This is a genomic window from Aurantimonas marianensis (assembly GCF_024195285.1).
GTDB classification, from domain to species: domain Bacteria; phylum Pseudomonadota; class Alphaproteobacteria; order Rhizobiales; family Rhizobiaceae; genus Aurantimonas; species Aurantimonas marianensis.
Map to the genome: position 1 here is coordinate 1 of NZ_JALHBS010000106.1, position 51,118 is coordinate 51,118.

At 65.4% G+C, this 51,118-nt stretch carries 54 protein-coding genes and 1 pseudogene; 25 read left to right on the top strand and 30 right to left on the bottom strand.

The window, feature by feature from the left end; genetic code table 11:
- Positions 1-137, bottom strand: a pseudogene (locus tag MJ956_RS16660) (zinc metalloprotease HtpX); the annotation flags it as partial.
- 214 nt (positions 138-351) lie between these two features.
- Here MJ956_RS16660 and MJ956_RS16665 point away from each other — a divergent pair.
- The 4 genes from MJ956_RS16665 (at position 352) to MJ956_RS16680 (ending at position 3,815) form a co-directional block, all read left to right on the top strand.
- Positions 352-618: a DUF1674 domain-containing protein gene (locus MJ956_RS16665; protein WP_253965566.1), complete on the top strand. Its 267-nt coding sequence runs from the start codon at positions 352-354 to the stop codon at positions 616-618.
- Between the two features lie 249 nt (positions 619-867).
- Positions 868-1,386, top strand: coding sequence for a thermonuclease family protein (locus MJ956_RS16670; protein ID WP_253965567.1), 519 nt, complete (start codon positions 868-870; stop codon positions 1,384-1,386).
- A 115-nt stretch (positions 1,387-1,501) separates the two neighbouring features.
- On the top strand, positions 1,502-2,782 hold the full coding sequence (locus MJ956_RS16675; protein WP_253965568.1) for an SAM-dependent methyltransferase: 1,281 nt from the start codon (positions 1,502-1,504) through the stop codon (positions 2,780-2,782).
- A 145-nt stretch (positions 2,783-2,927) separates the two neighbouring features.
- On the top strand, positions 2,928-3,815 hold the full coding sequence (locus MJ956_RS16680; RefSeq protein WP_253965569.1) for a PRC-barrel domain-containing protein: 888 nt from the start codon (positions 2,928-2,930) through the stop codon (positions 3,813-3,815).
- Between the two features lie 500 nt (positions 3,816-4,315).
- On the opposite strand, the gene acs is transcribed toward MJ956_RS16680, so the two are convergent.
- The 3 genes from acs to MJ956_RS16695 form a co-directional block, all read right to left on the bottom strand.
- Positions 4,316-6,265, bottom strand: a complete 1,950-nt coding sequence (gene acs, locus MJ956_RS16685) for an acetate--CoA ligase (protein ID WP_253965570.1) — start codon at positions 6,263-6,265, stop codon at positions 4,316-4,318.
- 87 nt (positions 6,266-6,352) lie between these two features.
- Entirely contained in the window at positions 6,353-7,435 is a 1,083-nt protein-coding gene (locus MJ956_RS16690; RefSeq protein WP_253965571.1) for an AI-2E family transporter, read from the bottom strand.
- A gap of 246 nt (positions 7,436-7,681) precedes the next feature.
- On the bottom strand, positions 7,682-8,356 hold the full coding sequence (locus tag MJ956_RS16695; protein WP_253965572.1) for a YggS family pyridoxal phosphate-dependent enzyme: 675 nt from the start codon (positions 8,354-8,356) through the stop codon (positions 7,682-7,684).
- Positions 8,357-8,520: 164 nt separating this feature from the next.
- Between MJ956_RS16695 and leuS the strand changes: the two genes are divergently transcribed.
- The 3 genes from leuS (at position 8,521) to holA (ending at position 12,775) form a co-directional block, all read left to right on the top strand.
- Complete coding sequence (gene leuS / locus MJ956_RS16700) at positions 8,521-11,121, top strand: leucine--tRNA ligase (protein ID WP_253965573.1); 2,601 nt, start codon at positions 8,521-8,523, stop codon at positions 11,119-11,121.
- On the top strand, positions 11,108-11,656 hold the full coding sequence (locus MJ956_RS16705; protein ID WP_253965574.1) for a hypothetical protein: 549 nt from the start codon (positions 11,108-11,110) through the stop codon (positions 11,654-11,656). Before leuS ends, MJ956_RS16705 begins: the two co-directional genes overlap by 14 nt.
- 69 nt (positions 11,657-11,725) lie before the next feature.
- Positions 11,726-12,775: a DNA polymerase III subunit delta gene (gene holA / locus MJ956_RS16710; RefSeq protein WP_253965575.1), complete on the top strand. Its 1,050-nt coding sequence runs from the start codon at positions 11,726-11,728 to the stop codon at positions 12,773-12,775.
- Positions 12,776-12,850: 75 nt separating this feature from the next.
- Here holA and MJ956_RS16715 read toward each other — a convergent pair whose 3' ends face one another.
- The 5 genes from MJ956_RS16715 to mnmE form a co-directional block, all read right to left on the bottom strand.
- Positions 12,851-13,825, bottom strand: a complete 975-nt coding sequence (locus MJ956_RS16715; protein WP_253965576.1) for a ParB/RepB/Spo0J family partition protein — start codon at positions 13,823-13,825, stop codon at positions 12,851-12,853.
- A gap of 74 nt (positions 13,826-13,899) precedes the next feature.
- Positions 13,900-14,709: a ParA family protein gene (locus tag MJ956_RS16720; RefSeq protein WP_253965577.1), complete on the bottom strand. Its 810-nt coding sequence runs from the start codon at positions 14,707-14,709 to the stop codon at positions 13,900-13,902.
- A gap of 113 nt (positions 14,710-14,822) precedes the next feature.
- Positions 14,823-15,539 (bottom strand): 16S rRNA (guanine(527)-N(7))-methyltransferase RsmG, encoded by a 717-nt coding sequence (gene rsmG, locus MJ956_RS16725; RefSeq protein ID WP_253965578.1) that lies wholly within the window; start codon positions 15,537-15,539, stop codon positions 14,823-14,825.
- Complete coding sequence (gene mnmG, locus MJ956_RS16730; protein ID WP_253965579.1) at positions 15,529-17,418, bottom strand: tRNA uridine-5-carboxymethylaminomethyl(34) synthesis enzyme MnmG; 1,890 nt, start codon at positions 17,416-17,418, stop codon at positions 15,529-15,531. Before mnmG ends, rsmG begins: the two co-directional genes overlap by 11 nt.
- Positions 17,419-17,574: 156 nt before the next feature.
- A complete protein-coding gene (gene mnmE, locus MJ956_RS16735; protein ID WP_253965615.1) occupies positions 17,575-19,011 on the bottom strand; it encodes a tRNA uridine-5-carboxymethylaminomethyl(34) synthesis GTPase MnmE in 1,437 nt (478 codons plus the stop codon).
- A gap of 191 nt (positions 19,012-19,202) precedes the next feature.
- Between mnmE and MJ956_RS16740 the strand changes: the two genes are divergently transcribed.
- The gene (locus tag MJ956_RS16740; RefSeq protein WP_253965580.1) at positions 19,203-21,239 is read left to right on the top strand and encodes a thioredoxin domain-containing protein; all 2,037 of its coding nucleotides are present in this window, start codon (positions 19,203-19,205) and stop codon (positions 21,237-21,239) included.
- A 25-nt stretch (positions 21,240-21,264) separates the two neighbouring features.
- Here MJ956_RS16740 and MJ956_RS16745 read toward each other — a convergent pair whose 3' ends face one another.
- From MJ956_RS16745 to hemE, 5 genes are all read right to left on the bottom strand, one after another.
- Positions 21,265-21,741 carry a YbaK/EbsC family protein gene (locus tag MJ956_RS16745; RefSeq protein ID WP_253965581.1) on the bottom strand — a complete coding sequence of 159 codons (477 nt, stop codon included), beginning with the start codon at positions 21,739-21,741 and terminating at the stop codon, positions 21,265-21,267.
- 147 nt (positions 21,742-21,888) lie between these two features.
- The gene (gene rho, locus MJ956_RS16750; protein WP_253965582.1) at positions 21,889-23,148 is read right to left on the bottom strand and encodes a transcription termination factor Rho; all 1,260 of its coding nucleotides are present in this window, start codon (positions 23,146-23,148) and stop codon (positions 21,889-21,891) included.
- Positions 23,149-23,429: 281 nt separating this feature from the next.
- Entirely contained in the window at positions 23,430-23,954 is a 525-nt protein-coding gene (locus MJ956_RS16755; RefSeq protein WP_423724902.1) for a gluconokinase, read from the bottom strand.
- Between the two features lie 27 nt (positions 23,955-23,981).
- Positions 23,982-24,530 carry a protoporphyrinogen oxidase HemJ gene (hemJ, locus tag MJ956_RS16760; protein ID WP_253965584.1) on the bottom strand — a complete coding sequence of 183 codons (549 nt, stop codon included), beginning with the start codon at positions 24,528-24,530 and terminating at the stop codon, positions 23,982-23,984.
- Positions 24,527-25,555 carry a uroporphyrinogen decarboxylase gene (gene hemE / locus MJ956_RS16765; RefSeq protein ID WP_253965585.1) on the bottom strand — a complete coding sequence of 343 codons (1,029 nt, stop codon included), beginning with the start codon at positions 25,553-25,555 and terminating at the stop codon, positions 24,527-24,529. The genes hemJ and hemE overlap by 4 nt, the downstream gene beginning before the upstream one ends.
- Before the next feature lie 540 nt (positions 25,556-26,095).
- On the opposite strand from hemE, the gene MJ956_RS16770 reads away from it, so the two are divergent.
- The 6 genes from MJ956_RS16770 (at position 26,096) to dnaQ (ending at position 31,090) form a co-directional block, all read left to right on the top strand.
- Entirely contained in the window at positions 26,096-26,695 is a 600-nt protein-coding gene (locus MJ956_RS16770; protein ID WP_253965586.1) for a Maf-like protein, read from the top strand.
- Complete coding sequence (locus tag MJ956_RS16775; RefSeq protein ID WP_256477925.1) at positions 26,688-27,656, top strand: shikimate dehydrogenase; 969 nt, start codon at positions 26,688-26,690, stop codon at positions 27,654-27,656. Before MJ956_RS16770 ends, MJ956_RS16775 begins: the two co-directional genes overlap by 8 nt.
- Before the next feature lie 34 nt (positions 27,657-27,690).
- The gene (gene coaE / locus MJ956_RS16780) at positions 27,691-28,275 is read left to right on the top strand and encodes a dephospho-CoA kinase (RefSeq protein ID WP_253965587.1); all 585 of its coding nucleotides are present in this window, start codon (positions 27,691-27,693) and stop codon (positions 28,273-28,275) included.
- Positions 28,276-28,506: 231 nt separating this feature from the next.
- Positions 28,507-29,700 carry a helix-turn-helix domain-containing protein gene (locus MJ956_RS16785; protein WP_253965588.1) on the top strand — a complete coding sequence of 398 codons (1,194 nt, stop codon included), beginning with the start codon at positions 28,507-28,509 and terminating at the stop codon, positions 29,698-29,700.
- Positions 29,700-30,191 carry a DUF4411 family protein gene (locus MJ956_RS16790; RefSeq protein WP_253965589.1) on the top strand — a complete coding sequence of 164 codons (492 nt, stop codon included), beginning with the start codon at positions 29,700-29,702 and terminating at the stop codon, positions 30,189-30,191. Before MJ956_RS16785 ends, MJ956_RS16790 begins: the two co-directional genes overlap by 1 nt.
- A gap of 173 nt (positions 30,192-30,364) precedes the next feature.
- Positions 30,365-31,090, top strand: coding sequence for a DNA polymerase III subunit epsilon (gene dnaQ / locus MJ956_RS16795; RefSeq protein WP_253965590.1), 726 nt, complete (start codon positions 30,365-30,367; stop codon positions 31,088-31,090).
- Between the two features lie 92 nt (positions 31,091-31,182).
- On the opposite strand, the gene secB is transcribed toward dnaQ, so the two are convergent.
- Entirely contained in the window at positions 31,183-31,713 is a 531-nt protein-coding gene (gene secB / locus MJ956_RS16800; RefSeq protein WP_253965591.1) for a protein-export chaperone SecB, read from the bottom strand.
- A 227-nt stretch (positions 31,714-31,940) separates the two neighbouring features.
- Positions 31,941-32,489: an FxsA family protein gene (locus tag MJ956_RS16805; protein ID WP_253965592.1), complete on the bottom strand. Its 549-nt coding sequence runs from the start codon at positions 32,487-32,489 to the stop codon at positions 31,941-31,943.
- A 159-nt stretch (positions 32,490-32,648) separates the two neighbouring features.
- Between MJ956_RS16805 and MJ956_RS16810 the strand changes: the two genes are divergently transcribed.
- The 5 genes from MJ956_RS16810 to MJ956_RS16830 all read left to right on the top strand — a co-directional run bounded on the left by MJ956_RS16810 (position 32,649) and on the right by MJ956_RS16830 (position 36,395).
- Positions 32,649-33,356: a Tim44/TimA family putative adaptor protein gene (locus tag MJ956_RS16810; RefSeq protein ID WP_253965593.1), complete on the top strand. Its 708-nt coding sequence runs from the start codon at positions 32,649-32,651 to the stop codon at positions 33,354-33,356.
- A 20-nt stretch (positions 33,357-33,376) separates the two neighbouring features.
- Entirely contained in the window at positions 33,377-34,483 is a 1,107-nt protein-coding gene (gene mltA, locus MJ956_RS16815) for a murein transglycosylase A (RefSeq protein ID WP_253965594.1), read from the top strand.
- Entirely contained in the window at positions 34,480-35,043 is a 564-nt protein-coding gene (locus MJ956_RS16820) for a Smr/MutS family protein (protein WP_253965595.1), read from the top strand. The genes mltA and MJ956_RS16820 overlap by 4 nt, the downstream gene beginning before the upstream one ends.
- Positions 35,040-35,435, top strand: a complete 396-nt coding sequence (locus MJ956_RS16825) for a helix-turn-helix domain-containing protein (RefSeq protein WP_253965596.1) — start codon at positions 35,040-35,042, stop codon at positions 35,433-35,435. The genes MJ956_RS16820 and MJ956_RS16825 overlap by 4 nt, the downstream gene beginning before the upstream one ends.
- 165 nt (positions 35,436-35,600) lie before the next feature.
- Positions 35,601-36,395 (top strand): class II glutamine amidotransferase, encoded by a 795-nt coding sequence (locus MJ956_RS16830; RefSeq protein ID WP_253965597.1) that lies wholly within the window; start codon positions 35,601-35,603, stop codon positions 36,393-36,395.
- Positions 36,396-36,419: 24 nt separating this feature from the next.
- On the opposite strand, the gene hslU is transcribed toward MJ956_RS16830, so the two are convergent.
- Positions 36,420-37,721 (bottom strand): ATP-dependent protease ATPase subunit HslU, encoded by a 1,302-nt coding sequence (hslU, locus tag MJ956_RS16835; protein WP_253965598.1) that lies wholly within the window; start codon positions 37,719-37,721, stop codon positions 36,420-36,422.
- A 370-nt stretch (positions 37,722-38,091) separates the two neighbouring features.
- On the opposite strand from hslU, the gene MJ956_RS16840 reads away from it, so the two are divergent.
- The gene (locus tag MJ956_RS16840) at positions 38,092-38,802 is read left to right on the top strand and encodes a helix-turn-helix transcriptional regulator (protein ID WP_253965599.1); all 711 of its coding nucleotides are present in this window, start codon (positions 38,092-38,094) and stop codon (positions 38,800-38,802) included.
- 38 nt (positions 38,803-38,840) lie between these two features.
- Positions 38,841-39,455 carry an alpha-ketoglutarate-dependent dioxygenase AlkB family protein gene (locus MJ956_RS16845; RefSeq protein WP_253965600.1) on the top strand — a complete coding sequence of 205 codons (615 nt, stop codon included), beginning with the start codon at positions 38,841-38,843 and terminating at the stop codon, positions 39,453-39,455.
- Positions 39,456-39,475: 20 nt separating this feature from the next.
- On the opposite strand, the gene sbmA is transcribed toward MJ956_RS16845, so the two are convergent.
- From sbmA to MJ956_RS16875, 6 genes are all read right to left on the bottom strand, one after another.
- Positions 39,476-40,735 (bottom strand): peptide antibiotic transporter SbmA, encoded by a 1,260-nt coding sequence (sbmA, locus tag MJ956_RS16850; RefSeq protein ID WP_253965601.1) that lies wholly within the window; start codon positions 40,733-40,735, stop codon positions 39,476-39,478.
- 133 nt (positions 40,736-40,868) lie between these two features.
- Positions 40,869-41,828, bottom strand: a complete 960-nt coding sequence (gene coaA / locus MJ956_RS16855) for a type I pantothenate kinase (protein WP_253965602.1) — start codon at positions 41,826-41,828, stop codon at positions 40,869-40,871.
- On the bottom strand, positions 41,828-42,169 hold the full coding sequence (locus MJ956_RS16860) for a phosphoribosyl-ATP diphosphatase (protein WP_253965603.1): 342 nt from the start codon (positions 42,167-42,169) through the stop codon (positions 41,828-41,830). The genes coaA and MJ956_RS16860 overlap by 1 nt, the downstream gene beginning before the upstream one ends.
- 87 nt (positions 42,170-42,256) lie before the next feature.
- Positions 42,257-43,042, bottom strand: coding sequence for an imidazole glycerol phosphate synthase subunit HisF (gene hisF / locus MJ956_RS16865; RefSeq protein WP_253965604.1), 786 nt, complete (start codon positions 43,040-43,042; stop codon positions 42,257-42,259).
- Positions 43,039-43,500 (bottom strand): hypothetical protein, encoded by a 462-nt coding sequence (locus MJ956_RS16870; protein ID WP_253965605.1) that lies wholly within the window; start codon positions 43,498-43,500, stop codon positions 43,039-43,041. The genes hisF and MJ956_RS16870 overlap by 4 nt, the downstream gene beginning before the upstream one ends.
- A gap of 35 nt (positions 43,501-43,535) precedes the next feature.
- Entirely contained in the window at positions 43,536-44,141 is a 606-nt protein-coding gene (locus MJ956_RS16875) for a Uma2 family endonuclease (RefSeq protein WP_253965606.1), read from the bottom strand.
- A gap of 20 nt (positions 44,142-44,161) precedes the next feature.
- Between MJ956_RS16875 and MJ956_RS16880 the strand changes: the two genes are divergently transcribed.
- Positions 44,162-45,025: an alpha/beta fold hydrolase gene (locus MJ956_RS16880; protein ID WP_253965607.1), complete on the top strand. Its 864-nt coding sequence runs from the start codon at positions 44,162-44,164 to the stop codon at positions 45,023-45,025.
- Positions 45,026-45,042: 17 nt separating this feature from the next.
- On the opposite strand, the gene MJ956_RS16885 is transcribed toward MJ956_RS16880, so the two are convergent.
- The 5 genes from MJ956_RS16885 to hisB form a co-directional block, all read right to left on the bottom strand.
- Positions 45,043-45,600 (bottom strand): Uma2 family endonuclease, encoded by a 558-nt coding sequence (locus MJ956_RS16885; protein WP_253965608.1) that lies wholly within the window; start codon positions 45,598-45,600, stop codon positions 45,043-45,045.
- 86 nt (positions 45,601-45,686) lie between these two features.
- Complete coding sequence (gene hisA, locus MJ956_RS16890) at positions 45,687-46,427, bottom strand: 1-(5-phosphoribosyl)-5-[(5-phosphoribosylamino)methylideneamino]imidazole-4-carboxamide isomerase (RefSeq protein ID WP_253965609.1); 741 nt, start codon at positions 46,425-46,427, stop codon at positions 45,687-45,689.
- Positions 46,428-46,630: 203 nt separating this feature from the next.
- Positions 46,631-47,284, bottom strand: a complete 654-nt coding sequence (hisH, locus tag MJ956_RS16895) for an imidazole glycerol phosphate synthase subunit HisH (RefSeq protein ID WP_253965617.1) — start codon at positions 47,282-47,284, stop codon at positions 46,631-46,633.
- Positions 47,284-47,766: a DUF2628 domain-containing protein gene (locus tag MJ956_RS16900; RefSeq protein WP_253965610.1), complete on the bottom strand. Its 483-nt coding sequence runs from the start codon at positions 47,764-47,766 to the stop codon at positions 47,284-47,286. Before MJ956_RS16900 ends, hisH begins: the two co-directional genes overlap by 1 nt.
- Before the next feature lie 25 nt (positions 47,767-47,791).
- Positions 47,792-48,400, bottom strand: a complete 609-nt coding sequence (gene hisB, locus MJ956_RS16905; protein WP_253965611.1) for an imidazoleglycerol-phosphate dehydratase HisB — start codon at positions 48,398-48,400, stop codon at positions 47,792-47,794.
- Between the two features lie 245 nt (positions 48,401-48,645).
- On the opposite strand from hisB, the gene MJ956_RS16910 reads away from it, so the two are divergent.
- The 3 genes from MJ956_RS16910 (at position 48,646) to hslV (ending at position 49,838) form a co-directional block, all read left to right on the top strand.
- Entirely contained in the window at positions 48,646-48,807 is a 162-nt protein-coding gene (locus MJ956_RS16910; protein WP_341482740.1) for a DUF4160 domain-containing protein, read from the top strand.
- Complete coding sequence (locus MJ956_RS16915; RefSeq protein WP_253965612.1) at positions 48,800-49,213, top strand: DUF2442 domain-containing protein; 414 nt, start codon at positions 48,800-48,802, stop codon at positions 49,211-49,213. The genes MJ956_RS16910 and MJ956_RS16915 overlap by 8 nt, the downstream gene beginning before the upstream one ends.
- Positions 49,214-49,274: 61 nt before the next feature.
- Positions 49,275-49,838 carry an ATP-dependent protease subunit HslV gene (gene hslV / locus MJ956_RS16920; RefSeq protein WP_210348923.1) on the top strand — a complete coding sequence of 188 codons (564 nt, stop codon included), beginning with the start codon at positions 49,275-49,277 and terminating at the stop codon, positions 49,836-49,838.
- A 51-nt stretch (positions 49,839-49,889) separates the two neighbouring features.
- Here hslV and MJ956_RS16925 read toward each other — a convergent pair whose 3' ends face one another.
- Together MJ956_RS16925 and MJ956_RS16930 are read right to left on the bottom strand one after the other, a co-directional pair.
- Positions 49,890-50,501 (bottom strand): GNAT family N-acetyltransferase, encoded by a 612-nt coding sequence (locus tag MJ956_RS16925; protein WP_253965613.1) that lies wholly within the window; start codon positions 50,499-50,501, stop codon positions 49,890-49,892.
- Positions 50,502-50,616: 115 nt separating this feature from the next.
- Positions 50,617-51,118, bottom strand: a 502-nt coding sequence (locus MJ956_RS16930; protein ID WP_253965614.1) for a S1 RNA-binding domain-containing protein, incomplete at its 5' end; no start/stop codon positions are given.

Sequence of the window (51,118 nt, forward strand, 5' to 3'; positions counted from 1 at the left end):
CAATAGGCGAAGAGGTTCATGCCGGCGGCGATGACGAAAGCGATCATCATGCCGGCGCGGCCGCCGACCAGAAGCCCCAGCCCCATGAAAAGGGCGGTCATGAAGGCGATCAGCATCGCCGTCTTGATCATGTTCATGGGACGGTCCCAACTCCTTTGCTGGCGGCGCGGTCGATCCGCGCCTATCGCCTGCGAATCTGGTGATCGCAGGTCGCCGCCGCAATGTCGACGCCGCGCGAGCGTTTCAGCCGCTCCGCGCAATGACCGCCGCGACCGCGCTGGTCGCTGTGGGCAATTGCCGAACGGCTCCCTATCTTGCCAGCACCGATCGTCGACCAGGACCATCCCGCCAATGACCAACCCCGAAACGTCAGACTCCCCGCAAGCCGCCGCGACCGACGGGCCGGCCGATCCGGACCGCAACGACGCGCCCTCTGACCGTCGCTGTCTATCGGCCGCTGCCCGGCGCGCCCTTGCCGAGGCCGAAGCACGGCGTCGCGATCGCGACGCAGAGGCGAGCGATCCGGCCGGCCGGCGGAAGGAGCTGAATGGCCGCGACGGCCCGGAACCGGTCCGCTACGGCGATTGGGAGAAAAACGGCCTGATCTCGGATTTCTGATTTGCGGGCTCCAAGCCCGGAAAAGCGGGCTGCACCCGGCATCCAAGGGCAATGACGAAGGATGCTTTTCAGCTTATGATTGTGGGCACCCTGTCCTAAGGGAAACCCATGCCATCCACGAGGCAACTCAGCGTGGGGAAGACACGACACCTGGAGCGAGCCTTCGCGCTCTGGTGGACTAATTGACTTCTTTCGAATCCGGTATAGGAATAATATCCGCATCACAGATGATTCGGATCGTCCGCTGCCGTGAGACATTTCATCCATACCATTTTCGGTTGCACTGCCGTCCTGCTTGCGCTCGGGGTAGCGACCGGTGCCGGCGAGACCGGCGATGCGTATCTGCGCGAGATCGCCGGGCCGGTGGAGGCGCGTGTGATCAAAGTACGCGACGGCGATACGATCATGGTCGAGGCGTTCATCTGGCCGATGCAGTCCGTCCATGTCGCGGTTCGCCTGCGCGGGATCGACGCCCCGGAGCATCGCGGCGGCTGCCCGGCGGAGAAAGCCGCGGCGCAAGTGGCGACAGATCGGCTCAAGCAGCTGCTTGGCGGCGGAAACGTCACCTTGACCGGCATTTCCGGCGACAAATATTTTGGCCGCGTGCTGGCCAGCCTGTCGGCAACGGACGGCATCGACGTCGCCGACCGGTTGCTGCGCGAGGGCCTTGTTGTCCGTTATGAGGGCGGAAAACGGCGCGATTGGTGCAAAGGCGCCGTGTTGGGTGACCTCGGCACAGCCGAACGTCGGCAAGGCGGGCGCGGATAGGCTTGTTCGGCCGTAGACCCCCGACAAGCATTGCGCGCCTGTGTCGCCGACCGTCGCTTCTTTCACACGCTGTGGTAGCCTCTTCACGAATTTCACGTGAAACAGGAGGCCGGTCATGGCAACGGGCGAAGCGAAGCTGGAAGCCATCGTCCGGCAGGCGATCGCCGCTTTCCAGCCCAAGATCGCGGTCCGGCTGTGGACCGGCGAACGCATCGGTCCCGCGGACGGACCCGTCCTTACCCTGCACGATCCGGCCGCAATCGCACGCCTCGCCATCCGCCCGACCATCGCCACCGCCGTGGAATTATGGATGGCCAAGGCCGCCGATATCGAGGGCGGCACGATCTTCGATATCGCCGCCGCGCGCTCCGACATCCGCACCAGGGACGCGCTGAAGAAGCTCGACAAATTGCGGATCGCCGCCGCGCTGCCGGCGCTCTACGCCCTGGCGCGCAAGGGCACGAAGGACGCCAAGGCGGCACCCCAGGCGGGCGTCGGGGCCGATGCCAGCGGCTCGTCGATGGCGGCGATCCAGTTCCATTACGACATCTCGAACGATTTCTACCGGCTCTTCCTCGACGAGAGGATGCTGTATTCCTGCGCCTATTTCGACGGCTGGCACGACGACATCGACAAGGCGCAGCGCGACAAGCTGGAGATGATCTGCCGCAAGCTTCGGCTGAAACCGGGCGAACGCCTGCTCGACATCGGCTGCGGCTGGGGCGCGCTGCTGATTCATGCCGCCGAGAATTACGGGATCACCGGCCACGGCGTGACGCTGAGCCAGGCCCAATACGACCTCGCTCGCGAACGCGTCGCGGCGAAAGGACTGGGCGATCGGGTGACGATCGAGCTCAAGCCCTTCCAGGAGGTCGCCGGAAGCTTCGACAAGATTGCCTCGATCGGCATGTTCGAGCATGTCGGCTGGGCCCATCACGACGCCTATTTCGCCGCCGTGCGCAAGCTCTTGCGGCCGAACGGTCTCTATCTTCACCACGCCATCACCCGGCCGGCCAAGGCGACCGACAAGGCCTTCTTGAAGGGCACCAAGGAATATGCGGCGATCATCCGCTACATCTTCCCCGGCGCCGAACTCGACCATGTCGGCCACTCCGCGCAAAAACTGGAGGCGCACCGTTTCGAGGTGCATGATGTCGAGAATTGGCGCGAGCATTATGGCCGCACCTGCCGGCTCTGGCACGACCGTCTGCGCGCCAATATGGAGGAAGCGTCGCGGATCGCCGGAGAGCCCCGCGCCCGGCTGTGGCTGCTCTATCTCGCCGGCGTGTCGCTGGGCTTCACCCGTGGCGGATTGCTGATCTACCAGACGCTCGCCTCGCGGCGGGCAAAGGGACCGGCCGAGCTGCCGCCGACGCGGCGCGACCTGTATCGGTAAGGACAGGGCGAATCGCAGCCTATACCGCCTCCGTTCCGCGCCGTGGTCGCGGCGAAGATCGGATTTCGATCGATTCACTTAGTTTCTCGCGGAACTTCTCTCCCTGTGGATCATTATTTCGTGATCACCAATGGGAGTTAAAGCAATGAGAAACGCTCTCTACACGGCCCTCCTTGCGGGCGTCGTCATGCCCTTCGCCGCCTTCGCGCAGGATGCCGCCACCCCGCCGCCAACCGATACGCAGCCAGCCACCGAGGCGCCCGCAGACGCCACCGCGCCGGCTGATGCGACCGCACCGGCCGACACCACGGCTCCGGCCGAGGGAACCGACGCCGCGGACCCGGCCGAAGGCGAACCGATGTCGCTGGACGATTCGAGGGCGATGCCCGATTCGGGCGCGGCGCCGGACGCGGCGCAGGCCCCTGATGCCACCGCCACCGATGCGGCTCCGGACGCCGCGGCGATGGACACGGCCGGGGCGACCGACGCGACCATGGCCGACGGCCCGTTCGTCGTCGTTCCGCCGACCGGCGCGTGGCGCGTCGAGGACCTCGACGGCCAGGACGTCTATGACACGGCCGGTGAACGGATCGGGTCGATCACCGATGTGCTCGTCTCGGAGGACGGCACCGTAATCGCGGTGCTCGTCGGCGTCGGTGGCTTCCTCGGCATCGGCCAGAAGGATGTCGCGGTGGCGATGGACGCGCTCCAATTCGGCCCAGGCAAGACCGAAGGCCTTCCCAAGGAGTCCGAAATGGCGGCCGCCGCTCCCGCGCCGGCCGACCCGGCCGCTGGCGGCGCGGCGACGAGCGTCGACCCGGCTGCGGGCGGAGCGGTCGAGGCCCCGGCCGAGCCGCAGACCCCGGTGGTTGGCGAGGACAATTTGCCGGACCGGATCGTCTTGAACGTCTCGCGCGAGCAGCTTGAGGCCGCGCCGGCCTATGGCGAGCCGGAAGAAGCCGAGGAAGCCGCGCCGGCTCCCGACGCGGGGATGGTTCCGGCCGAGGGGGAGCCGCAACCGGCCCAGCAATAACGCCACTCGGATCGGCCCGATTTCTGCGGCCGATCTTTCCATCGCCACCCGTCCCGGTCATCGACCGGGGCGGGTTTTTTGCGTTCCGGGACCGGCATGGCCGTAAACGGTCGAGGAGCCCCGCAAGCGGGAGCGGAATACAGGGGCCGGCCGCTCCCGGTCTGCCATTCGACCGCCGCTGGCGGACCCCGCCGCCGGAATGGATTCGCCGAATCAAAAGGCCGCTTCCCGTTTCCAGGAAGCGGCCCCGTGACTCTCGTATGCCGGGGGTCTTTCGACCGTGACCGGACCCGACTGTCTCAGGCGAAGCGCGAAGGCTGCTCCGTCGCCTGACCAAGACATTGAGACCCAACCGGCATCTGGAAATCACTCGACATTGGATCACCTCCTTTCGCTTCGTTAAACACGCCGTAAGTATGGGGCCATAAAACGCGCAAACGCAAGACAATGGCGTTTTTCGCGCCAGCCTGACGCAAGTTCGTCGTCCCCGGCGACGCCGATCAGGCCTTCCGGTTCTCCCGGTTTTCCACCAGATCGTCGACCACGGCCGGATAGGCAAGCGTCGAGGTGTCGCCCAGCGCGCCAAAGTCGTCCTCGGCGATCTTCCTCAGGATGCGCCGCATGATCTTGCCCGAGCGGGTCTTGGGCAGGCCCGGCGCGAACTGGATCTTGTCCGGCGAGGCGATCGGCCCGATCTCCTCGCGGACATGGGCGACAAGCTCCTTCTTCAGGGCTTCGGACGGCTCTTGGCCCTCCATCAAGGTGACGTAGCAGTAGATGCCCTGGCCCTTGATGTCGTGCGGATAGCCGACCACGGCCGCCTCGGACACCTTGGGATGCGACACCAGCGCGGACTCGACCTCCGCCGTGCCCATGCGGTGTCCGGAGACGTTGATCACGTCGTCGACGCGGCCGGTGATCCACCAATAGCCGTCCTCGTCGCATTTCGCCCCGTCGCCGGTGAAATACTTGCCCTTGTAGGTGGAAAAATAGGTCTGCTCGAAGCGGTCGTGATCGCCGTAGATCGTGCGCATCTGGCCGGGCCAGGAATCGGTGATGCAGAGATTGCCTTCGGCCACGCCCTCCAGCGCCGTGCCGTCATTGTCGACGAGCTGCGGGATGACGCCAAAGAACGGCCGTGTGGCGGAGCCGGGCTTGAGATCTGTCGCCCCCGGCAGCGGCGTGATCAGGATGCCGCCGGTCTCGGTCTGCCACCAGGTATCGACGATCGGCGAGCGCTCTTCGCCGACGACCCGATAGTACCAGTTCCATGCCTCCGGATTGATCGGCTCGCCCACCGTCCCGAGCACCTTGAGGCTCTTGCGCGACGTCGTCGTCACCTTGTCGTCGCCGGCGCCCATCAGCGCCCGGATCGCGGTCGGCGCGGTGTAGAAAATATTGACCTTGTGCTTGTCGATGACCTGCCAGAAACGCGAGGTATCCGGGTAGTTCGGCACGCCCTCGAACATCAGCGTCGTCGCGCCGTTGGCAAGCGGCCCGTAGACGATGTAGCTGTGGCCGGTCACCCAGCCGACATCGGCCGTACACCAGTAGATATCGCCGTCATGATAATCGAAGACGTATTCGTGCGTCATCGCGGCAAAGACGAGATAGCCGCCTGTCGTGTGCAACACGCCCTTCGGCTTGCCGGTCGAGCCTGAGGTGTAGAGGATGAACAGCGGGTCCTCGGCGCCCATTTCCTCCGGCGGGCAGTCGGCGGACGCTTTTTCGCGCGCTTCGTGCCACCACACGTCGCGGCTCTCGGTCCACGGCACGTCGGCGCCGGTGCGCCGGACGACCAGCACGGTCTTGACCGCATGGCCAGCCTTCGCGGCGATGTCGCAGGCCCGGTCGGCGTTCTTCTTGAGCGGCACGGTGCGCCCGCCGCGCAGGCCCTCGTCGGCGGTGATCAGGACGTCCGAGGCGGCGCCGTCGAGCCGGCCGGCCAGCGCGTCCGGCGAAAAGCCGCCGAAAACTACCGAATGGATCGCGCCGATCCGCGCCGAGGCGAGCATCGCATAGGCCGCCTCCGGGATCATCGGCATGTAGATCGTCACCCGGTCGCCCTTCTTCACGCCCCGCGCCTTGAGGGCGTTGGCCATGCGGCAGACCTCCGCGTGCAGTTCGCGGTAGGTGATCGCCTTCGATTCGGACGGGTCGTCTCCTTCCCAAAGGATCGCCGTCTGGTCGCCGCGCTTGTCCAGATGCCGGTCGATGCAGTTGGCGGCGACGTTGAGCGTCCCGTCCTCGAACCAGCGAATGTCGATATTGCCGGGGGCGAAGGAGGTGTTCTTCACCTTGGTGAAGGGCGTCATCCAGTCGACGCGCTTGCCGTGCTCGCCCCAGAACCCGTCCGGGTCCTCGACGCTGCGGCGGTACCAGGCCTCATAATCGTCATTGGTGAGCTTCGCGCGTGCCTTCCATTCGTTCTTGACCTGGATAATGTTCATGTGTCGCCTCCCGTATCGTCCCGGCGGTCCCCCGCCTCTTGCAGGCAACTTAGGGTGAAAGGGGAGAGGCGGTCCAGCCGCGACCCGTCAGACTTTCGGGGGTAGCGTGTCTTCGGCGGGGGCCGTCTCGCCGACATAGCCGCCAAGCGTATCCTTCACATAAAGATCCTCGACCATGGTCTTGACGATGGCGACGAAGGGCACCGCCAGCGCGACGCCGACCAAACCGAACAACAAACCGAAGACAAGCTGCGATCCGAGCGTCAGGGCCGGGGGCAGGGCGGTGGCCCAGCGCTGCGCCATCGGCTGGGTGACATTGCTCTCGACACCCTGGATGACGACATAGACCGCGAGGCCGTAAAGGGCCATCTGCGGGCTGTCGGCAAAGCCCGCCAGGACGATGACGACGCCGGCGACGAAGGGCCCAAGCGTCGGCACGAAGGCGAGCAGTCCCGCCTGCAGCGCCAGCAGGAAGGCGTTCGGCATACCGATGGCCCACAGGCCGAGAAGCGAGACGACGAAAACCGTCGCCATGGAGATCGCCTGGCCGGCCAGCCACATCGTCAGCTGATGCGCGCTGTTGCGCAGCGTTGCGGTGATCCGCGCGCGCCGGGATATCGGAAACAGATTGACGATCCCGCGCCGGTAGAGATCCGGCTGCCATGAAACGAAGATAGCGATGAACGCCACGACGAAGGCATTGCCTATGCCGCCGAGGATGGCGTAGGCGGCCCGGGACGCTGACGAAAACAGACCCGAGGCGCTGGGCAGCAACCCACCTATCGTCTGGTCGTCCGTTTCGGTGCCGCCGGACAAACCCGACTCCTGGACCATTTCCGCCAACCGGTCGATCTGGCCCGCCACGGTTTGGGCGAGGTCGTTGAACTGCTGGAAAATCACCACCCCGCCCCAGACGAAGCCCGCCGCGATCAGCAGGAATAGCAGGAGATAGGCCACCAGAAGGCCGACCGTACGGGGAACACCGGCATATCCGAGTCCGGACGCAAGGCCCGTAAATGTCGCCGCCAGCAACAATCCCGCCAGAATGAGGAAAAAGGCCAGCGATGCCGTCCAGAACACGAACACCGCCATGCCGACGGCCGTGACGATCGCGGTCGCGATCAGGGTTCTGCGGACAAAGACTGTCTCGCTCGCTGTCTGCTCTGCCATGCGAAGGCCTCTGCGATGATGACGAGAGGCAAAGCCGAGACCTGACTTTGCCGATGCCCATCAGAATAGGCAATTTGGGAAACTATCCACTCCATCGTTGGCCAGCCAAGCTTTTCCCGCGGTCCGCAGCCCTGCGGCGGGTTGTACGCATCCGTCGCCGGCACGGCATGCAATTTCGCCAATGCCGTCGGTCCTTGCGTTGCTGAGCCTGGGACGAGGAGCCTTGATCCTGACCGCGACGCCGCGTCAGCCGTACTCCCGCTCGCCGAAGATCGCCGAGCCGACGCGCACGGACGTCGCGCCGAAGGCGATCGCCGCCTCGAAATCGCCGGACATGCCCATCGACAGCTTGGCGACCCCAGCCTCGCCGGCGATCTTGGCCAGCAGCGCGAAATGCGGGCCGGGATTTTCATCCGCCGGCGGAATGCACATCAGCCCCTCGATCTCCAGCCCATGCTCGGTCCGGCAGCGGGCGACGAAGGCCGCCGCCTCGCCCGGCGCGATGCCGGCCTTTTGCGGCTCCTCGCCGGTATTGACCTGAACGTAGAGGCGCGGATGCCGGCCCTGCTTGGCGCCTTCCCTGGCGATCGCGGCGGCGATCTTTTCCCGATCGACGCTCTCGATGACGTCGAACAGCGCCACCGCCTCGCCGGCCTTGTTCGACTGCAGCGGGCCGATCAGCCGCAGCTCGATGTCGGGGAAGCGTGTGCGCAGGGCCGGCCATTTGGCCTTGGCCTCCTGCACCTTGTTTTCACCGAAGATCCGCTGGCCGGCGGCGATCACCGGCAGGATCGCCTCCGCGTCATAGGTCTTGGAGACGGCGACGCGGTCGACCGCGTCGTCGGGCCGGCCCGCGTCCTTCGTCGCCGTGGCGATCCGTTCGCACACCGCCCGGTAACGTTCGCCTATCGTCTCGTCCATGCTCATCCTTTTGCCGCTTCGGCGGCATTCAGCGTCGAATTTGCCGCGATTCGGCGAAATCTCGCCGGTTCGTGTTGAACGGGACGCGAACAACGGAGTAAGTCAAGCCGCATTGCCCACGCCCGACGGCCGCAGATGGCCGCGCCAGGATACCGACCCGCCGCATGTCATCAGAACGCTACAACCCCCGCGCATCCGAATCCCGCTGGCAAAAGGCCTGGGAAGAGGCAAAACTCTTCGAGACCCGCACCGACGCAGGCGGCGAGACCTATTACGTCCTCGAAATGTTTCCCTATCCCTCCGGCCGCATCCACATGGGCCATGTGCGCAATTACGCCATGGGCGACGTGGTGGCACGCTACAAGCGGGCCAAGGGCTTCAACGTCCTGCACCCGATGGGCTGGGACGCCTTCGGTATGCCGGCCGAGAACGCCGCGATGCAGAACAAGGTGCATCCGCGCGAATGGACTTATCAGAACATCGCGACGATGCGCGGCCAGCTCAAGTCGATGGGCCTGTCGCTGGACTGGTCGCGGGAGTTCGCCACCTGCGACATCGATTATTATCACCGCCAGCAGATGCTGTTCCTCGACTTCCTGGAGCACGGCCTCGCCTATCGCAAGAAATCCAAGGTCAACTGGGACCCGGTCGACCAGACGGTGCTGGCCAACGAGCAGGTGATCGACGGCAAGGGCTGGCGCTCCGGCGCCGAGGTCGAGAGCCGCGAGCTCACGCAGTGGTTCTTCAAGATCACCGACTATGCCGAGGATCTCGACGCCGCGCTCGACACCATGCCCGGCTGGCCCGAGAAGGTCCGCACGATGCAGCGGAACTGGATAGGAAAGTCGCGCGGCATCGAGATTCCGTTCCCGCTCGCGGCCCCTCTGGCCGGACACGATGCGATCACCTGCTTCTCCACGCGGCCGGACACCCTGCACGGCGCGAGTTTCCTTGCCATCTCCCCCGATCATCCGCTGTCGATCGCGCTTGAGGCCGGGAATTCCGACCTCGCCGCCTTCAATGCCGAATGCCGCCGCGTCGGAACCTCGGAGGAAGCCTTGGAGAAGGCGGAGAAGCGCGGCTTCGACACCGGTCTGAAGGTACGCCATCCCACCGAGGACCGCGATCTGTCGGTTTGGGTCGGAAATTTCGTCCTGATGGGCTACGGAACCGGCGCGGTGTTCGGCTGTCCGGCGCACGATCAGCGCGATCTCGACTTCGCCCGCAAATATGGCTTGCCGGTCCGTAACGCGTTCTTTCTGCCGGGCGACGAAACACCCGTGGAGGCCGAGGCGCTCGTCCCGCCGAAGTCCGAAACGGTGGTCTTTGTCGATCATTTCGCCGGTCTTGCGGAGCTGACGAGCCAGGAAGCGATCGACCGCACGATCGACTGGTTTGAGGCCGAGGGCCTGGGCAAGGGTGTCACGCGCTACCGCCTGCGGGACTGGGGCATCTCGCGCCAGCGCTACTGGGGCTGCCCGATCCCGGTGCTGCATTGCGAGGCTTGCGGCGTCGTGCCGGAGGCCAAGGCAAACCTCCCCGTCAAGCTTCCCGACGACATCGATTTCGACAAGCCCGGCAATCCGCTCGACCGGCACCCGACCTGGCGCGATGCTATCTGCCCGCAATGCGGCGGAACCGCGCGACGCGAAACCGACACGATGGACACCTTTGTCGATTCCTCCTGGTATTTCGCCCGCTTCACCGCGCCCCATGCCGACGCGCCGACCGATCCGCAGGCCGCCAATGCCTGGCTGCCGGTCGACCAGTATATCGGCGGCATCGAGCACGCGATCCTGCATCTTCTCTATTCGCGCTTCTTCGTCCGGGCGATGCGGGCCTGCGGCCATCTCGATCTCGACGAGCCGTTCAAGGGCCTGTTCACGCAAGGCATGGTGGTGCACGAAACCTATCGCGAGGGCCGCGAATGGGTGCCCCCGGCCGACGTGGCGATTGCGGAAGGCGAGAGCGGCCGCGTCGCGACCCGGGTCTCAACCGGTGCCGCGCTGGAGATCGGCGGCATCGAAAAGATGTCGAAATCGAAGAAGAACGTCGTCGATCCGGACGACATCATCGCCTCCTATGGCGCCGACACGGCGCGCTGGTTCATGCTGTCGGATTCGCCCCCCGACCGCGACGTGATCTGGACGGAAGCCGGCGTCGAGGGCGCCCACCGCTTCGTGCAGCGGTTGTGGCGCCTGGTCGCCGACACCGCGCCGCGCCTCGCCAGGGCGCCTGAGCAAGGCTCCGGCGAGGACGCGTCCGTCTTGGCGATCCGCCGCGCCGCGCACCGCACCGCCGCCGGCGTTGCCGACGACATCGAGCGTCTGGCCTTCAATAAGGCGGTCGCGCGGATCTACGAACTCGTCAACACGCTTGCCGCGTCGCTTCCCAAGGTTTCCAGCGACAGTGATCCGGCGCTGAAGGGGGCGGCCCGGGAGGCGCTGTCGATTCTGGTCCGCCTGATCGCGCCGATGATGCCGCATCTGGCAGAGGCGTGCTGGGCCGAATTGGGCGAGCAAGGGCTTGCCGCGGCGGCGCCCTGGCCGAACGTCGCCCCGGCGCTGTTGCGCGACGATACGGTCACGCTGCCGGTCCAGATCAACGGCAAGAAGCGCGGCGACTTGACCATGCCGGTCGCGGCCGGCAAACCTGACGTGGAACAGGCGGCGCTGGCGCTCGACTTCGTCCAGTCGGCACTCGCCGGCAACGCGCCGAAGCGTATCGTGGTCGTCCCCGGGAGAATCGTGAATGTCGTCCTCTGATCCCGCGCGGTCACGCGCCCTTGTGGCCGTCGGCCTCGCCCTGGCGATTTTGGCGCTGCCGGCTTGCACCGCCCGGCCGCTATATGCGTCCGCCGACAATGCGGACATGCTTGCGCCCGGTGGCGCCCTGGCGGCGCTGCGTGGCCGAATCGCCGTTTCAGAGGCCAATTCGCGGACCGATCAGATCGTCCGCAACGCCCTCCTGTCGCGGCTGAACCAGGGAAAGCGGGTGGCCCAACCGCTCTATGAGGTTCGTCTGAGTGTCAACGGTGGCGAAACCGGAATCGCCATCGAGGCGGGAGGCGGGCTCAGCTCCGCCCTCTACCGCATGACCGCGCGATATCAGCTGGTCCGGATGTCGGACAATCAGGTTGTCGATGCAGCCAGTCGCACCGCGACGGTGCCATTCGATCGAACCGACCAGCTGTATCAAAGTCAGCGCGCGCTGATCGACGCGCGCCAGCAGGCGGGTGAGGACGTCGCCGCCCAGCTGGAAATTGCGCTCGCGCGCGCGCTCCGAAAGGCCGGCGTCTGACGGCAAGCGCCATCACCGGCGGGCGATGAAGGACATTGGCACGACAGATCGCAAGGACGGACGCGGACAATGGCGCAAAAGAAGGCGGGCGAGGTCGAGGCGTTTCTCTCGCGCCCCGATTTTTCGTTTCCGGTCATCCTGCTTTACGGCCCCGATCCGGGTCTCGTCGCCGAACGCTCCGCCAAGATCGCCGAGATGTCCGGCGTCGACCGCGACGACCCCTTCGCGGCGGTGACGCTGGCGGCCGACGAGTTGGAGAAGGATATCGGCCGGCTCTATGACGAGGCCCGAACCGTCTCGATGTTCGGCGGACACCGTCTCATTCGGGTGCGAGGCGCCGGCGCCGGGAAGGCTCTGGCGGAAGCGGTCGGCGATCTCGCCGCTTCGCGGCTTGAAGGCGCCCTCGTCGTCGTCGAAGCCGGCGACCTCAAGAAGAGCGCCGCGCTTCGAAACAACGTCGAGCGGGGGCGCTTCGCCATGGCGCTGCCCTGTTACCAGGACGAGGGCAGGGCAATCGACCGGATGATCGACGAGGAACTCGGCCAAAGCGGGTTGTCGATCGACCGGGAGGCGCGCGACGAACTGCGCGCCCGCCTCGGGGCCAATCGCCTTGCCTCCCGCGGCGAAGTCCGTAAACTCTGTCTCTACGCTTTGGGCGCGCCGTCGGTAACCGAGGCCGATGTGCGGGCAATCGTCGGCGACGTCTCGGCCGACACGCTTGACGAGACCATCGACGCCGCGGCGAGCGGCGAGGTCAAGCGCCTGCCGCATCTCATCGACCGGCTGGTGTCGGCCGGGACAGCCACCTTCCAGCTGCACCAGAATCTGTTGCGCTATTTCCAGCAGCTCCAGACCATGCGCGAGATGGTCGAGCGCGGCGGCGAGGCGATCGGGCGCGTGGTCGAGCGGCGACGGCCGCATTTCCGGCGCAAGGCGGCTCTCGAGGCCGCGCTGGCGGCCTGGCCGCTGGAAGAGATCACCGCCATTCTCCAGCGGATCGAGCGCGACATCCTCATGAGTCGCAAGGAAGGAGGGCTCGCCTTGACGATCACCCAAAAGACCTTGCTCGACATCGCCGTGGAGGCGGCTCGCCTGCGCGCCCGGGGCGGCCGCGCCTGAGAGCCTCCAGACGACGACACCCGGGCCGGCGTCGTGTTTCACGTGAGTCGGACGGCCGACCCGGACGCGACTTTTCTACAGCCCGCGCACCCGCGGCTCCTGCCCAGCCCGGCGCTGGGTTCGGGTCTGCAACAGACCGCAGATTTCGTCGAGCTGCTCCAGATCGGCATAGTCGATGCGGATCGATCCGCGTTCCCCCTCGACCCGGATTTCCACCGGCATTCCAAGCGCCTGCGCCAGCAGATTCTCCAGCGCCACGACATCGGCATCGCGCTCCGCAGCCGCCTTGCGCTTTCTTTTGCGCGCGGGCTTGAGCGGCTGGTCTTCCACCGTCTCCGCGGATTTGCGGGCCAGATCCTCCGCCTCGCGCACGCTCAAGCCCCGCACCACGATGTCATTCGCCAGCGCGAGCGGATCGTCGGCGGTCACGACGGTCCGCGCGGCGCCCGGCGACAACGTGCCATCCACGACCATGCCGCGCACTGCCTCCGGCAATTTCAGCAATCGCAGCGTGTTGGCCACATGGCTGCGGCTCTTGCCGAGCACGTCGGCGAGATCGGACTGGGTGTAGCCATGTTCATCGATCAGCGTCTCGTAGGCCTGAGCCTCTTCGACCGCATTGAGATCGGCGCGCTGGACGTTTTCGATGATCGCGATTTCCAGCGACTGGCGGTCGCCGATGTCGCGCAGCACGACCGGGACCTCGCTGAGGCCGGCCGCCTGGGCGGCGCGCCAGCGCCGTTCGCCGGCGACGATCTCGAACGATTCCGGCTGGCCCGGCTTCGGACGCAGCAGCAATGGCTGGACCACGCCGTGATTCTTGATCGAGGCGGCAAGGTCGTTGAGATCGGCCTCGTCGAAACGGCGGCGCGGATTGTTGGGATTGGGCGAAATCCTGTCCAGGGCGACGAAGCGCTCGGCCGGGATCGCGGCCGGCGCCGCCTCGGATCCGCCATGGCCGGGCATCGGTCTTGGCGGCACGATGCCGCCGGTTCCGATCAGCGAGGCGAGGCCGCGTCCCAGCCGCTGCCGCGATTTGTCTTCGTTCATTCTCGTCTCCCCGCCTTCATCGGTCCGGTTTCCGCGAAAATCCGCCCTGGGAGGCGGTCCGTCCTCGCGCGCCGTCACGCGGCCACCAGTCGTCGCTCGCGTTGAATGATTTCCGAGGCCAGGCGGATATAGGCCTGACTGCCCGGACACTTCATGTCGTAGAGAACCACGGGTTTACCGAAAGAGGGCGCCTCCGATACCCGGACGTTGCGCGGGATGATCGTGTCATAGACATGTTCGCCCATATAGGAGCGCACGTCCCGGACCACCTGCGCCGCCAGATTGTTACGCCCGTCATACATCGTCAAGACGATCCCGTGCAGTGCCAAGGCGGGGTTCAGCGTATCGCGAACCTGTTCGACCGTCTGGAGCAACTGGCTGAGCCCTTCCAGCGCGAAGAACTCGCACTGCAGCGGCACCAGGATCGAATCCGCCGCCGCCATGGCGTTGATCGTCAGCAGATTCAGAGATGGCGGACAATCGATCAGGACGAAATCGAACAGCGGCGTGTCGACCTGATGGAAATGCAGGGCGTCGCGCAGCCGGTAAGCCCGGCCGGGCGCCCCGGAGATTTCCATCTCCAGGCCGAGGAGGTCGAGCGTCGACGGGATGATCGACAGGCTTGGCACCGCCGTCGCCGTCGCCGCCTCGGAAATCGAGGCCGCCTCCATCAGCACGTCGTAGGACGAGACGTCACGGTCGTCCTTTTCGATCCCGAGCCCGGTCGACGCATTACCCTGGGGATCGAGATCGATCAACAACGTCCGCTTGCCGACCGCCGCAAGCGCGGTGGCGAGGTTGATGGCGGTCGTGGTCTTGCCGACGCCGCCTTTCTGGTTGGCTATTGTGATGATCCGCATCGGCTGCCCGCTTATCGCATCCATCGGTCGCCTCCCGCATCGTGACGACGGCCGCTCACGCTCATTTGCCGGTCGATTACGGCTTGCCCGAAGGTTCGCCGGACAGCGCCCCGACTTCGCGAGAGCATGGCATTTGCCTAACGCCGCGCAATGTCACCGATTTCGAGGATGGCCGAACCATTCTCGACGTTCGATTCATGCTTTATCATGGTGAATCGCCAATGGGCAGCCGCTTGGTTAATTTCCTGTTCATGACTACGGCCCTTTTGAAAAAAGCATCGCGCCGACGTCCCGATATGAGGCGCCACAAACGCTAATAGCTCGGGAAGCGGCGCCAGAGCGCGCGCGGTCACCAGATCAGCCGCTGCCAGCGCCGCGCCGCAATCCCCGATCCGCGCGGCGTGAACCGTCCCGGCGAGACCGAGTCCGCGCTGGACGGCGCGCAGGAACGCCGCCTTTTTGGCGTTGCTCTCGACAAGATCGACGATGCCGCCCTGTTCCGCCCGTACCGCGGCCACGACAAGGCCGGGCAGGCCCGCACCGGAGCCAAGATCCACGCAGCGCTGAAACGGCGGCAGCAGGCGCTCCAGCACAAGCGAATCAGCGATGTGGCGCGACCAGACATCGCCGATCGTCGCCGGGGCGACAAGGTTGATCTGGCGCTGCCATTCGGTCAGCAGCGCGACATATCGATCCAGACGCGCCAGCGTTTCACGTGAAACATCGTGGGTTTCGAGAAAATAGGCGCGCCCCTCCGCCTGTTGCGCCGCCCCCTCGGCGGGCCGAGGTGAAGCTTTGCGCCTTGGTTTGGCTGCCGGCTGCCGCTCCGGCGGAAAACTCCGTTCACGCCGCACGAACGACCTCACTGCGCCGCATGGCGACGAGGATCAGCGCGAGAGCGGCCGGCGTCATCCCGTCAATCCCTTCAGCTTCGGCAATTGACGCCGGGCGACGAGTCATGAGCTTTTGCCGCAATTCGTTGGACAGGCCGGTAAGAGCGGAAAAGTCGAGATCGTCCGGGATCGTCCGGTTTTCGTCCCGGCGCAGGCGTTCCTGATCGCGCCGCTGGCGTTCCAGATAGACATCGTAGCCGGCTTCGATCTCGATCCGCTCCCGGATAGGACCACCGATATCGTCGAACTCCGGCCAGATCGCGGTCAGCCGGTCCAGGTCGATTTCGGATTGCGAGAGCAGCTGCCAGGCCGAGCGGCGGCGACCGTCCTGATTGACCGACAGCCCATGTCGCTGGGCTTCGGACGGCGTCAGCTTGGCGGATACGAGCATCGCGCGCGCTTTTGCGAGCGCCGCCTCGCTTTCTTCGAAGGCCGTGCGGCGTTCCGCGTCGACGATGCCGAGCAACAGGCCGAGCGGCGTCAAGCGGCGGTCGGCATTGTCGGCCCGAAGCGAAAGGCGGAATTCGGCCCGCGAGGTGAACATGCGATAGGGCTCGGACACCCCGGTGCGGGTGAGATCGTCGATCATCACACCGATATAGGCGTCGGCCCGGCCGATGCCGACAGGCTCCGCGCCGCCAGCAAGCCGCGCCGCGTTGATCCCGGCGACGATCCCCTGCGCCGCGGCTTCCTCGTAGCCCGTCGTGCCGTTGATCTGGCCGGCGAGGAACAGGCCCTCCGCCCGGCGAACCGCCAGATGCCGGTCGAGTTCGCGCGGATCCACGTGATCATATTCGATGGCATAGCCCGGCTTCAGCACCGCCACCCGCTCAAGTCCCGGTATGGAACGCAGGAACTGCAACTGGACGTCCTCGGGCAGGGAGGTCGACACGCCATTCGGATAGATCGTGTCGTCGTCAAGCCCTTCCGGCTCAAGGAATATCTGGTGGCCGTCGCGGTCGCCGAACTTGACGATCTTGTCCTCGATCGAGGGGCAGTAACGCGGCCCCGCACCGGCAATCTGGCCGGAATAGAGCGCCGAACGACCGATATTCTCACGGATGATCCGATGGGTTTCCGGCGTCGTCCGGGTGATCCCGCAATCGATCTGCGGGTTGGTGATTGCCTTCGTCAGATAGGAAAACGGAACCGGCTCGGCGTCCGGGCTCTGGCGGTCGAGCCCGCTCCAGTCGATCGTGCGGCCGTCGAGCCGCGCCGGCGTGCCGGTCTTCAGCCGGCCCAGAGTCAGGCCGAGCCGCTGCAGCGTTCCCGAAAGACCCGTCGAGGGATCCTCGCCCATGCGCCCGGCCGGGATCGTCCGGTCCCCGATATGGATCAGACCCGACAGGAACGTCCCTGTGGTCAGCACCACGGCCCGGCAGTGGATGGCGCGGCTGTCGCCGAGGACCACGCCGCTCACCCGGTTCCGCTCGTCCAGCACCAGATCGGCGACATCGCCTTCGACCACGTCGAGATCGGCATGGGACTTGATCGCCGCCTGCATTGCCTCGCGGTAAAGCCGCCGGTCGGCCTGGGTCCGCGGTCCGCGCACCGCTGGTCCCTTACGCCGGTTGAGCAGCCGGAACTGGATGCCGGCCGCGTCGGCAACCCGGCCCATCAATCCGCCCAGCGCGTCGATCTCGCGCACGAGATGGCCTTTGCCGATACCGCCGATCGCCGGATTGCAGCTCATCGCGCCGATCGTGTCGAAGCGGTGGGTCACCAGTGCGGTCCGCGCCCCGGCTCGCGCCGCGGCACTGGCGGCCTCGCAGCCGGCATGGCCACCGCCGATGATGACGACGTCGTAATCGAACGTTGCGGGGAGGGGCGAATCGCGCATGGGTCTCGGATACTGGTTGGGCGGTACGGGGCGGGACACCCGCGAAAGGGGTTTCGGCACCGACAGGCAAACATTTTTGCAGTGACGCCAAGCCTATAAAGGCTCAATCGCTCGGAGACAACGCAAGCGCAAAAGCGGCAACAGGCCCGTCTTCCCTCATTTGCCGATGCAGAATTCGGAAAAGATGACGTCCAGAAGGTCTTCGACGCCGACCTGGCCGGTCAGCGCGCCGAGACGGTTGCCAGCCCGCCGCAGGGTTTCCGCCCCCACTTCCGGCGGCATGTCCGGCTTCGACACGAATTGTTCGAGAATCCGCAAGGCATCGGCGACCAACTCCTTGTGACGAGTCCGCATCGGCACCGCCTCGTCCGGATCGCCTGCCGCGTCGACCGCCAGGGCCGCGACATGGGCGACAAGCGCCGACATCCCCTCGCCGGATTGGGTGGAAATGCCGAAGTCGAAGGCGAAATCGTCCCATTCGCCGCCGAACCGGGCCGCCAGACCGTGCGGTTCGGGGCGGTCCACCTTGGTGCGAACGGTCAGAATATGGCGTCGGGGCCGGGACATTCCCGTCACTACGTCGTCCCGCGCCGCCTCCGACGCGGCGAGCATCATCGGATGTTTCACGTGAGTCAAAAGCTCCGCGAACCGCGCGAACGGACCGTGTCCCGATTGTGGGTCGACCAGCGCCAGGACCAGATCCGCCGAATCCATCACGGCCTTGGCCCGCTCAACGCCGATCGCCTCCACCACGTCGGCGGTTTCCCGGATTCCGGCAGTGTCTGAGAAACGTACGGGAACGCCGCCGAGATCGAGCGTCGCCTCGATGACATCGCGCGTCGTCCCCGGCACTTCGGTGACGATCGCCACCTCCCGATCGGCCAGGGCATTGAGCAGGCTGGATTTTCCGGCATTTGGGGCACCGACGATCGCCACCCGATAGCCCTCGCGCAGGATCTCGCCATGGTCGGCCTTGGCGAGATGGGTCCGCATCTCATCGGTGAGCGCCGCGATCTTGGTCGCGACGCCGCCGGTGACGTCGTCACCGACATCGCCCTCGTCGGCGAAATCGAACGAAGCCTCGATCATCGCCCGCGCTTCGGTCAACCGCCGCATCCAGTCTTCGTAGATGGCGCGCAGCGCTCCGCCCGCCTGCGCCACCGCCATGCGGCGCTGCGCCTCGGTCTCGGCCGAGATGAGATCAGCCAGCCCCTCGGCCTCGGTCAGGTCGATGCGGCCATTCTCGAAAGCCCGCCGCGTGAACTCGCCGGCGACCGCCAGACGAACATCGGGAAGTGCCGTCGCCGCGTCGAGAAAGGCGGCAACGACCGCACGCCCGCCATGCAGGTGAAATTCGGCGAGATCCTCGCCGGTGACGCTGCCCGGCGACGGAAAGAAGACCGCGATGCCACGGTCGATAGTCGCGCCGGCCGCGTCGCGAAATCTGCGAAGGCTGGCGCGACGTTCCGGCGGCACTCCGCCGGCGAGGCTCTCCATGACAATCCGAGCGGACGGTCCGCTGACACGCACGACGGCGACACCGGAGGGCAGCGCGCCGGAGGACAGCGCGGCTATAGTATCGGATGGGATCAAACGCGCGGCTCGGTCTATTCCGTAATGGTCGAAGCCGACAAAACCAGCTTCCACGGGTGTTCGCAACCGCCGGACGGGACACAGACCCGCGCGTTTCCGCCCGACACGCCCTCGCCCGGGAAGCCGCCCTCGAAATTGACGATGGCTTGCCTTAGGCTTCTCGGTTCAAGCGGTGAAACCACGGGGTCTTCATGAACGACGCGCGCGACAACCGGCTGGGCGATGCCGTCAGCCCCTATCTCCTGCAGCATCGCGACAATCCGGTCAACTGGCGGGAATGGGCCGACACGACGCTGGCCGAGGCGCACGCCCTCGACCGGCCGATCCTTTTGTCCATCGGCTACGCGGCCTGTCACTGGTGCCATGTCATGGCGCACGAAAGCTTCGAGGACGAGGCCGTGGCGGCGGCGATGAACCGCGATTTCGTCAATGTGAAGGTGGATCGCGAAGAGCGCCCCGATATCGACCATCTCTACATGACCGCGCTGCAGGCGATGGGCGAACAGGGCGGCTGGCCGATGACCATGTTCCTCACGCCGGACGGCCAGCCATTCTTCGGCGGCACGTATTTTCCCAAGGACGCCCGTTACGGCCGCCCCGGTTTTGTCCAGGTGCTGGAGGCTGTCGCCAAGGCCTGGCGCGAGAAGCGCGCCGATCTGACCACCAGCGCCGGCGCGATTTCCGGACGTCTGAGCGAGTTCCTCTCTCGTTCCGCGGCGCCGGGACCGCTGACGGCGCTCGATCCGACCGGCCCGGCGGCCCGCATCGGGCAGATGATCGACCCGATACAAGGCGGTCTTCGCGGCGCGCCCAAATTCCCGAACGCGCCATTCATGGAAATTCTCGCCCGCTCGGCCTTCGAGACCGGCTCGGCCGGTCATCGCCAGGCCTTTCTCAAGACCGTGCGGGCGCTGTCGCTCGGCGGCATCTATGACCATCTCGGCGGCGGCCTGCACCGCTATTCGACCGACGAACGCTGGCTGGTGCCGCATTTCGAGAAGATGCTCTACGACAACGCCCAGTTCCTGCGCCATCTCGGTTGGGCCTACCGGATGACCGGCGACGATCTGTTTCGATGCCGTATCGACGAGACGATCGGCTGGCTTCGCCGCGAAATGCTCGTCGAGGGTGGCGGCCTCGCCGCATCGCTCGACGCCGACAGCCTGAACGCCGACGGCCATTCGGAGGAGGGCGCCTATTATGTCTGGTCGGCTGCCGAGATCGACCGCCTGCTCGGCCATCGCGCGACGCGGTTCAAGTCCGCCTTCGACGTCGACGAGGCCGGCAATTGGGAGGGTCATTCGATCCTGCATGGTCTGCATCCGGGCGCCGCGTCGAGCGATCCGGACTTTGCCGAGGAACGTCAGACCCTCCTGGAGGCGCGCGCCAGGCGGCCTCGGCCAGGCCGCGACGACAAGGTTCTCGCCGACTGGAACGGGCTGATGATCCGGTCTCTGGCCGAAATCGGCGGCGTTTTCGGGAACGACGATGCGCTTGCCCTCGCCCGTGATGCCTTCGAGTTCGTCATCCGGCGTATGATCGTCGACGATCGTCTTCGCCATGCCGCCCGGGCCGGACGAACGACCGGTCTGGCGCTTTCCTCCGACTATGGCGCCTTGATCCAGGCCGCGGTCGCGTTGTTCACCGCAGCCCTCGATGAGCGTTACCTCGATCGTGCCCGCTGGTTCGCCGACGAGCTCGAACGCTGGCATAATGATGGCGACGGCGGCCACTATCTGAACGCCGCCGACGCGTCGGATGTGATGATACGCCTGCGCGGCGATCAGGACGATGCGATTCCAGGCGGCACCGCTCTTGTCATCGAAGGGCTTGCCATGCTTGCCCAGGCCAGCGGCGCGATCGAGATCGGGGAACGGGCCGAAAGGGCGGCCCTCCTCGCCGCCGGGCGCATCGGCCAGGGAGCGGCCGGCTTTCCTGGCATCGTTGGGGCCACGGGGCGGCTACGGCGCGGCAGCGAACTCTGCGTGATCGGCACACCGGACGATCCCGGATTCGCCGAGATGCTCATGAAGGCCCATCAGAGCGTCGATCTCGATCGCCTCGATCTCGTCCTTGCCGATCCGAATCGGCTTCCGGAGCAACTGCCGACCGCCGCAATGCGCCCCTTGCGCCGGCCGGCCGCCTATTTGTGCAAGGGTCGCGTCTGTCATCCACCGCTCTACGATTCCGAAGCGTTGGCGAAGGCGTTGAGCGGCGAGAAGGCTTGATACGGGACCGCATCGCGCCAAGCGGCTATGTCACCCGACCGACGGTCGCCCCGGTGGCGCTGCGCAATTGCAGCGGCACCACCTCGAAGACCTGCCGCGGCGTTCCCGCAGCGGCCCAGACGGTGGCGTACTGAAACAAATCCTCGTCCATCAAAGTGGAAAGCTTGCTCGAGGTCCCCAGCGGCGAGACACCACCGATGGCGAACCCCGTCGCCTGACGGACGAAATCGGCGTCGGGCCGCTCCAGCGCCTCGCCGAAATGAACCGCCATCGCTGCCTCCTCGACACGGTTGGCCCCCGACACCAGCAGGAGATAGGCTTGGCCGGTCGCGGTGCCCTTAAACACCAGGGATTTGACGATCTGGCCGACGCTGGCGCCGACGGCCTCCGCCGCTTCCTCCGCCGACCGCGCCGATCGGGCGGTTTCGACGACGACAATCTTGAGGCCATTGGCTTCGGCGTCGGCCTCGACCCGCGCTACCGCGTCCGGTTTTTCGCTCATTTCCGCTTCCTCATGGTTCCATGCGACAGCTTTCCCGTCCCATGCTCTCCCCCTCATGCCGAGGCGCGGCGCAAACCAAAACGGCGGCCTCGAAGGACCGCCGTTTCACGTGAGTCACGCCATTCGTATCCGGTGATCCGAACGCGATCAGGTGTTCATCGAATCGAAGAAATCCGCATTGCTCTTGGTCTGCTTCAGCTTGTCGTTCAGGAATTCGATCGCGTCGGTCGTGCCCATCGGCGACAAGATCCGGCGCAGCACGAAAATCTTCTGCAGATCGGCGCGCGGGACCAGCAGGTCTTCCTTGCGGGTGCCGGACTTCAGAATGTCCATCGCCGGGTAGATACGCTTGTCGGCCACCTTGCGATCAAGCACGATCTCGGAGTTGCCGGTGCCCTTGAACTCTTCGAAAATCACCTCGTCCATGCGGCTGCCGGTGTCGATCAGCGCCGTCGCGATGATGGTCAGCGAGCCGCCCTCCTCGATATTGCGCGCCGCGCCGAAGAAGCGCTTCGGCCGCTGCAGGGCGTTGGCGTCGACACCGCCGGTCAGCACCTTGCCCGACGACGGCACGGTGGTGTTGTAGGCGCGGCCGAGGCGGGTGATCGAATCCAACAGGATGACGACGTCGCGGCCATGTTCCACCAGGCGCTTGGCCTTTTCGATCACCATTTCGGCAACCTGGACGTGACGCTGCGCCGGTTCGTCAAATGTCGACGACACCACTTCGCCCTTCACCGACCGCTGCATGTCGGTCACTTCCTCGGGCCGCTCGTCGATCAACAGAACGATCAGATAGCATTCCGGATGGTTCGCCGTGATCGAATGGGCAATGTTCTGCAGAAGCACCGTCTTGCCGGTGCGCGGCTGGGCAACGATCAACGCGCGCTGGCCCTTGCCGAGCGGAGCGACGAGATCGATGACGCGGGCCGACATATCCTTCTTGGAGGTTGGATCGTCGAGCTCCATCTTGAACCGTTCGGTCGGATAGAGCGGGGTCAGATTGTCGAAGTGGCTCTTGTGGCGAATCTTCTCGGGATCGTCGAAATTGATCGTGTTGACCTTGAGCAGCGCGAAATAGCGCTCGCCGTCCTTGGGACTGCGGATCGGCCCCTCGACCGTATCGCCGGTCTTCAGCTGGAATTTACGGATCTGCGATGGCGATACGTAGATATCGTCCGGGCCCGGCAAATAGTTCGCCTCGGGCGAACGCAGAAAAGCAAAACCGTCCTGGAGAATTTCGACGACACCTTCGCCGATGATCTCGACTTCCTGGGCCGCGAGTTGCTTGAGAATCGCGAACAACAACTCCTGCTTGCGCAGAACGGAGGCGTTTTCGACCACGTTCTCTTCGGCGAACGCGATCAATTCGGGTGCGCTTTTGTTCTTCAGGTCCTGAAGTTTCATTCGGAAATAGGCTCTTTTGGGGTTCGTGCCGACGGATCGCGTCGAAACAGATGAAAGGCGACAAGGGGGAAACGCTGGGGGCCGGAAACGCGAAATGGTTCTGCGGCAGGGACGTGGCGACCGATAATGATCACGCAGCGTCCGAGAAGGCGGGATAGTCATGTGTGATATAGCGGTAGCGGCGTGACGGCGCAAGAGGCGCATTGGCGCCCTCCGCCACAGCCTCCTATCGCGGTTACCGCCGCGTCACCAAGGCCTTCCTTGCAGAGGTTGGCGGCCGGTTATTCGTCGCCGCCGAACCCGAGCGCCGCGAGGGCTTGGCCCACGACTGCTTCGGGTGGGACACCGACGGAGACGGCCACACCGTCCTCGTCCGCCTGCAGCGGTTCCAGATCGTCGAATTGCGACTGGACAAGCGATGTCGGCATATAGTGCCCCGTCCGCCCGCCCAAGCGCTCGCCGACGAGGTGCTGGTCGGCGGTAAGCGCCACAAAACGCACCCGCGGTGCGGCCTCGCGCAGGACATCCCGATAGCGCCGCTTCAAGGCCGAGCACGCGACGACGCTCGACACGCCCTGCCTCGCCTCTGCGGCGATCCAGTCGCGAATGGCGGACAGCCAGGGCCCGCGATCGGCGTCGTTCAACGGCTGGCCGGATTCCATCTTGGCGATATTCGCCGCCGAATGAAACCGGTCAGCCTCGGCGAAGGGCCAGCCGAGACGGGCGGCCAGGAGCTCTGCCGTCGTCGTCTTGCCGACCCCCGAGGGGCCCATGACCACGAGAGCCGTCGTTTCGGGCTTTTGCAACCGACACATCCCCGCTGTCGTCAGCGATCAGAACGGTTTCACCACGACCAAAATGATGATCAGGATCAGGACAACCGCCGGCACTTCGTTCATCACCCGCCAGAACTTGCCGGATTTGGTGTTCGCGTCCCGCTCGAACCGCTTGAATGAAGCGGACAGATAACCGTGCAGGCCGGACATGACTAGGACGAGGGCGATCTTGGCATGGATCCAGCCTCCCTGGAATTCGAACACCTTCCAGGCGAGCCACAGGCCGAGCACCCAGCTCACGATCATCGAGGGCGTCATGATGCCCTTGAGCAGCCGCCGTTCCATCACCTTGAAGGTTTCGGACTGCGGCGTGCCCGGACCCGCCTCCGCGTGATAGACGAACAGCCGCGGCAGATAGAGCATCCCGGCCATCCAGGCGATGATGACGAAGACGTGGAATGCCTTGATCCAGAGCTGCCACTCGACCGGAACCAAAACGAACAGGGCTGCGACAAGCGCCAGTGCGACGAGGGCGACGACGGCCGTTCGGCCGCCACTGGCGGGCTTGTCCATAGGCTTGCCTGACGAGGAATTGTCTTGATTCATGCCTTGGCGGTCCTGATGCGATTGAGAAGGGCTTCGACGTGCGCGATCGGCGCCTCGGGCGTGATGCCGTGGCCGAGATTGAATATCAACGGCCCGTCGCCGAGATTTTCGAGGATCCGGTCGACGCCGTCTTCCAGCGCCTTGCCGCCGGCGATCAGCCGCAGCGGGTCGAGATTGCCCTGGACGGCGCCGGCTTTCTGCAATTCCTTCGCCTGGGACACCGGCACCGACCAGTCGAGGCCGACCGCGTCGATGGCGGTCTTCTGGCGATAGGTGTTCAACAGCGTTCCCGCGCCCTTGGCGAAACCGATGATCTTCGCGCCGGGCACCGCGGTGCGGACCTTTTCCACCATCCGCGCGACCGGCCGCACGGCATAGGCTTCGAACGACGCCTCGTCGAGAACGCCGGCCCAGGAATCGAATATCTGGACGCAATCGGCGCCCGCCTGCAACTGGCGGATCAGATAATCGGCGCTCATCTCCGCCAGCATGAAGAGGAGCGTTTCCATCTCGGCCGGATGGCGATAGGCGAACAACCGCGCCGGAGCCTGATCCGGCGTCCCGTGGCCGGCGATCATGTAGGTCGCCACGGTCCAGGGCGCGCCGCAAAAGCCGATCAGCGCTGTCTCGTCGGGTAGTTCCTGGCGCAGCCGGCCGACCGTCGCGATCACCGGGGCCAGATGGGTTTCGCCGCGCGACGGATCGAGATGGGCGATCTCGTCGGGGCGGATCGGCGTCAGTTTCGGCCCTTCACCCTGGACGAAATGCAGACCCCGATCCAGCGCGTCCGGAATCACGAGGATGTCGGAAAACAGGATCGCCGCGTCGAAACCGAAGCGGCGGATCGGCTGCAAGGTGACCTCGGTCGCCAGATCCGGATTGTAGCAGAGATCCAGGAACCCCCCGGCCTTTTCCCGGGTTGCCCGATATTCGGGAAGGTAGCGGCCGGCCTGTCTCATGAGCCACACCGGAGGGGGAAAGACGCTTTCGCCTTCCAGGACTCGGACCAGCTTGCGCGTCTGCATCAGGTTTGGGCTCCTAATAAAAAAGAAAGATTTCAAGAGAAATCGTTATTCTGATTCTATGACTCGGTGGATAGCCGGAATTCACAAGGCGCGGTAGATGGCGGGCGTTTTGCGCGCGTCCACAGCCTGCGACGATCGGTTTTGGACCAGCGGTGTGAGAAACATTAAACTTTTAGGCAATCCGCGAAATTCGTCAGGATGTTAGCGAGGCATCCGCGTGGCCAAAAACCTGTCCGGGAGCTGTGGAAAGCGTGGGATGAACACGCGCTGTCCACAAATGCCGGGCTACGCGCACACAGGCCGTGCATCGCCACCGATTGTGGACGAAAGCCGACTTATGCGCCTCGGTCCGGAGCGTCACGGCGGCGGGCCGGCTTAACGCTTCCTTAACCCACAGGCCCGGCGGAATTCCGGGGGCAAAGGCGGCCGGCCCCTTGCGAAGCGTTGCCGAATCGAGTCCCGGCGGCGCCAATGGCGTTTCCGCCCTCGAGGCGCTATCAAGCCTGTCGGACATGAAGAAACGGTTAAAATGGGGACCCAATGGCCAAGGGCATCGTGCTCGCCTCCGGCAGCATCCACCGCAAGGAACTCCTCAAGAACGCGGGCATCGACTTCACCGTCGAGCCTTGCGAACTCGACGAGCGAGCGGTCGAGGCGCCGCTGCTGGAATCCGGCGTTTCGCCGGAAGACGTGGCGTCGATCCTCGCCGAGGCCAAGGCGACTGACGTTTCCGAGCGTCATCCGGGCGAGATCGTCATCGGCGCCGACCAGACCCTCTCGCTCGACGACGAGATATTCTACAAGCCGGCCAATATGGAAGAGGCGCGGCGTACGCTTTTGAAGCTCTCCGGTCGCACCCATACGCTGAACAGCGCCGTGGTGCTGGTCGAGGACGGCGTGGTCACCTGGCGCCACGTCGCCACGGCCGCCATTACCCTGCGCCAGCTCGATCCGGGCTTTATCGGCCGCTATCTCGCCGCCGCCGGCCAGAAGGCGACGACCAGTGTCGGCGCCTATCAGATCGAGAAGGAAGGCATCCAGTTGATGGAAAAGATCGAGGGCGATTATTTCACCATCATCGGCCTGCCGCTGCTGCCACTGTTGAAGGAGCTGCGCCAACGGGGCGAGATCGATGGCTGACGCCGACGCGGAGTGGACGCCGCGGCCTTACGTCAGCGGCGCCGACCGCCCGCGCGGCGAGGGTTCGATCTTCGATCCCGATAGCGTCGCAGCGATTCCCGCGGGCCCGAAAGCCTTCGTCACCGGTTGGCCGGTCTGGCACTCGCGCTCGCCGATTATCCACCAGAGCTGGCTCGCCGAATTCGGCCTTGCCGGTTCCTATAGCCGCGTCGGCGTGCCGCCAGAGGAGATCGCCGAATTCCTGAAAAGCTTGCGCAAGAACGGCTTCGTCGGCGGCAATGTCACCCTGCCGCACAAGCTCGCCGCCTTTGCCGCGGCCTCGCGGCGGGACGCGGCGGCGGAGGCGATCGGCGCGGTCAACACCCTGTGGTTTGAAAAATCCGGCCGGCTGGTCGGCGGCAACACCGACGCCTACGGGTTCGCGGCCAATCTCGACGAGCGGCTGCCGGGCTGGGCCGACGCCGGGACGGCGGTGGTGCTCGGCGCCGGAGGCGCCGCGCGGGCCGTGGTCTTCGCGCTGTTGAAGCGCGGCGTCAAAGCCGTGCGGATCGTCAACCGCACGATCGAGCGGGCCGAGGAACTGGCGGCGCGCTTCGGGCCCCGTGTCAGCGGCCATGGCGAGGCGGAGCGGGAAGCGCAGCTCAGGACCGCCGACCTGCTGGTCAACACCGTGCCGATCCCGGCGCCGGACCCCGACGACGAGACCCCGGACCGGTTCGCGCCGAAGCTGCCGGATCTGTCGGCGCTGCCCGACCACGCGCTGGTCACCGACATCGTCTATGTGCCGCTGATGACGCCGACCCTGCAAGCGGCCGAGCAACGCGGACTGCGCCATGCCGACGGACTCGGCATGCTGCTGCACCAGGCGGTGCCGGGCTTCGAGCGCTGGTTCGGCAAGCGCCCCACAGTCGGCGAGGCACTGCGCGCCAAGATCATCCGCGACATCGACAGCGGGGTCTGACGGTGATGCGAGGGCGGCGCGGACTGGGCGAGCGATGATCGTCCTCGGCCTCACCGGCTCGATCGGCATGGGCAAGTCGACCGCCGCCGCCATGTTCGCCGACGAAGGCGTGCCGGTGCATGACGCCGACGCTGCGGTGCATCGGCTTTATGCCGGCCGCGCCGCGCCGCTGATCGCGGCGGCCTTTCCCGGCACGGTCATCGACGGCGTCGTCGACCGCGCCGCGCTGGGCGCGGAAGTGCTGAATGACCCGGCGGGGATGCAGCGGCTCGAAGCCATCGTCCATCCGCTGGTGCGCGCGGAGGAAGAGGCGTTTCTCGACGCCGCGCGAAACTCCGGCGCGAAACTCGCGGTGCTCGACATTCCGCTGCTTTACGAGACCGGCGCCGAGACCCGCTGCGACAAGGTGGTGGTGGTCAGCGCGCCGGCCGAGATCCAGCGCGAGCGGGTGCTGCGCCGGCCCGGCATGAGCGAGGAAAAATTTCGGGCGATCCTGGCCAAGCAGCTGCCGGACGCGGAAAAACGCGCCCGCGCCGATTTCGTCGTCGACACCGGCGACGGCTTCGACGCCACCCGCGCGGCGGTGAAGGCGGTGGTGGCGGAGTTGGGCGGGGCGTGACGTGGAAATAGCCGCCGGACATTCAGCGTCATCGGAAACGACCGCTTCCCTTTTGCACCAGCGGCTCCGAGAGCCGGACGCACCGGCAAGAACGATGGAAGCGTGGAAGTCTTCCCGGCGCAAGTTTTAATCGGTACACAAGTTCAGGAGAGTTCGAGCGGAGCCTAAGAGGGCGCATAGGGTTCGTATGTTAGTAGGTGCGGCAGCCCGTTTGGCAAGCGATCTGAAATTATGGCTGAGCTGAATCCTGAAATCCTAAAATGGGCGCGCCAAACTGCCGGCCTTGATCTTGAGACGGCCGCGCGGAAGATCGGGCTGAATGCCGCGCGAGGGGTGCCAGGTACCGACAGGCTGGCTGGCTATGAGACGGGCAATAGCAGACCCTCCATGTCGCTCCTGCGGCGCATGGCTCGACAGTATCATCGACCACTCCTGACCTTCTACCTTCCCAAAGTGCCAGCACCTGCGGAACTCGGGCAGGATTTCCGCACACTCCCCGATCAGGGCAGCCCGTCGAACGTGCTATTGGCGGCCCTGCTGCGCGATGTGAAGGCGCGCCAAGCATTGGTTCGCGCAACCATTGAAGACGATGAGGATGCGACTGCGGTCACACTGGTCGGCTCGCAGCGCGGCGTGACAGATCCCCTTCGTTTGTCGGTAGCGCTGGTCGCCGCCATAGGATTCGATCGTGCTGAATTCCGGAACCGTCAGAGCGCGGAGGATGCTTTCGCCTATCTCCGTGCGAGAGTGGAGGCAGTCGGAGTCTTTGTTTTACTGGCGGGTGATTGCGGCAGCTGGCAGACGGCGGTCGAGGTTAGCATCTTCCGCGGTTTCGCGATCACCGACGATCTCGCGCCGTTCGTCGTTATCAACGACCAAGACGCCAAGGCTGCATGGTCGTTTACGCTGCTTCACGAACTCGCTCACCTGTTGCTCGACGAGCCGGGGATCAGTGGTGGCGCACCAACCGCCGGGATCGAGCAATTATGCAATGATGCCGCCGCCGCGACGCTCATTGCACCGGACGAGCTCGCTGATCTTCCTTTGGAGGGTGGTGCTGGAGATATTGTCGCAATCGGCGAACTTGCAGATCGATGCCGCGTTAGCAGGGGTATGGTTGCCTACCAGCTGTTCCGCGCAAAACGGCTGCCGCTCCGCCGCTGGGAAGAGTTGCGCGATAGATTCCGGGAGGAATGGCTGGCGAAGAAGGCGGCTACGCGCGCGGCCAGCAGGGTGAGCCCAGGCGGACCTAGCTGGTACGTGCTGCGGAGACACCGCTTAGGGGCAGCGCTCCTCGACATTGCACGAGAAGGTATTGCTGACGGGTCGCTCACACCTACCCGCGCTGCGCGCATGCTTGGCGTGAAGCCGATGTCCGTTTATCCGCTTCTTGCCGGAACCGGCCGCAGCAGGATAACGACCTGATGCAGTATCTTCTCGATGCCAATGCCCTGATCTCTGCCCATAACACGTGGTACGCCCTGCACAGGGTGCCAGAGTTCTGGTCCTGGCTGCTTTTCCACGGCGATGCAGGATCGGTAAAAATGCCAGCCGAGATATACGCGGAGGTGGAAGCCGGCAATGACGATTTGGCAGCATGGATGAAGCCGCCTGAGGCGAAGAAGGCCCTCCGCCTCGCGGAGTCGAGCGACACTGCTAATGTTCAAGCGGTGCTTGCCTGTTATGGCGAAGCTCTCACCGAGGCCGATTTAATCACCATTGGCCAAGATCCGTTTCTGATCGCATCCGCCTTGGGGATTGCCGACCGGCAAGTCGTCACAGCCGAAGTCTCCAAGCCGACGAGGACAGGCGCTCGACGGCATGTCCCGGACGTCTGCAACGATTGTGGCATCCACTGGGTGACGCCAGTGCAGTTCATTATCGATCTTGATTTCAGAACTAACTGGGACCACTAGCCGCCGGTTGGTTTTTCACGAACTGTCGACACGCTAAATTCCGCAGAAACCGCATCGATAAGAACGTAAAAAAGAACAGCCCCACATCCCCGGTGGATACCGGCCACTGCCCCCTCCCCACCCCTTGCCTCGCCGTCCCGCCTGACCGACAAGACCCCAAAGCGGGGGCTATCATGCGGGAAATCGTCTTCGACACCGAAACCACGGGGCTCGACCCGGAGGTCGAGCGGGTGATCGAGATCGGCGGCGTGGAACTGTGGAACCATATCCCGACCGGCAAGAGCTACCACACCTTCGTCCGCCCGGCCGGCCGCAAGGTCGATCCCGGCGCCTTCGACGTCCACGGCATTTCCGACGAATTCCTGGCCGACAAGCCGCTGTTCGAGGAAATCGCCGGCGAATTCCTGGACTTCTTCGCCGGGGCGCGGCTGATCGCCCATAACGCCACGTTCGACATGCGGTTTCTCAACGCCGAGCTGAAGCGCATCGGCCAGCCGCCGATCGACGCCTCGCGCGTCATCGACACGCTGCCGATGGCGCGCCGCAAGTTCCCGATGGCGCCGGCAACGCTCGACGCCTTGTGCTCGCGCTTTTCGATCGATACCAGCCGCCGCGACAAGCACGGGGCGCTGCTCGATTCGGAGCTGCTGGCCGAGGTCTATATCGAGCTGATCGGCGGCCGGCAGGCGGCGCTGGGACTGGCGGTGGAGATCGATACGGCCGGCGACGGGACGGATGGCGATTTCGGCCGGATCGAGCCGCGGCCGGTGCCGCTGCCGCCCCGGCTGACAGAGGACGAAGCCGCGCGCCATCGTGCGTTCGTCGCGACGATGGGCGAGGAGGCGTTGTGGTGGCGGTTCATCGAGCGCCCGCGGGCGGCGGAGACCACCGACGCCTGATCGAAACTTCGGGGCTTGCGCATCAAAACGCCGGCGGCATCGCGCGATGCCGCCGGCGTTTTAAACTCGGGCAACAATGAAGCGACCTGGCCTCAGGCGTTCTGGACCTGCTGGCGGGCGCGTTCCTCGGCCATGCGTTGCTGGAACAGCTGCGAGAAGTCGATCGGGTCGATCATCAGCGGCGGGAAGCCGCCATTGCGGGTCACGTCCGCCATTACCTGGCGGGCGAAGGGGAACAACAGCCGCGGGCATTCGATGAACAGCACCGGCAGGATATGCTCCTGCGGGAAATTCTGCAGCTTGAAGACGCCGCCATATTCGAGTTCGACATTGAACATCAGATCGGCGCCCTCGCCCGCCTTGGCGTTCAGCGTCAGCCGCACGTCGTAGTCGCCCTCGGAGCCCTCGATCGGATTGGCGCCGACATTGACCCCGATATTGATGCCCGGCGCCTTGGTCTGGCCGCGCAACACGCCCGGCGCGTTCGGGCTCTCGAAGGAGAGGTCGCGGATATACTGGGTGAGAATGTTGATGCTGGGCGGCGTGGCTGGCTTCGCCGCGCCATCGCCGGCGGCGGCACCATTGCCGTTGCCGCTGGTCTTCTGGTCGTTGGTCTCGGACATGTTGGCTCCCGTCTCGATGCTGGTCCCGGCGCGATCACCGCCGAAGCGGACGCCGTGTCGGGCTCGGTCACGTTGGCGCGGGATGCGGGCGAAACCGGTTTCCGCTCGACTCATCCCGCTCTTGGCGCCCGGACGTCACCCCGCCGCGGGCGCAGAAATGATGGGCGCGAGCGCTAACACGCGGTCCCGGCGAGGACAAGGCGCGCCGCGCCCTCGCGCCCCCGTTCTCAGTGCAGGATACGGCCTTGCGGCGTGTCGTGCCCGTCGCGCTTGTCGTTCCAGGGCGAGGAGGGGTCGGGCCGGCGCTCGAACTCCTCGCCGCTGAGATCGACCACGTCCGGCGCCCCGCCGGGGCCGCGCGGTCTCGGGCCTTGCCCGCCGGGGGCAAAGGCGCCGGTACCGGCGGCGCCATGCGCGACGACGATGACGCGGCTCTTCATGAAATTCCAGATGCCGTCGCGGATTTTCGGCACGAACAGGAGAAAGCCGAGCGCGTCGGTGACGAGGCCGGGGGTCAGAAGCAGAACGCCCGCGATCGCGATCATCACGCCATGCACCAGATCGCGCCCCGGCATCCGCTTGGCGCGGATGTCGGCCTGGATGCGCGCCAGCGTCGACAGGCCCTGCTGCTTCAGCAACAGCGTGCCGACGATCGCGGTCAACAAGACCAGGCCGAGCGTCGGCCACAGCCCGATCATGTTGCCGACCAGGATGAACACGGCGATCTCCAGGATCGGGATCACCAGAAGCAGAAAGGGGATCAGGGCGAAAGGCATGGTTTGGTCACTCCTTTGACGGCATAATGCCCCTCATGCGCATTTCGGGCAGAACCGCGTCGAAAGATCAGATAGGAAGTCCCGAAACGAATTTGAATGCATCGCCGGCCGTCTCTATATGGGGGCGAATGGCACAGTTAGGGCGAGGCGACGGCGCAGATGAGTTTTGGGACGATCTTTTTCATAGTGCTTGCGGCGATCGTCCTGTTTCAGCTTCGCAGCGTTCTCGGCCGGCGCACCGGCAACGAGCGGCCGCCCTTCGATCCTTATTCGCGGCGTGAGGGCCGGCCGGGGGAAGCCGCGCCCAACGACAATGTCGTCACCTTGCCGCACCGCCGCCTGCCCGCCGACGGGGAGGTCGCGACGCGTCCGACCTATGAGGCCGTCGACAAGGTCGCCGCGCCCGGAACCCCGCTCAACGCCGAATTGCGCCGCATCCGCGACGCCGACCCGAATTTCGAGCCGGCGGAATTCCTCGAGGGCGCCAAGCTCGCCTACGAGATGATCGTCACGGCCTTCGCCGACGGCGACCGCAAGGTGTTGAAGAACCTTCTGTCCAACGAGGTGTATCAGGGCTTCGAACAGGCGATCACCGACCGCGAAGAGCGCGGCGAGCGGATGCAGTCCTCCTTCGTCGGCATCGATGACGCCGAGATCGTCTCGGCCGAAAAGAAGGATCGCGAGGCGCTGGTGACGGTGCGCATCGTGGCCCAGTTGATTTCCGCCGTGCTCAAGCCGGACGGCGAGATCGTCGAGGGCGATCCCGAAGCCGTCGTCGAGGTCAAGGACGTCTGGACCTTCTCGCGCGACACCCGCTCGCGCGATCCGAACTGGAAGCTCGCAGGCACCGAATCCGAAGAAGACTGAACCGGAGCGGGAAGCGTTCGATGACCCGTTTCGCGCGCCGCGGCTTTGCCGAACTGCCGGGCTGGGCCGGAGCCGATCACGCTCTGGCCTTCGCCGCGTTTCGCGCCGGCGCCCCGCGACTCGTCAACGGCCAGGTATCGGCGGGAACGCTGGATATCGCGCCGGGCGCCTTTCACGCCGCCGCGGAAGCGGCGGTGGCAGCCGGCGAACTGGATGGCGCAGCGGCGCGGAGCTTTTTCGAGACCCATTTCACCCCGCTGCGCATCGTGCCGTCCGGTTCCGTAAGCGCTCAGCCGGGCTTCGTCACCGGCTATTACGAGCCGGTGGTCGCGGCGTCGCCGGTGCGCACCGCCCGGTTCCGGTTTCCGCTCTATGCCCCGCCGCCGGATCTGGTGAAGATCGACGACATATCGCGGCCACCGGGGCTCGATTCCTCTTTCCGCTTCGCGCGCCGTGCCCCTTGCGGGATGCTCGAGGAATATCCCGACCGCGCCGCGATCGAAGCCGGGGCGCTGGCCGGCCAAGATCTCGAAATCGCCTGGCTCGACGATCCGGTGGAGGCGTTCTTCATCCACATCCAGGGCTCGGCCCGGCTGCGCCTGTCGGACGGGCGCGAGATCCGTGTCGGCTATGCGGCCAAGACCGGGCATCCGTTCACCGCGATCGGCCGCATTCTGGTCGATGAAGGCGAACTCACGCTGGCCGAAGCCGACATGGACGGAATCAGGGGATGGCTGGCGGCACATCCGGAGCGGCGGCAGGCCCTCTTCAACCGCAATCGCTCCTTCATCTTCTTCCGAAGAACCCCGGTCGATGACCCCGACCTCGGGCCCGTCGGCGCGGCCAAGGTGCCGCTCACGGCGCTCGCATCGATCGCCGTCGACCGGGAACTGGCGACCTTCTGCGTGCCCTATTTCATCGACGCGCCGCGGCTTGTGGTGGCTGGTGCCCCGTTCCGCCGCCTGATGATCGCGCAGGACACCGGCTCGGCCATTCTCGGGCCTGCCCGCGCCGACATCTTCGTCGGTTCGGGACCGGACGCCGGCCAGATCGCCGGGCGGATCCGGCACCCGGCGGATTTTTCCGTCCTCGTGCCGGCCACGCTCGCCAAGAGCCTGGTCCGATGAGGCGCGGCCGGCGCCTCAGTGGCGAGGACGCACGTCTGTGGGCGAGCGTCGCCCGCACGGCAATGCCGCTGAAGGGCAAGGCGCATCCGAAAATACCGAAGGAGGAGCCGCAGGATAAGCTTTCACCGGCCTTTGCCGCCGTGAGCGGACGGCAGACGGCGGACACCGCCGCACCCGTTCCGGCTGGGGCGCCGGAGCGCAACGGCCGGCGGCTGACCCAGCATCCGATCGAACGGCCGACGCGGCGCAAGCTCGCCAGGGGCCGGGTCGCGATCGAGGCGCGCATCGACCTGCACGAGATGACGCAAGACGTCGCCCACGACGCGCTGCTCGGCTTCCTGCGCCAGGCGCAGGCGATGGGGTTGCGCCATGTACTCGTCATTACCGGCCGGGGTGAACGGCCCGGCTCGGCCTTCGGCTCGCGCGGGGTCTTGCGCCGCGTGGTACCGTTGTGGTTCGCCGGCCCGGAATTCCGCCCGCTGGTCTCCGGCTTCGACAGCGCCGAGCGCCATCACGGCGGCGAGGGCGCGCTCTATGTCCGGGTGAGACGCTTCTCATGACCCCCTTCGGCGAGAAAATCCGCGTCATGCGCAAGGAGCGCGGCGTGACCCAGGGCGAAATGGCCGCCGCGCTGGGCATTTCCAGCGCCTATCTCTCGGCGCTGGAGCACGGCCGGCGCGGACGCCCGACCTGGGAGCTCCTGCAGCGCATCATCGGCTATCTCAACGTGATCTGGGACGAGGCCGAGGAGTTGGAGCGGCTGGCCGAACTCTCGCATCCCAAGGTCACGGTCGAAACCGCCGGACTGAGCCCCGAGGCGACGGCGCTGGCCAATCGCCTGGCCGAGACGATCGCGATCCTTCCCGCCGAAGACGTCAAGCGTCTGCTCACCGCGCTCGAAACAGTGGCCACGCGGGCCGAGGCGGCGCTGAAGGAAAAGCGGCGGCGATAGCCGCTCTCACTAAAGGCCGGTCGCGGCCGCCCGACCGTCGGTCGATTCACGTGAAACGGACGGCTTGGCAGGTGACCGCTTAAGCCCCCGTTAACCATAACCATCCAAGACTGGTCCGTCCGGCGACGACGCGGTTGTTGCCAACTCTTTCGCGGTGTCACCCCGATGTGCCGACTTCTCGCCTATGCCGGCCCGCCCATCTTCCTCGACCGGCTGCTGGTCGAGCCGCGTGCATCGCTGATCTCCCAGTCGCTGGCGGCGCGGGAGGCGAAGACAATCGTCAATGGCGATGGTTGTGGCATCGGCTGGTATGGTGAGCGTCCGGAAGCGGCCGTCTATCGCGGTATTCTGCCGGCCTGGTCGGACGCCAATCTGGTTTCGCTCTGCCGCCAGATCCGTTCGCCGCTGTTTCTGGCGCATGTACGCTCGGCGACCTATGGCGAGGTCTCCACCGCCAATTGCCATCCTTTCGCGGACGGCCGGCATCTCTTCATGCACAATGGGCAGATCGGCGGCTACGAAGGCCTGCGGCGGCACATCGACGCTCTCATACCGGACGCGCTTTATCCGAGACGGCGGGGAACAAGCGATTCGGAGGCGATCTTCCTGGCGGCGCTGGGACGTGGGCTCGATACCGACCCCGTCGGCGCCATTGCGGCGACGCTAGCCGCGATCGAGGCCACGTCCGGGCGTGTAGGCGAGGCGGCGCCGCTCCGTTTCGCCGCCGTGCACAGCGACGGAGAGACCCTTTGGGCCTATCGCTGGGCCAATGACGGCCTGCCTCCCTCGCTCTACTGGCGGAGCGAGGGCGATGGCATCGTGGTGGCGTCAGAGCCGTGCGACGCGGACGCCGGAAACTGGGTGATCGTGCCACCTGCCTCGGTGCTCGTGGCAAGGCGCGACGGCGTCTGGCGGATCGTCCCGTTCAAGCCGGCCGCGCCGGCACGCGCCGCCGCGTGAGGGCGCGGCCTCCGGATCGCGACATTACAGGATGAACCGCGACAGGTCGGTATCGCCGGCGATGCCGTCCAGCGCCTTGTGCACATAGGCGGCGTCGACCCGGTAGCTTTCACCGGACTTGTCGGGCGCCTCGAAGGAAATCTCGTCGAGCACCCGCTCCATGACCGTTTGCAGCCGTCGCGCGCCGATATTCTCGATCGAGCCGTTGAGCGCGACCGCCGTGTCGGCGATGGCGTCGATGGCGTCGTCGGTGATTTCCAGGTCGACGTTCTCGGTCTTCATCAGGGCGATGTACTGCTTGATCAGCGAGGCCTCGGTTTCGGTCAGAATGCGGCGGAAATCCTCCTTGGTCAGCGCCCGCAATTCGACGCGGATCGGCAGGCGGCCCTGCAGTTCGGGTAAAAGGTCCGACGGCTTCGACACATGGAACGCGCCGGACGCGATGAACAGAATGTGATCGGTCTTCACCGGCCCGTGTTTGGTCGCGACCGTGGTGCCCTCGACGAGGGGCAGGAGATCGCGCTGCACACCCTCGCGCGACACGCCGGCCGAATGCCCGTCCTTGTTCGCCACCTTGTCGATTTCGTCGAGGAAGACGATGCCGTTGTTCTCCACCGCCTCGACCGCCTCGCGCACCAGCTGTTCCTGGTCGAGCAGCTTGTCGGATTCCTCGCCGATCAGGAAATCGTAGCTCTCGCGGACGCTGGTGCGGCGCTGCTTGGTGCGGTTCAACGCCTTGCCGAACATTTCCGACAGATTGAGGACGCCAATGTTGGCACCCGGCATGCCGGGAATCTCCATGCCGCCCATCGGATTGCCGGTGTCGGCGACCTCGATGTCGATCTCCTTGTCGTCGAGTTCGCCCGATCGCAGCTTCTTGCGGAAGGAATCGCGCGTCGCCGGCGAGGCGGTCTTGCCGACCAGCGCATCGAGCACGCGGTCCTCGGCGCCCTGATGGGCCTTCGCCTTGACCTCCTCGCGCTTCTTCTCGCGCACCAGGCCGATGCCGATCTCGACGAGGTCACGGACGATCTGCTCCACATCGCGGCCGACATAGCCGACCTCGGTGAACTTGGTCGCCTCGATCTTGATGAACGGCGCGCCGGCAAGCCGCGCGAGACGGCGGGAAATCTCCGTCTTGCCGACGCCGGTCGGTCCGATCATCAGGATGTTCTTGGGCATCACCTCTTCGCGCAAGGCACCGTCGAGCTGCTGGCGCCGCCAGCGATTGCGCAGCGCCACCGCGACGGCGCGTTTGGCGTCCTTCTGGCCGATGATGTGGCGGTCGAGTTCGGAGACGATCTCGCGGGGGGAAAAATCTGTCATGATGTCTTCTGGTTGGCTGAGAGGCGGAGCGACGAGGGATCTCCTTGCCCGACGGCAAAAAGATTCTGGCTGCTACATGGGGGCTACAGTCCGCCCTTGCCACCGTCGCAACGGCCTTCGGAACGACGGCATGCGGCAAGAACACGCAGAGGCGACGCCTCGGAGGCGATTGTCAAGTCTACCAATCCGGCTCGGATTGGGATCAAGATAGCCTGTCCGATTCGGGGACCCTCACTGGGAATCGGGACATGGAGACGGGAGATCGCGAGAGGCGGTGCAGCGATGCGCGGGCGACGGAAACGGGCGGAGACGGCGTGAGCCGGCCGCAAGATCGAATGGGATGTGACGTTTTTCCGGAGACGGAGACGGCATGAGCGGCGGGCTCGAACGCCTCGCGGCCCTTGCGGCGCCCTGGGATGACGCGCAACTCTCGACACTGTTGGAGAGAATTGCGGCCGATTACGGCTTCTCCCATGTCGCTGTTCTGGCGATGCCGTCGGCCGACGATGGCGGCATGGCGACGCGTTACCTTCTGGGCAATTGGTCGGAGAGCTTCGCCCGCTCCTACGAGCAACTCGGCTTGCACCGTTTCAAGCTGGTCGTCGGGGCTTTGCAAGCCGATCCGATGCCCTTCGTATGGGACATCGAGACGCTTTACGGGGCCGACGAGCCGGAGCCGACGCCAGCGGCAAAGATGCTGCTCGATGAAGGCTATCTGGCGGGCGCGCTGTTTCCGGTTCACGGCCTGACCGCATTCAGTGGCGCCCTGGCCTTGGCCGGCAGGTCGCCCGATCTGTCGGCGCAGACGGTGCGAGAGCTGCACCTGGTGGCGTTCTCCGTTTTCGGCATGCTGGCGGCCGCGCGCTTCGAGGAGAACCGCAAGAACAATCCGCTCTCGGTACGCGAGCGCGACTGTTTGAAGCTCGCCATGCTCGGCAAGACCTCGTCCGAGATCGGCACCATCCTGTCGCTGTCGGAATACACGATCTCGCAATATCTGGCGGCGGCGACGCGCAAGGTGAACGCGTCGAACCGCACCCATGCCGTCGCCCTCGCGGCGCAGCTCGGCTATTTGTCGTGAGCAGCGATTGTTATGCGGATGCGTCGGATTGAGCTAGCATGAACGTGCTTCCCAAAGGCGTCCGTCATAGTCCGGGCCATCTTTCTCGTGACGACCAGATAGCGTTGCTCGAGGCGATCCGTTCTGTCGTCGCGGCGGCGCCGCTGTTCCAGCCGGTGATGCCGCGCACCGGCAAGCCCCTGTCCGTGCGGATGACCAATTGCGGTGGTCTTGGCTGGGTCGCCGACCGCGCCGGCTATCGCTATCAGCCCACCCATCCGGTGACCGGCGCGCCCTGGCCGGCGATGCCGCCCCAGCTTTTGCGAATCTGGGAGGAGATGTCGGGTTTCGACCATCCGCCCGAGGCCTGTCTGGTCAATTTCTACGAGACCGGCACCAAAATGGGCCTGCACCAGGATCGCGACGAGGAGGATCTGGCGGCGCCGGTGGTGTCGATCTCGCTCGGCGACGACTGCCTGTTTCGGGTCGGCGAGACCACGCGCGGCGGTCGCACCACGTCGGTGCGTCTGAAGTCGGGGGATGTCGTGGTGCTCGGCGGCGAAGGACGCCTTGCCTATCACGGCGTCGACCGGATCTATCCGGCGACCTCGGCGCTCCTGAAGAACGGCGGCCGCATCAATCTGACCCTCAGGCGCGTGACGCGCCCGGCGTGACGCGGGCCAGGGGCCGCCTTTTATTCGGCGATGCTCGCCTCCTGCCCCTCCAGCCAGCGCCGGTCGATCTCCGGCAGCGGCTCGCCCTCGATCGCCGCCTCGAAGCCCCTGAGGCGCTTGTGAATCGACAGGAGTTCGACGATCGTGGTCCAGGAGTTGACCAGATACTGGAACGACGAGCGCACCTGTTCGAAAGCATTGAGGATCTGCGTCATCACCCCGAGGGTGATGGCGCCGGCCACGATCGTCGGCGCCAGCATCAGCATGGGAAAGATGTTGTCGGTCTGCAGATAGGCGATGCGGGCGACGTTGAAGTACATGTAGTGGAAGTAGAGCCGGAAATAATTGCGCCGGACATGCGAGAACAGCTCGGCGACGATCGGCGGCTCGGCCCGCCTGCCGTCGTCCTCGCCATAGACGAGCTCCTTGCGATAGGCCGCCTCGACCCGCTGATTGCGGAATTCCAGGCCCGGCAGTCTGATGCCGACCACGGCCAGGAACGCCGTGCCGAACAGCGACCAGACGATTGCCGCGATGACCAGGGCGTAGGGCACCTCGCCGACCAGAGGCAACGTGGTGACATTGGCCGAAAGCACCAGAAGGACGGGCAGGAAGGCGATCAGCGTCATCACCGAGTCGATGAGGGCGACGCCAAGACCCTCCATCGTGGTTGAGAACCGCATCGTATCTTCCTGGACGCGCTGCGAGGCGCCCTCGATGCGCCTGAGCTTGGGCCAGTACGACATGTAGTAATCGTTCATCGCCGTACGCCAGCGGAAAATATAGTGGCTGACGAAGAAGCGGGTGAGTACGCCGACAGTGACGGCGACGAAGGCGATACCGGCGAAGGTCAGCATCTCGCCGTAGAATTCCTCGATCGTCACAGGCCGAGATTGCGACAGGGCGGCCTGGATGAAGTCGTAGAACGGTCCGTACCAGGCGTTGATCGCGACGCTCACCTGGACTTGGAAATAGGTGGTGAACAGGATCAGCGCCGATCCGAGGATCGACCAGAGCGCCCAGGGATGCGGGGCATAGACCATCCAGAAGGCGGCGAAGATCGCGACGACGATGGCGAAGTAGACGTAGAACCAGAGGAAGGCCGGCGACCAGAAGATCGACACGCCGATGATCGGCGGCGAGTTCTCGGCTTCCGGCGGCAGTCCGAACCAGGCGCCGGCGTCGGCGCCGAAGACGTACCAGGCGGCGACCGCGACGGCAGTCCAAGCGATCGCCGACAGAAAGAACGGTTTTGGACGGGGAAAGAACGAGACGAACAACGGCGGTACCTCGGCGATCGATTCTGGCGCCCGGCCCGCTGCTCACGCGGCCGTCGTGCCCGCCATTTAACGGCAGAAACCGCGAAGGCGCGACTAAAACCCGGTAAGATGACGCGATCCCGGAGGCCGGGCCTCAAAGCTTGCGCAGCGCCACCTGCTCGGTCAGGTGGTTGGGCCCCTTGCGCAGGATCAGATCGGCGCGCGGACGCGTCGGCAGGATGTTCTCGTAGAGGTTCTTGCCGTTGATGTTGCTCCACAGGCCTTCGGCGATCTGCAGGGCTTCTTCGGGCGAGACCTGCGAATAGCGGTGGAAGAACGAGCCGGTCTCCCGGAACGCCGTCTCGCGCAGCCGCATGAATCGCTCGATATACCAGCGCTGAATGTCGATCTCGTCGGCGTCGATGTAGATCGAATAGTCGAAGAAGTCGGAGACGAACGGCACCGCCTTGCCGTCCTTCGGCATGTCGCGCACCTGCAGGACGTTGAGACCCTCGAAGATCAGGATGTCGGGCCGGTCGATGGTGATGCGTTCGCCCGGCACGACGTCGTAGACGAAGTGCGAATAGACCGGCGCCTCGACCCGCGGCACGCCGGCCTTTATCTCGGACAGGAAGCGCAGGATCGCACCCACGTCGTAGCTTTCGGGGAAACCCTTGCGTTGCATCAGTCCCTCGGCCTCCAGGACCGCGTTGGGATAGAGGAAGCCGTCGGTGGTGATCAGATCGACCTTGGGCGAGGACGGCCAGCGAGCCAGAAGCTCCTTCAACACGCGGGCTGTGGTCGACTTGCCGACCGCCACCGAGCCGGCGATGCCGATGATGAACGGCGTCTTGGGATGGGCGCGGTCCTCCGACAGAAATCGCTGGCGCTGGCGAAACAGGAGTTGCGACGATTCCACATGCGCGTAGAGCAGGCGCGAGACGGCAAGATAGATGCGGGCGACCTCCTCGAGATCGACCGGGTCGTTCATCGAGCGAAGCCGGCGGACTTCGTCCTCGGTCAGCGTCAGCGGCGCGTCGGCGCGAAACTTCGCCCATTCCTCGGCCGAAAAGACCCGGTACGGCGAAAATTTCGAGGGCGCGAGCTGGTCCATCAGCCGTTCGCCTGTCCAGGTTCCCGCGGCCGGCCGGCCTTTTCGGCGAGGCCAGTCTGCGCGGTGCGCCGTCCGAGTTCGGCCATCACCGCCGAGAGCGGGATATGGCGAAGATGCAGCGCCACCACGAGATGATAGATGAGATCGGCCGCTTCCGAGGTCAGCCGGTCCTCGTCCTGTGACACCGCCGCGATGACGGTTTCGGTCGCTTCCTCGCCGAGCTTCTTAGCGACATGGCCGATTCCCTTGGCGGCGAGCGAGGCCGTATAGGAGCCGCTATCCTCGGATGCGGCCCGCGCGGCGACGATCGTTTCCAGGTCGGCGAGGGTGAAGTCTGTCATGATGCCCTTCCGTTACGCGCACCGTCTCTACAGCATCCCCGCGAAAAGTGGAGTCGCTCGCAGACCGACGAAGCCTCACGCCGCCGCTCAGTCGACCGGGTCGAGCCGCATCGGGATGGAAGCCGCCGCCATATGTGCTTTGGCCTCGCCTATCGTATGAGTGCCGAAGTGAAAGATCGAGGCGGCGAGGACCGCCGTCGCGTGGCCGTCGCGGATTCCCTCGACGAGGTGGTCCAGCGTGCCGACGCCGCCCGATGCGATCACCGGCACGCCAACCGCGTCCGCGACCGCGCGGGTGAGATCGAGGTCGAAGCCGGATTTGGTCCCGTCGCGGTCCATCGAGGGGAGGAGAATTTCGCCGGCCCCGAGCGAGATCACGCGCCGGGCGAAGGAAATGGCGTCGATCCCGGTCGCGGTGCGCCCGCCATGGGTGAAGATCTCCCAGCGTTGCTCCTCGCCCGCCGCGGTGACCCGCCGCGCGTCGATGGCAACGACGATGCACTGGTCGCCGAACTTGTCGGCGGCCTCGGCGACGAGTTCCGGCCGGTTTACCGCGGCGGTGTTGATCGCAACCTTGTCGGCACCGGCCAGAAGCAGGCGTCGGACGTCGGATACGGCGCGCACGCCGCCGCCCACGGTCAGCGGCATGAAACAGTGCTCGGCGGTCTGGGCGACGACGTCGAGGATCGTCTCGCGGTTGTCGGAGGAGGCGGTGATATCGAGAAAGCAGAGCTCGTCGGCGCCGGCGGCATCATAGATCTGCGCCGCGGCCACCGGATCGCCGGCATCGACCAGCCCCTCGAAGTTGACGCCCTTGACGACGCGGCCGTCCTTGACGTCGAGACAGGGAATGATGCGCGCCTTGAGGGTCATCTGCTCACTCCAAGATCTCGTCTCACGGAGTGATGCTTCCCAAAGAGCGGATGGTATAGATGGCAAAGCAGAGCTTCTTCTGCGTAGCGCGAAACAAAGTCGATCGCAGGCAATTGTTCATTTCCGATCGTCAGTTTAGAGGGGCGCTTGAACCATACTTCAACACATTCTCCTCGGCAGGCGGAGCGCAATTTCTCCTGATCTCTTAGTTCATTGGGTTTTAATGCGCGCGTTGATTTAGAACCAATCATTTGAATCATTGGATTCCAGCGCCAGGACAGCGTATTTCCGGTTTCGCCCACTTTCAAAGCGTTACCACTGGTGAGCAGCGCGACATAGACAATATCCTTCGTTCGTCGTGCGGCCGCCGTCGAATCGCGCTGTGTGATATCGAGGTTTTCCGAGACTTGGAAAATTATACCGCGCTCGAAACCCAATTTGCATGGGTGCGACACCACTATGAACTACCTCCAAGGATTTCGACGGGCGTTCTCTATGCGATGCCGCGGTACAGATCGGCAAGGGCCAGCGTGACGCCGAGGCCGGTGAGCGGCACGGTCTCGTCGCGTCCGACGATCATGTCCGGCTTGGCGAAGGCCCCTTCTTCGTCCCGGCTCCACAGCCAGACGCGGGGCTCGTCCTGGGCAAGGACAAGATAGTGCGAAAGCGACGGGATCGCGGTGTATTCCTCTACCTTTTCCCCGAAGTCGACCGCTAGCGAGGCAGGCGACAGGATTTCCGCCAAGAGAACCGGTTCGCGAGCGGCAAGGTCCGAACCGCTACCACCGGCGCGGTCGACGAAGACGTCCGGATAGCGAACGCCCGCGGGCGTCTTCACGGCGAAATCCGCCGAGCCGATGTCGAAGGCGGCGAGGTCGAGTTTCGCGCCGAGTGCCAGGCCCAGCAGATAGGCCAGCTTGGCGTGGTTCCGCGATACGTTGACCATCATCTCGACGATCCTCCCCCGCACGAATTCGCGCTTTCCCTCGCGCCCCTCGTTCCAGCGCAGGAAGTCCTCCGTCGTTCTGATGGCCGATGCCTGGATATTCATGGCGACCATGATAGAGCCGAACGGGTCTTCGATGAAGGCCAAATCCATCGGACGGTTCTGGAGCGGCAATGGCGAGCGACGCGGCGCTAAAACGGACGATCGAGGCCGGCGATCTGACGGTCGCCTATCGCGATGCCGCAGCGGTAACCGAGACGGGCGCCCCGCCCCTGCTGCTGCTGCATGGCGCGGTCCAGACCAAGGCGGTGTGGTCGGCGCAGATACCGACGCTGTCGCGGTCTCGGCGGGTCGTCGCCACCGATTTGCGCGGCCACGGTGAAACGCGTGGCGATACCGCCGGCCTCTCGGTGGAAACCCTCGCCGAGGATGGATTCCGGTTTCTCAACGCGCTCGGCATCGATCGCGTGTCGCTCGGCGGGGTGTCGCTTGGCGGGATGGTGGCGCTGGAGATGGCGGCGCAACAGCCTGAGCGCGTCGACGCGCTGATCCTCGCCGACACGCCACTCGCCCTCTCGCTGCACGGCCCGGTCCGATCGATCCTGGAAGCACTGGGGCCGCAGCGCATCCTGTCGCCGCTGTTCCTGTTTTTCGGCCGGCGCCGCACCGCGCGGCTGGGTATCGCGGCGGTTCGGGCACTGTTCGGCAAAAAATGGGTGGGAGCCGACGCCGAACGGCACTTCGTTGCCGGCTTCGCCACCATGCCGCCGGCGGCGATACTCGCGACCTACGAAGCGATCGTGGCGGCGGACCCGGCGGCAATCCGCGCGCTCGACATCCCCTGCCTGGTCATTCTGGGCGACGACGAGGTGTCGCTGGTGGTCGATCACGCCGCCGAGATCGCCCGCCAGATCGGCCGGGCTGAAATCGTCCGGGTTGAGGGCGGCCATGTCGCCAATCTCGACGCGCCGGAGGCTTTCAACCAGGCGGTGACGTCGTTTTTGGAGCGCACGGAACCAGACCCAACGCAATCTTGACCTTGCCGTCGTTGGCGTCAGGCAATGCCGCCATAGAGTTCCGGGAGCGAAAGTTCGAGCTCGAGGCCGGGAAGGGGAATGGCCTCCTCGCTCCCGACGATCATCTCCGGTTTGCCGAAATCGCCGTCACCGCCCCGGCTCCAGAGCCAAATGCGGGCCTCGTCCTGAGCCAGAACCAAATAGTGCGCCAGCGATGGGATTGCCGTGTACTCTTCGACCTTCTCACTGAGGTCGATCGCCAAGGAGGAAGGCGACAGAATCTCGGCAACGAGGACCGAGCAGTCCGTCGCGAGATCCGACGGATCGCCCTCGCGCCGCGTCACCATGACGTCGGGATAGCGGACGCCGAACGGCGTGCGGACCGCGAAATCGGCGACCGTCACGAGGAATCCGGTAGGGTCCAGCTTGCTTTTCAGGAGGAAGGCCAGCTGCAGAGTCAACTCGGCATGACGCCGAGTGCCGCCGGTCATCATCTCGACGATCCTCCCGCCCACGAACTCGCGCTTGCCCTCGCGCCCTTCGTTCCAGCGCAGGAAGTCGTCGGCGGTCCGGATGGCATTCTGCTGGATGTTCATCGCCGAAATCTAGCGCTTGCCGAACGGATCAGCAAACCCTGCGCGTGAGGACCATCCCTGCTTCACGTGAAACATTCCGGAGGCGGTCAGCCTGCTCCTTGCAGGACCTTCAACGCTTCCCGCGCATCGATCCGCCCGTCATAGAGCGCCCGGCCCGAGATCGCGCCTTCCAGCTTGGTTGCGTCCGGCATGGTCAACCGCACGACGTCGGCGAGCGAGGCGAGGCCGCCCGACGCAATGACGGGAATGGAAATGGCCTCGGCCAGATCGATGGTGGAGTCCCAGTTGATGCCGGCCAGCACCCCGTCCCGGTCGATGTCGGTGTAGATGATCGCGGCCACGCCCGCGTCCTCGAACCGGCGGGCCAGATCGACGGCCGTCAGCTCGGACGTCTCCGCCCAACCCTCGACCGCGACCTTGCCGCCCTTGGCGTCGATGCCGACGGCGATGCGGCCGGGAAAGGCGCGCGCTGCTTGTTTCACCAGCTCCGGATCGCGCACCGCCACCGTGCCGAGGATGACCCGCGCGAGACCCTTGTCCAGCCAGCGCTCGATGTCGGCCATCGAGCGGATGCCGCCGCCGAGCTGGATCTTCATCTCTTTCCCGACCGCCGCGACGATGGCTTCCACCGCGCCGCCATTGACGGCCTTGCCCTCGAAGGCGCCGTTGAGGTCGACCACGTGCAGATGAGAAAAGCCGGCGTCGCGAAACTCCCGCGCCTGCGCGGCCGGGTCGGCATTGTAGACCGTCGCCTCGTCCATGAGGCCGAGCTTGAGGCGCACGCAGGCGCCGTCCTTGAGATCGATGGCGGGGAAGAGAATGGGCAAGAGATCACACAGCCGGAATGGAGGAAAGGGAAGACGCTTAGAAGACGCCGAGGACCGCCAGCAGCACGAGGGTCAGAAGGAGCGAGATTGCGATCGACCCAAGGCAACCGAGCCGGTTGGAGAAAAACACGAACAATCAAGAACCTCCGTTATCTTTGGTCAGGGCGTGACGGAAAACTCGCCCGAAGTTTCCTCCCCGGGATTCACGGCGTCCATTGGAGGAAATTGCCGATCAGAGCCAGACCGAATTTCTGGCTCTTTTCAGGGTGGAACTGGGTGCCGGCCTTGTTGCCGCTGGCAACGATCGCGGTGACCGGGCCGCCATAATCCGTCCTCGCAACGATATCGGATTCGTTCGTCGCGACGAGTTGGTAGGAATGGACGAAATAGGCGTGCAGCCCCGCGTCTCCGGTCGCGATGCCGGCGAGAAGCGGGTGTTCATGTCTCACGTGAATCGTGTTCCAGCCCATCTGCGGGAGTTTCAGCGCTGGATCGGACGGCACTATCTTCTCGACGTCGCCGGCGATCCAGCCGAGTCCCGGCGTGATGGTCTTTTCCAGCCCGCGCTCGGCCATCAGTTGCATGCCGACGCAGATGCCGAGAAACGGCCGCGCCCTGGTTTCCACCGCCTCGCGCAGCGCCGTGACCATGCCGGGCACGGCATCGAGCCCGGCCCGGCAGTCGGCAAAGGCGCCGACGCCCGGCAGGACGATCCGGTCCGCCCGCAGCACGGTTTCCGGATCGGCGGTGAGCAGGATTTCGGCATCGATGCCGGCCTTGCGGGCGGCGCGCTCGAAGGCCTTCGTCGCCGAGTGCAGATTGCCCGAGCCGTAGTCGATGATCGCGACACGCTGCATCATCGCGCCCCCGTCGTGCCGAAGAATCCGCCGGTGCGGGCCGGCGCCGGTTTGCGGCGCTCAGCCGTCCACGGAGTGGCGGCGCTGGCCGGCTGTGCCGTCACTCCGTCAAGCAGCCGGCGACCGCTGCCGTAATACTGCAGCTCCGCCTCCGAAAGATCGGCGGCCTGAAACGCGGCTGTCTCGCGCCAGCCCTTGCGCCGATACCTTGCGGCGCGAAGGCTCGGTCCCTCCAGCGCGATCAGCAGCCCGAGCAGGAATTGCAGGATGGCCGCCGTCAAGTCGAAGCCCTGCTCGCCGAGCAGCGAAATGGCGACGAAAAGGACGAGCGCGGCGATCCCGGCCAACCAGAGGCGGTAGCGGAAAAGCCACAGGAAGGTGAACAGGAACGCCCAGATCGAGAACGCGTCGCGCACGAACACGGTGTCCTTGGCCCGGTCGTTCTCCGGCGGCTCGAAGACGATGAAGCGGCTCAGCGCCATGATGGGCTCTTCCGCGCTGTCCGGCTCACGCCAGCATGCCCGTGGTGGACGGCACGAGGTCGGCCTGGCGGGGATCGATAGCGACGGCGTCGCCGAGGACGCGCGCCACCGCCTTGAAGCAGGTCTCGGCGATGTGGTGGGCGTTGGCGCCGGCCAGATTGGTGACGTGCAGCGTAACGCCGGCGTTCTGGGCCAGCGCCTGGAAGAATTCGCGCACCAGTTCGGTGTCGAAGCCGCCGATCTTGTGCCGGGTGAAATCGGCGGAAAACACCAGGAATGGCCGGCCCGACACGTCGATCGCAGCGCGGGTCAGGCATTCGTCCATGGCCAGATCCAGCGAAGCGTAGCGCCGGATGCCGCGTCGCTCGCCGAGCGCCTTTTTGATCGCCTGGCCGAGCGCGATGCCGGTGTCCTCCACCGTGTGATGGTCGTCGATGTGAAGGTCGCCCTTCGCCGCGACGTCCATGTCGATCAGCGAATGGCGCGAGAGTTGTTCCAGCATGTGATCGAAGAAGCCGACCCCGGTCGCGATCGTCGACCGGCCGGTGCCGTCGAGATCGACGCGCACGCGGATCTCGGTTTCCTTGGTCTTTCTCTCGACGACGGCGTCGCGCCGCCCGGCTGTCTCGCCCATTTGCTGTCGCCTTCTCGCGGATGTCGTCCGGCTTCTAGCACCGGGGCTGTGGCCCTGTCATGGGGGCATGCCGGAGAGGGCCGCACATTCCCTTGCAATCGGGTAGATTGACAGCCTCGGTCCTTCATCAGCGCATTATTGAAAAACCCAACCTGTTGGGTTAAATGCTGTCATGGTCACTGTCCTGCGTTCCCTCGGGCTACGCGTGGTTATCTACCTCAACGATCACGAACCGGCGCACGTCCATGTCTACGGCGATGGGGCAGGCCCGTATCGATCTGGCCGGCGCATGGCCGGCGGTGATCGAGCAAAGGCGCATGACCAAGGGCGAGTTGCGCAAGGCGCTGGCGTTGGTGGCGGAACATCAGGCAGCGCTGCTCCGGCGGTGGGAGGAGATTCATGGCTGAGTTCGAACTGACAGATGCCGAGTACGACGCAGCGACGCGGCGCGGTAAGCAAGCCGGCACCGGGCAACCTCGACCCTCTTCGGTCCATTTTGATTCGGAAACCGGCCGGATCGTCGTCGAATTCATCAACGGAGCCGCTTTCATGGTCCCGGCCCGGTCCCTCCAGGGGCTCGAAATGGCGTCGGACGCCGAACTGGGTGATGTCGAAATTCTCGGAGACGACGGCCTGCACTGGGAAGCGCTCGACGCCGACTTCACCATTGCCGGTTTGATGGCCGGGGTGTTTGGGACACGCTCCTTCGTCGATGTGGCGCGCAAAGGCGGCAAGGCCCGGAGTGCCGCCAAGATCGCCGCGTCCCGGGCGAACGGTGCCAAGGGCGGACGACCGCGCAAGGCGGCTGGATGACCCCCACTTGGCAATCCCTTTCGCCGGGTCCACATGGGACGCGGATGAAAAGGACGCGACTATGAGCATTCAGAACCACGACCCGGCCACGATCTACGGCACTACCATCGTCACTGTCCGCAAGGGCGGCAAGGTGGTGATCGCCGGCGACGGCCAGGTGTCGCTCGGCAACACCGTGATGAAGGGCAACGCGAAGAAAGTCCGCCGCATCGGCAAGGAGGGCGCCGTCATCGCCGGCTTCGCCGGTGCCACGGCCGACGCCTTCACGCTCTTGGAGCGGCTGGAGGCCAAGCTCGAGCAATATCCCGACCAGCTGATGCGCGCCTGCGTCGAGCTCGCCAAGGACTGGCGCACCGACCGCTATCTGAGGCGTCTTGAGGCGATGATGATCGTCGCCGACAGACAGGTGACCCTGACGCTGACCGGCAATGGCGACGTGCTGGAGCCGGAGCATGGCGTTATCGCCATCGGCTCTGGCGGCAATTACGCGCTCGCCGCCGCGCGGGCGCTGGCCGAGACCGATTACGACGCCGAGGAAATTGCCCGCCGGGCAATGAAGATCGCCGCCGAGATCTGCATCTACACCAACGACAATGTGGTGGTTGAGAGCCTCGACACGGCCTGAGACCTGTGTGGCATGCTTCGCCTGTCGGCCGACATCCCGAAGGTCGCGCTTTCAGCCTGCCGGAAAGATCGGTACCCGGGGTGTGGTCTCCGGCGCGAACAGTCCGGTGAGGCGCGGGTCGTCGGCAATCTCCACCATCTGTCGGACCGGCCGGAAACCGCTGCGGCGGTAGAATGCCATCGCCTTCGGATGGTCCATGGTGTTGGTGTGCAGCCATAGCCGTGCGATCGGCCGCGCGAAGGCGATGGCGATGGCGCGGCCCATCATGTAACGCGCGGCACCCGTGCCGATCAGCGGTTCGGTGACGCCGAAGAAGACCAGCTCGCAGCTCTCGGTCTCCCTGAAATCCAATTCGACGATGCCCTCCGCGCGGCCTTCGACACAAAGCGCGTGGATTGCGATATCGGGATGCTGGATCGTGGCGCGTCGTGCCTCGGCTGGCAGGGCAAGCCGGGAATACCACAGATGGGCGGCGCCGACGCGGCGATAGAGATCCTCGTACCAGCACGGGTCGGGGGTCGGGATCGGATCGAGACGCCAGGGGGTGTCGGCTGGCGCCGCCTCAGCCGACACCGGCGCGGGTGGCGCGGTCATTTCCAGGACCGTGGCGATGGCGGCGATCTTGCCGGGCGCGATCGGCGTGAAACCGTCGGGCAGGGTCATGCGGATCTCTCCAGCGATTAGACGGAAAAGCCCGCGGCGAGCGATCGCCGCGGGCTTTGCTGATTCACGTGGAACGCCCCGCGCCCGCAGGCGCCGAGAGCGATGGCCTTGCGGCCTATTCCTCGTCGCCGCGTCCCTTCAGGGCCGCGCCGAGAATGTCGCCGAGCGAAGCGCCGCTATCGGTCGAACCGAACTGCGCGACGGCTTCCTTCTCCTCGGCGATCTGCAGCGCCTTGATCGACACGCCGACGCGGCGGGCCTTCTTGTCGAACTGCGTGACGCGGGCGTCGATCTTCTGGCCGACCGAGTAGCGCTCGGGGCGCTGCTCGTCGCGGTCGCGGGCGAGGTCGGCGCGGCGGATGAAGGAGGTGAGATCGGTATCGACGATCTTCACTTCCAGACCGCCGTCCTTGACCTCGGTGACCTCGCTGGTGACCACGGCGCCGCGGCGCACGTCACCGGCTTCCGCCGCCTCGACGAACGGATCGCCGCCGACCTGCTTCATGCCCAGCGAGATGCGCTCCTTGTCGATGTCGACGTCGAGCACCTGCGCCTTGACCATGTCGCCCTTGTTGAACTCCTCGATGACCTGCTCGCCCGGACGGTTCCAGTCGAGG

Excerpts from the sequence above, each read along its gene's own strand:
- MJ956_RS16665 (WP_253965566.1), top strand. The coding sequence starts at position 352 with ATGACCAACCCCGAAACGTCAGACTCCCCGCAAGCCGCCGCGACCGAC.
- MJ956_RS16675 (WP_253965568.1), top strand. The coding sequence starts at position 1,502 with ATGGCAACGGGCGAAGCGAAGCTGGAAGCCATCGTCCGGCAGGCGATC.
- MJ956_RS16680 (WP_253965569.1), top strand. The coding sequence starts at position 2,928 with ATGAGAAACGCTCTCTACACGGCCCTCCTTGCGGGCGTCGTCATGCCC.
- acs (WP_253965570.1), bottom strand. The coding sequence starts at position 6,265 with ATGAACATTATCCAGGTCAAGAACGAATGGAAGGCACGCGCGAAGCTC.
- MJ956_RS16690 (WP_253965571.1), bottom strand. The coding sequence starts at position 7,435 with ATGGCAGAGCAGACAGCGAGCGAGACAGTCTTTGTCCGCAGAACCCTG.
- MJ956_RS16695 (WP_253965572.1), bottom strand. The coding sequence starts at position 8,356 with ATGGACGAGACGATAGGCGAACGTTACCGGGCGGTGTGCGAACGGATC.
- leuS (WP_253965573.1), top strand. The coding sequence starts at position 8,521 with ATGTCATCAGAACGCTACAACCCCCGCGCATCCGAATCCCGCTGGCAA.
- MJ956_RS16705 (WP_253965574.1), top strand. The coding sequence starts at position 11,108 with ATGTCGTCCTCTGATCCCGCGCGGTCACGCGCCCTTGTGGCCGTCGGC.
- holA (WP_253965575.1), top strand. The coding sequence starts at position 11,726 with ATGGCGCAAAAGAAGGCGGGCGAGGTCGAGGCGTTTCTCTCGCGCCCC.
- MJ956_RS16715 (WP_253965576.1), bottom strand. The coding sequence starts at position 13,825 with ATGAACGAAGACAAATCGCGGCAGCGGCTGGGACGCGGCCTCGCCTCG.
- MJ956_RS16720 (WP_253965577.1), bottom strand. The coding sequence starts at position 14,709 with ATGGATGCGATAAGCGGGCAGCCGATGCGGATCATCACAATAGCCAAC.
- mnmG (WP_253965579.1), bottom strand. The coding sequence starts at position 17,418 with ATGCGCGATTCGCCCCTCCCCGCAACGTTCGATTACGACGTCGTCATC.
- MJ956_RS16740 (WP_253965580.1), top strand. The coding sequence starts at position 19,203 with ATGAACGACGCGCGCGACAACCGGCTGGGCGATGCCGTCAGCCCCTAT.
- MJ956_RS16745 (WP_253965581.1), bottom strand. The coding sequence starts at position 21,741 with ATGAGCGAAAAACCGGACGCGGTAGCGCGGGTCGAGGCCGACGCCGAA.
- rho (WP_253965582.1), bottom strand. The coding sequence starts at position 23,148 with ATGAAACTTCAGGACCTGAAGAACAAAAGCGCACCCGAATTGATCGCG.
- hemJ (WP_253965584.1), bottom strand. The coding sequence starts at position 24,530 with ATGAATCAAGACAATTCCTCGTCAGGCAAGCCTATGGACAAGCCCGCC.
- hemE (WP_253965585.1), bottom strand. The coding sequence starts at position 25,555 with ATGCAGACGCGCAAGCTGGTCCGAGTCCTGGAAGGCGAAAGCGTCTTT.
- MJ956_RS16770 (WP_253965586.1), top strand. The coding sequence starts at position 26,096 with ATGGCCAAGGGCATCGTGCTCGCCTCCGGCAGCATCCACCGCAAGGAA.
- MJ956_RS16775 (WP_256477925.1), top strand. The coding sequence starts at position 26,688 with ATGGCTGACGCCGACGCGGAGTGGACGCCGCGGCCTTACGTCAGCGGC.
- coaE (WP_253965587.1), top strand. The coding sequence starts at position 27,691 with ATGATCGTCCTCGGCCTCACCGGCTCGATCGGCATGGGCAAGTCGACC.
- MJ956_RS16785 (WP_253965588.1), top strand. The coding sequence starts at position 28,507 with ATGGCTGAGCTGAATCCTGAAATCCTAAAATGGGCGCGCCAAACTGCC.
- MJ956_RS16790 (WP_253965589.1), top strand. The coding sequence starts at position 29,700 with ATGCAGTATCTTCTCGATGCCAATGCCCTGATCTCTGCCCATAACACG.
- dnaQ (WP_253965590.1), top strand. The coding sequence starts at position 30,365 with ATGCGGGAAATCGTCTTCGACACCGAAACCACGGGGCTCGACCCGGAG.
- secB (WP_253965591.1), bottom strand. The coding sequence starts at position 31,713 with ATGTCCGAGACCAACGACCAGAAGACCAGCGGCAACGGCAATGGTGCC.
- MJ956_RS16805 (WP_253965592.1), bottom strand. The coding sequence starts at position 32,489 with ATGCCTTTCGCCCTGATCCCCTTTCTGCTTCTGGTGATCCCGATCCTG.
- MJ956_RS16810 (WP_253965593.1), top strand. The coding sequence starts at position 32,649 with ATGAGTTTTGGGACGATCTTTTTCATAGTGCTTGCGGCGATCGTCCTG.
- mltA (WP_253965594.1), top strand. The coding sequence starts at position 33,377 with ATGACCCGTTTCGCGCGCCGCGGCTTTGCCGAACTGCCGGGCTGGGCC.
- MJ956_RS16820 (WP_253965595.1), top strand. The coding sequence starts at position 34,480 with ATGAGGCGCGGCCGGCGCCTCAGTGGCGAGGACGCACGTCTGTGGGCG.
- MJ956_RS16825 (WP_253965596.1), top strand. The coding sequence starts at position 35,040 with ATGACCCCCTTCGGCGAGAAAATCCGCGTCATGCGCAAGGAGCGCGGC.
- MJ956_RS16830 (WP_253965597.1), top strand. The coding sequence starts at position 35,601 with ATGTGCCGACTTCTCGCCTATGCCGGCCCGCCCATCTTCCTCGACCGG.
- hslU (WP_253965598.1), bottom strand. The coding sequence starts at position 37,721 with ATGACAGATTTTTCCCCCCGCGAGATCGTCTCCGAACTCGACCGCCAC.
- MJ956_RS16840 (WP_253965599.1), top strand. The coding sequence starts at position 38,092 with ATGAGCGGCGGGCTCGAACGCCTCGCGGCCCTTGCGGCGCCCTGGGAT.
- MJ956_RS16845 (WP_253965600.1), top strand. The coding sequence starts at position 38,841 with ATGAACGTGCTTCCCAAAGGCGTCCGTCATAGTCCGGGCCATCTTTCT.
- coaA (WP_253965602.1), bottom strand. The coding sequence starts at position 41,828 with ATGGACCAGCTCGCGCCCTCGAAATTTTCGCCGTACCGGGTCTTTTCG.
- MJ956_RS16860 (WP_253965603.1), bottom strand. The coding sequence starts at position 42,169 with ATGACAGACTTCACCCTCGCCGACCTGGAAACGATCGTCGCCGCGCGG.
- hisF (WP_253965604.1), bottom strand. The coding sequence starts at position 43,042 with ATGACCCTCAAGGCGCGCATCATTCCCTGTCTCGACGTCAAGGACGGC.
- MJ956_RS16875 (WP_253965606.1), bottom strand. The coding sequence starts at position 44,141 with ATGGATTTGGCCTTCATCGAAGACCCGTTCGGCTCTATCATGGTCGCC.
- MJ956_RS16880 (WP_253965607.1), top strand. The coding sequence starts at position 44,162 with ATGGCGAGCGACGCGGCGCTAAAACGGACGATCGAGGCCGGCGATCTG.
- MJ956_RS16885 (WP_253965608.1), bottom strand. The coding sequence starts at position 45,600 with ATGAACATCCAGCAGAATGCCATCCGGACCGCCGACGACTTCCTGCGC.
- hisH (WP_253965617.1), bottom strand. The coding sequence starts at position 47,284 with ATGCAGCGTGTCGCGATCATCGACTACGGCTCGGGCAATCTGCACTCG.
- MJ956_RS16900 (WP_253965610.1), bottom strand. The coding sequence starts at position 47,766 with ATGGCGCTGAGCCGCTTCATCGTCTTCGAGCCGCCGGAGAACGACCGG.
- hisB (WP_253965611.1), bottom strand. The coding sequence starts at position 48,400 with ATGGGCGAGACAGCCGGGCGGCGCGACGCCGTCGTCGAGAGAAAGACC.
- MJ956_RS16910 (WP_341482740.1), top strand. The coding sequence starts at position 48,646 with ATGTCTACGGCGATGGGGCAGGCCCGTATCGATCTGGCCGGCGCATGG.
- MJ956_RS16915 (WP_253965612.1), top strand. The coding sequence starts at position 48,800 with ATGGCTGAGTTCGAACTGACAGATGCCGAGTACGACGCAGCGACGCGG.
- hslV (WP_210348923.1), top strand. The coding sequence starts at position 49,275 with ATGAGCATTCAGAACCACGACCCGGCCACGATCTACGGCACTACCATC.
- MJ956_RS16925 (WP_253965613.1), bottom strand. The coding sequence starts at position 50,501 with ATGACCCTGCCCGACGGTTTCACGCCGATCGCGCCCGGCAAGATCGCC.